We start from the raw sequence: 57671 nt of genomic DNA, 5'->3' as shown, positions 1-57671 counted from the left end.
GAGCGGGTGTCGGTGGCGGAGACGTAGACCAGGTGCAACCGCCGTTGCTCGGCCAGCGCCCGGCGCACGGTCGGCAGGACGCCCGCCGTTGCGGGCGGCCCTCCGGCAGTCTCCGGCGACGACGGGGCGTCTGCGGCGCTGGAGGCACCCAGGGACTGGCGCAGCGCGCCGCGTGTTTGCTCGAGGACGGCCGCGGCCTCGGGATCGTCCGCCAGTACCTGTGCCAGCACACCCAAGGACAACAGCAGCGCCACCGCCTCGCGGTGGGACAGGCGCACGGGCCGATCCAGGCCCAGCGGCTCGGTCAGGCTGAGTCGGCCCGCCTCGAGGGCCTCGGCGGAGAAGTCCACCAGTTCGTCGGGCAGGCCCCGGGGCAGGCCGGAGACCCACAGGGTGTCCACGTCCTGGCGGATGGTCTGGGCGGTGACACCGAAGTGCGCGGCCGCCTGCGCCAGGGTGGCGCCGTCGTGCTCGGACACCCAGGCGGGCAGGGCGAGCAGCCGCACCAGCCGGTCGGTGGAACTGGGGCGCGCCATGTCAGTCCTCCTCCTGTCCCGGTGGAGGCCCGGCGAGGGCGGCCACCGCCCGCAGATGCGCGGCGACATCGTCGCGCAGCGAGGGCGGAGACAGCACCACGACCGCGTCCGCCAGGGCGGCCAGCGTTCCGGCGAAGGAGAAACGATCCATGTAGGTAACGTGGACCTCGTCCCATCCGGCAGGCTGGCGCGCCGGGGCCGTGGAGTGCGCCCGAGCGCGCAGCTGCAGAGCGCGGCCGGGCGCAACGGCGAGCACCGCCTGCGCCCCGGCGGGGGCGGGCGCGGCAGGAGGCGGGAAGCTCCGGCCGCCGAGACCACCGAAACGGGCCCGACAATGCGGGCCAGCCGGAACGTGCGCTGCTCGCCGGAGGCATGGTCCCGGCCATCCAGGTACCAGGCGCCCTCGCTCATGCGCAGCCGGTGCGGCTCCACGATGCGTGCACCCACCTTCCCGGAGCTGGCGGAGGCGTAGTCAAAGCTCACGCGCCGCCGCTCCTGGACAGCGCCGGCCAGCTCGGCGGGCACCTGCCCACCGGAGACGTCACTGCCGAGGTCGATGCTCAGATCCGGAAGCGGCGTGGGAGCGGTGTCCGCGGCGACCGCCCGCATCTTCGTCAGTGCGTGCCGCGCCGCCGGGGTGAGTGCCCCGCTGCGCCAGGCGGAGGCGGCCAGTTCGACGGCGGCGGCCTGCGCGGCAGTCAGCGTCAGATTGGGCAGGGCGTAGTCGGCATCGGTGATGCGGTAGCGGGCATCCTCGCCCTGGCCGGTGGTCGTGATCTGGATGCCCAGGTCCCGCAGCACACCCTTGTCGCGCTCGAACATGCGCTCGGCGGAGGCGCCGCCGTCGATGTCATAGCCGGCGACCGTGCGGGTGATTTGTGTGCGCGTCAGACCGATGGCGGTGTTGCGCAGTGCCAACAGCAGGTTGACCTGCCGCTCCTCGGCGGGGATGGCGGCCGGGTCGGGACGGGACGCGGACTGGGGCACGGCGCCAGCGTAGGCGCTGCGGCCGCGCCGGCGCTGGCGAGACACCCGGGTGGCTTAGGGTGAAGACATGATGTGGCGTGACGCGAACGTGCTCGGTGTGCGGCGGATCTGGGGACGTCCCGGCAGACGCTGCGCGGAGGTCGAGGTGCGGATCGTGTCGGCCCCATCGGGCGCCGTCGTGCTCGGTGACGGCGAGCCGTGCCGGGCCGTCGCCTACGAATCCGTCACCGGCCTGCCCGAGCCCGGCGAGTGGGTGCGGCTGGAGGTGTCCGCGCTGGCCCGCGGTCTGGGCACCGGCGGGCACGCCATGGTGACCGCACGGCCCGGCCTGCTGCCGGTGGATCCGGCTCCGGGCGGACACCTGGTCAAGGCCCGCTACATGCCCGACCAGGTCATGGTTGCCGGCGTTGATGAGCAGGACACACCCGCCCATGCGTTGCTGTCCGCACCGATCGAGGACCTCACCCTCGCGGGGGCCCCGTGGTGATCGCCGACCTGCACTCCGCTCTGCCCGCAGTCCTGGCGGGGCTGCGCGCCCCGCTGCCGGCCGACGGCGACTCGGTGAACGCGCCGACGCAGCCGCGCGAGCTGCGCGTCGTCTACGTGATGACCGACGGCGGCGCCCTGCCCCTGCCCTACTCGCGCACCGTCGCCGCCCTGCAGGAGGCGGGGCTGCTGGCCGGCACCGTCAGCGTCGGGCAGGCCTGGGGCGGGGATCTGGAGGCCGTCAGCATTCACAACGGGCTGCTGGCGGCCCGGTACGTGCTGGACGCGGATGTGATTGTGGTCGCCCAGGGGCCCGGCAACCTGGGCACCGACACGCCCTGGGGCTTCTCCGGGGTGGCCTGCGGCGACGCCGTCAACGCCGTCGCCGCCCTGGACGGGCGCCCGGTTGCCTGTCTGCGCGTGTCCGAGGCGGACGGCAGGGCCCGCCACCGGGGCATCTCCCACCACTCCCTGACCGCCTACGGGCGCGTGGCCCTGGCGGCCGCGGACGTCGTCGTCCCTTGCCTGGAAGGCGCCTTCGGGCGGCAGGTGGCCGAGCAGGCCGCAGCCCTGTTCGCCCCGCGGCGGCAGGGGGCCACGCACCGGCGGGTGGACGTGTCCGTGGCGGGACTGCATGAGGCACTGGTCACCGTGGAACGAGACACCGGTGCTCGTCTGAACACCATGGGACGCGGGCTCGAACAGGATCCCGCAGCGTTCCTGGCCGCGGCGGCGGCCGGTCGCTATGCCGCCCGTCTGGCACGAGACCTCCCGGACGCCTGAGTGCAGGAGACGACCACCTCGGCGGCTGCACTACGCTGAGCCCATGAAGACCTTCGAGGACCTTTTCGCCGAGCTTCAGGACAAGGCCGCCGCCCGCCCCGCCGGGTCCGGCACGGTTGAGGAGTTGGACCGCGGCGTGCACTTCATCGGCAAGAAGCTGGTGGAGGAGGCCGCCGAGGCGTGGATGGCCTGCGAGCACGAGTCCGACGCGGCCGCCTGCGAGGAGCTCAGCCAGCTGCTGTACCACATCCAGGTGATGATGCTGGCCAAGGGCTACACGCTCGAGGACATCTACCGCTACCTGTGACGGGCCTGCCGGTCCCCACATCGACCCACCACCCACTCACCACACAGTCAAGGACCACCGTGCTGCGCATCGCCGTCCCCAACAAGGGCTCCCTGTCCGAGCCCGCCACCACCATGCTCGCCGAGGCGGGCTACCGCACTCGCCGCTCCGGCCGGGAACTCGTCCTGGTCGACGACGCCAACCAGGTTGAGTTGTTCTTCCTGCGTCCGCGCGACATCGCCGTGTACGTCGGCCAGGGCACCGTCCACGCCGGCGTCACCGGCCGCGACCTGCTGCTGGACTCGGGCGTGGAGGCGATCGAGCACCTGCCGCTCGGCTTCGCCCGCTCCACCTTCCGTTTCGCCGCGCCCGCCGGCACCATGAGCACGCTGGCCGACATCGAGGGCAAGCGCGTGGCCACCTCCTACGACGTGCTGGTGCGCAACTTCCTGGCAGAACAGGGCATCAACGCCCAGACCGTGCACCTGGACGGTGCCGTGGAGTCCTCCGTGCAGCTGGGGGTGGCGGACCTGATCGCCGACGTCGTCGAGACCGGGTCCACGCTGCGGGCCGCCGGGCTGGAGACGTTCGGGGAGCCGATACTTGCCAGCGAGGCGGTGCTGATCACCACCGAGCAGTACCGCGACGAGCCCGGCCTGGCCACGCTGGTGCGCCGCCTGGAAGGGGTGCTGCGGGCCCGCTCCTACGTGCTGGTGGACTACGACATCCCCATGAACCGGCTGCACCTGGCCAGTGAGGTCACTCCCGGCATCGAGTCCCCCACTGTCTCCCCGCTGCAGAACCCCGACTGGGTGGCGGTGCGGGCGATGGTCCCCCGCAAGGACGCCAACCGCGTCATGGATGAGCTCTACGCCATCGGGGCGCGCGCCATCCTGGTCTCCTCCTTGGTGGCCTGCCGGCTGTAATCACCCCGTGCGTTGGCGGCCACGAGCCACGAGTTAGTGCCTGACGTGCGAGTTTCTGCCTCAGAGGCGAATGCGTACGTGAGAACTGGCAGGGAGGCACCAGGACGAGGCAGTGCGCGTCAGACGGTGATCAACGGATCGCAGACGGCGTCGGAGGTCACGGTGGTTTCACCGAGCAGGCCGCGGCCAGCCAGGAAGTCGATGGTCTCCCCCACCTGCTCCGGGACCAGCGCGCCCACCACCGTGTTCTCGCTGGGACGCACCAGTTCACCGGTGGCGACGGCCACCTCACGGGCGTTCTCGGCCTGCGTGGAGTCCACCAGGTCCGGCACGTACTCCTTGGTGGCCTCCACGGCCGCATCGGGGTCGTCCACGAACTTGGTCATCCCCACGGCGGAGGCAGCCACCGCCGCCTCCAGCTCGGCGCGGCGGTCGGCCAGCACCTGCGGGGTGGTGATCAGGGAGGCACCCAGCAGCGGCACCTGCTCGCCGATCTCAATAATGCGCACGGGCATGCCGCTCCGTGCGAGCTGGACGGCATCGTTGTTGGAGAAGCCGGCGATCGCCTCCACCTTGCCGCTAGACAGGGCGGCCTGCTGGGTGTAGCCGATCTCCTGCACGTCGACGTCGTCCTCGGCAAGCCCGGCCGAGGACAGGGCCACCAGCACCGAGTACCAGGTCTCCCCCGTCTTGCCGGGCGTGCCGATCGTCTTGCCGGCCAGGTCGGCCAACTCGGTGATGTCGGAGTCCTCCGGGACGATGATGCAGCCGGGGTAGCGCTGGTAGTAGCCGCCGATAATGACCAGCTCATTGCCGTTGGAGGCCGCCACGATCGCCTCGTCACCGCCCGCCACCACCAGGTGCTCGGTCCCGGCCAGCAACGCGTCGAACTGTCCCTCCTGCTCGCCGTGGTGGCGCAGGGAGACGCCCGCCGCGTATTCGCCGTCGGCCAGGGCCAGGTAGAAGGGTGCGAACTGTACATTCGGGGTGTAGGTCATGCCGAGCACCAGCCCGGAGGCGGCGGAAGACGCAGTGGCCGTGGCGGTCTGCGCGCCGGTGCCCGATGCGCAGGCGGCCAGCAGCCCGGCGGCCCCTGCACCCATGGCGGTCAGTAGTGTGCGGCGGCCCAGACGGGTGGCGAGGGCGGGCATGGGGTTCCTTTCGGTGCTGGGTGGCGGTTAAGGCAAGCGGATGGGCGAATGAAGAAGGCTTATCGCTGCGGCGCTTGTGCGCCGGCGTGATTAGTGGTCCGGCTCAGGTGGCGCGCCGGCCCCGCATGGAGGCGACAACACGGCTGCGCCGCTCCAACTCGTGCAGCACCCAGTGGATGGTGGTGGCGATGACGCACAGCACCACGATCGTGGAGAACAGTCCGGTGGTGTCCACGGTCTGCCGCTGGGAGGCAAGCACCATGCCCAGGCCCTGTCCGCCCATGGTCATCTCGCCGATCACGGCACCGGTGACGGACAGGGTGAAGCCCGTACGCAGGCCGGACAGGATGGAGGGCAGCGCCATGGGCAGCTCCATGTAAACCAGCATGGATAGGCCGTGGGCGCCGTCGAGCCGGGCGGCATCAATGACGTCCGTGTCCAGGCCGCGCAGGCCGAGCAGGACGGTAACGGTGATGGGAAAGAAGACCATGAGCACGCACAGCACCACGGTTGGCACGGTCCCGTAGCCGATCCACACCACCAGCAGCGGCGCAATGGCGATGGCCGGGACGGCCTGAGATGCAGCCACGTACGGCAGGACGGCGTGGGAGAAGCGGCGGGAGTGGTACAGGATCCAGGCCAGCGGCAGAGATAGGGCGGCGGCGGCCAGGCAGCCGAGCAGTGCCTCTCGCAGGGTCACCCAGGTGTACCCGGCCAGGCCGCCTTGGGTGAAGGCGAGCACCAGGCGGCGGGCGACGTCCACGGGGCTGGGCAGGAAGACCGGTGGGATCAGTCCGGCGCGGGTGATCGCCCACCAGGCCAGCAGCAGCACTGCCCCGAGGGTGGCCGCGGGCTCAGTCGCGGTCGCGGCAGGCGGGGCGCCGCGGTGCGCGGGGCGTGGTCCGCCTCGCGGTCGGTCACGCCGATGCCGGCGCTGGCGACAGTGGCGCTGGTCATGCGCGGTGTCCTCTCCGGATCCTCCCGGGGCGCCCGCCCCAGGGCGCTCCGGGGTGACGGGCGGCACGCGCTTGGCGCCGCACGGCGCAGGGCCGTTGCCTACGACCGAAATGCGCCCACATGGGGATCGCACCACGGCCCGTCGACGCCGGACGCGCGCCACGTGTCTCCTCCCATCCGGACTTTCACCGTCGGTGCCGGAATTCCACCGGCTCAGCCGATGCGCCTGCCCCGCGGGTGGGCGCAACCGGGTCGCGGACTATCACCGCCGGTTCGGACTTTCACCGACCCCGGAGCACGTTTGATGCAATCCCGACATTAGCGGCTAGTGGCATCACTAGCAACCCCGCTCACCTGACACGGTCACAGGTGCGTCGCGTCTCAGCCGCGGCGCATGCCGGCGGTGACGTGGTCCATGAGGGCAAGCACATCGGGGGCACGCCAGGCGCGCCGGCCGCGGGACACCTGATAGCCGACCACGATTCCTGCCTGCTCCAGGCGGGCCAACGAACGTCTAGCACTCTGCGGTGATACCTGCAGCTCCCGTGCGGCGGTGGCGACGTCGAGGATGGGATGGCGTACAAGCAGGTGCGCCAGGTCCCGGTCGGGCGTACCGGCGCGGGCAGTGATGCGCTCATTCCAGTCGGCCTCGATACGAGTCAGCTCTGCGACCGCATGCAGGCCGATGTCGCAGGAGGTCTTAGCCGCGTCGACGAACAGTGAGACGACAGCAGCCGGGTCGCCGTCTCGGTAGGCGCCGAGGGTGTGGAAGTAGGCACTGGTGTCGGTCAAGAGCACGGCGGACAGGGGTAGGACTGCCCGGGATACCAGTCCGCTACGGCGCAAGAGCAAGTGGATGAGCGCACGGCCGGTGCGCCCATTGCCATCAGCGAAGGGATGGATGGTCTCGAACTGCGCGTGAGCAATCGCGATCATGGCCAGGGGGGTGATGTCTGAGCGCTGAGTGAATGTGAACAGGTCGGCGAGTGCCTCCGGTACTCGAGTGTGCGCCGGCGGGACGAACAGGGCGTCCACTGGCGCATAGTCCCGTCCACCGATCCATACCGGCTCATTGCGCAGCACGCCGGCGATATCGGGTGCGGTGGGGCCTAATAGCTCGTGGTGCATGTCCAGCAGGGTGCGGGTGTTGAGACCGCCGGGCTGGGCTATGGCCGCCTGCATGGCGCGGGTATTGGCCACAACCGCCGTGGCGTTGCCGCCTGCGCCACCGAAGGTCTCTTCCTCGATCACCTTGCGCGCGGATGAGGTGAGCCTTTCGATCCGAGACGAGGCAGAGGACTCCGAGCGCAGAAGCAGATCGGTACACGGCAGCAGGGCATCTGCCGCGGCGGCGTCAAAGCGGCCGATTGCGGCGACAGCACGGGCCTCACGGGCCAGCAGCTCGCCGGGAAGCTCAAGCGGCGCCGTCGCTATGGTGGCGGGAATTGCGGACTAGTAGGTGTTCGGCAGCGCCGCACGTTGCGCGCGCTGAGCAACTGGGGCCGCTGCGGTCGCCAGGATAGGGTCTCCCAGGTGACGACGGGCCAGGAGCCGGCAGCCATATCTGTCACCCTCTCCGAAGTCATTGACACTTACAGGGATAAGTGTAAAAGGATTCCGGGGTTGCGGGCGTTTGGCGGCCGCTCACCAGCCTGTCGGGGCCAGTCGCCACGGGTGGGCGGCCACGGAGTCGCCGGGGTCAGCGGCGTCGAATAGTCCGGGTATCCGCCGCCCGCAGTGGCGGCAGCATCCGCTTTCATCCAGGGCGTAGGTCTCCACTGTGTAGCCGCGGCGGACGATAACCGCCTGGCCGCAGCCGGGGCACAGTGTCGTCGCCCCCTCCTCGTCTCGCACATTGCCCAGGTAGACGAAGCGCAGCCCCGCATCCAGCGCCGCGCGGCGGGCGCGACGGAGCGTTGCCACCGGTGTCGGCGGCCGGTCCAGCAGGCGGTGGGCGGGGTGGAAGGCCGTCAGGTGCAGCGGCGTGTCCGCACCCAACTCATGGGCCACCCAGGCGGCGAGCGACCGACCTCTTCGGGCGAGTCGTTCAGGCCCGGGATCAGCAGTGTGGTCAGCTCCAGCCACGTCGCGGTGTGCTCGCGCACGCGCACCAGCGTGTCCTGCACCTCCCGCAGCCGCGCCCCGGTGATCTTCCGGTAGAAGTCCTCGGTGAAGCCCTTGAGGTCGATGTTGGCGGCATCGACGGCGCCGAACAGCTCCAGTGCCGGTTCGGCACAGATCCAGCCGGCGCTGACGGCGTAGGCCAGCAGCCCGCGTTCATGGCAGGCGCGGGCGGTGTCGATGGCGTACTCGGCGAAGACGACCGGGTCGTTGTAGGTGAAGGCGACGGCGCGGGCACCCAACGCTACGGCCTGGTCGGCGATGTTGTCTGGCGGGGCGTCCACGCTCAGCACCTCGGTGGAGCGGGCGGTGGAGATCTCCCAGTTCTGGCAGAACTTGCACGACAGGTTGCAGCCGGCGGTGCCGAAGGACAGCACCGAGCTGCCGGGGTGGACATGGTTCAACGGCTTCTTCTCCACCGGGTCCAGGCACACGCCGGTGGACCGGCCGTAGGCGCTCAGGACGATCCGGTCCCCGCTGCGCCGACGCACGAAGCAGAAGCCGCGCTGCCCCTCCCGTAGGCGACAGTGCCGCGGACACAGGTCGCACTGCAGCCGCCCGTCCGGAAGCGCGTGCCACCAGCGCGCCGTGTAGCCGGCACCCTCGTCCGCAGCGGACGGGGATGGCATCGGCGGGGTGGTGAGGGTGCTCATGACTCCTCCCAGGCGCGCACCCGGTAGGTCTCCACGACCAGATCCGCATCCCAGAACCCGGCGGGCCAGCCGGCCTTGCGCTTGAGCTGGCGCAGGAAGTCCGCCGGGTCAGGCAGCTCCTCCCACACCTGTGGCAGGAAGGTGGCGCGTCGGGCCCCCAGCGACAGCACCACGCCGTCGACGCCCGGGCGCAGGCGGCGGCGTACCTCCTGCTCGTCGCGCGCCTCCATGACCTCGGGGGCGGTGAGCACCGACACCTCCAGGTGCAGGGCCGGCAGCTCCATGGCCGTGACGGGTGGGAAGCGCGGGTCGCGCAGGGCGGCGGCGATGGCGTTGGCGACGACGTCGTCGCCGAGCGGCCGGTGCGCCTCCAGCGAGCCGATGCAGCCGCGCAGGGAACCATCCGCGGCGCGCAGGGTAACGAAGGCGGCACCGGGGCGGTCCAGCCAGGTGGGCCGTTCCCCCGCCAGCAGTTCGGCGGGCGCGCCGGTCTCGGGCGCCCACGGCGCGGGCGATCGCCCGGCGGGCCAGCGGCAGCAGCGTGTCCCCGGCGTCGGCGGGCGGCTCGGTCGCCTGCGCGTCCTCGAGTGCCTCGGCCGTGGCCGATGCGGCTTCGGCGGCGGGCGCCTCATGTAGTGCGACGGCGCAGTAGCCGACCACCCGATCCGGGTCGCCGGCGGTGTCAGCCGACGTGCACCGGCCCAGCAGCTCGGCCCGCATACCGTGCTCCTGGGCGGCAAGCAGCATGCCATCCAGCGGAGTGGCACCGCAGGCGCGATCGTGCGGGATGGTGGAGTCCAGGGCGAGGATGCGCGAGACCGTCTCCTCATCAACCGGCACGGCCAGGTCCTGCGGCAGGTAGTGGGACAGGTCGGAGGAGATCACGATGACGGTCTCCGGCCCGCCCCACAGCGCATTGATCACGTCGGCGACGGTGCGCGCCGATGCGTCGCCGGCCGCCAGTGGCACCACCGTGGCGTCATCACCCAGGACGGTCTGGATGAAGGGCAGCTGTACCTCCAGGGAGTGTTCCCAGGCGTGCACCTCCGGTGCGGTGCTCACCCCGGCCAGGGCGGCCGCCTGCGCACAGCCGGCGGCGTCGACATCCAGCACCCCCAGGGGCGTGGCCAACTGGTCGGCGCCGGGCAGCGCCAGTCCGCGCACCGGCACGCGGTGGGTGGGGCCCAGCAGGACCACGCGACGGATCCTCCCCCGACCACGTTCAAGCCGGGCATAGGCGCGGGCCGCCATGGGGCCGGAGTATATGTAGCCGGCGTGCGGGACGACGACGGCCTTGGGTATGGCGGCGGTCTCCGGCAACTGGGTGCGTGCCTCGGTGAGCAGGTCATCGAGCATGTGCCTCAGGGCGCGCGCATCCCCGGGGTAGAAGCTTCCGGCGACGGCGGGACGGCGGACGGTCTTCATGGTGGTCTCTCCCTTGAGCACCACCAGGATACTCCGGCCCGGCCCGCGTGGGACCGGCGCGGTCTAGCCGGTCTCAGCGGGCCGCGGCGACGGCGGCGTCGAACTCGTCGGCGACGGCCTGGGCCGGCTTGCCGGCGTGGGACACGGTCCAGGCGACGAGCAGGTTGGCGGCGAAGCCGGGGGCGAGCTCGTACAGGTCGAAGATGCCGCCGGGACCGCCGGAGACATTGCCCCAGAGCATGACTACGACGGCGCCGGCGATGATTCCGGCGAAGGCGCCCGTGGCGGTCAGTCGCCGCCAATACAGGCACAGCAGGACGGTGGGACCGAAGGAGGCGCCGAAGCCCGCCCAGGCGAAGGCGACCAGCGCCAGGATCGTGTCATTGGGCGTCCAGGCCATGGCCGCGGCGATCACGGCCACGCTCAGCACCGCGAAGCGCGAGTACATGACCAGTCGCCGCTGCGAGACCTGCCGGTGGAAGACGTGGCGGTACAAGTCCTCGATCAGGGCGGATGAGATGACCAGCAGCTGACTGGAGATGGTGGACATGATCGCGGCGAGGATGGCCGCGAGCATGAAGCCGGCCACGAAGGGGTGGAACAACAGTTGCCCCAGGCTGATGAACACGGTTTCCGGGTTGGCCAGGGCGGCGTTGTCACGCTGGTAAATCGCCACCCCGACGATGGCGGTGGCGGCCGCCCCGGCGACGGCGAATAGCATCCAGCCGATGCCGATGCGCCGGCCGGTCACGGCCTCCCGGGGGCTGCGCAGCGCCATGAAGCGCACGATGATGTGCGGCTGCCCGAAGTAGCCCAGGCCCCAGGCCAGGGAGGAGACGATGCCGATCACGGAGGTGGTGGGACCGAGCACCGCCCAGTAGTGCGGGTCCACCTCGCTGACCGCATGCAGGGTCTGTCCCACTCCGCCTAGGCGGATCACGCCCACGATGGGTACGGCGATGAGCGCGGTCACCATCATGATTCCCTGCACCAGGTCCGTGTAAGACACGGCCAGGAAGCCGCCTACCAGCGTGTACATCACCGTAATGGCGGCCACCAGGGTCAGGCCCAGCCGGTAGTCCAGGCCGAAGGAGGACTCGAAGAAGGTGCCGCCGGAGACCATCCCGGAGGAGACGTAGAACGTGAAGAAGACCACGATCACGGCCCCACTGGCCCAGCGCAGCAGGTGCCGGTCGTCGTGCAGGCGATTGTCCAGGAAGCTGGGGATCGTGATGGAGTCCTGAGCCACCTCCGTGTAGGAGCGCAGCCTGGGGGCCACATAGCGCCAGTTCAGCCAGGCGCCCACCGTCAGGCCGACGGCGATCCATGCCTCCACCAGTCCGCTGGCGTACAGCGCCCCGGGCAGGCCCATCAGCAGCCAGCCGGACATGTCGGCGGCGCCCGCAGACAGCGCGGTGACCGCAGGCCCGAGCCCGCGGTCGGCCAGCATGTAGTCGTCCAGAGAGTCGTTATGACCGTAGGCCCACCAGCCGATCGCCACCATTCCAACGAAATAGATGATCATGGAGATGGCTTGGAAGGTCGTCTCGGTCATGGTTCTCCTACGGGGGCGGGGGGCCTGCAACCTGCCGCAGTTTAAGTGACGCGGCGGCATCGGCGTCCGCCTGTACCGCATCCAGGTCCTTGCCGGTGCCCGCCGCCGCGTAGGCGGCGACCAGCCCCTCCACCAGCGCGCCGCCGGATAGGCGCACGCGCTCGGCCAGGTCCGGGTCCAGGAGTTCCAGAGCCATCTGCGCGCTGAGTACGCCGCTGCCCAGGTCCGCCAGGACCAGCACCCCGACGCCGTCGTCGGCGCGCTCGATCGCCGCCATGATCTCGGTGGCGTCCGTACCGAGGGTGCCATCGGGCAGACCCGCCGCCACCTCCACGGGTGCATCCAGTCCCGGGATCAGCCCCTTGGCGAGGGCAAGGGCGGCGTCGGCGAGCGGACGTGAATGGGAGACGATGACGATGCCCGTCATGCGGCGTCCGCCGTCTGGCCGGAGACGACGTCGGCGAGCGCCCGCACAATCAGAGCGGTGGAGGCGGCACCCGGTCGATATGCCGATGGACCGCTCCCCCAGGTAGGAGGCGCGCCCCTTCTTCGCCAGCATCGGCTCGGTGGCATCCCGGCCGGCAGCGGCGGCGTCCGCGGCGGAACTGACCGCATCCGCGAAAGTTGCGCCGTCCGTGCCGGCGCGTAGTGCCTCCAGCGCCGGGTACCAGGCGTCCAGCATGGTCTTGTCCCCCGCCTCGGCGTTGCCTCGCTGGACGATGCCGCCGATGCCGGCCTCCACGGCGTCGACCAGAATGGCGGCGTCGATGGTCTCATGCTTGGCGCAGGCGGTGGACATGCGCAGGAAGAACGTGCCGTACAGAGGACCGGCCGCACCCCCGACCTTGGAGATGAGGGCCATCGCGGTCTGCTTGAGGACGGACGCCGGGGCGTCCGGCTGCTCGGGCAGCGCCTCGACGGCGGCGTTCAAGCCGCGCTTCATGTTGGCGCCGTGGTCGGCGTCGCCAATGGCGGCGTCCAGCGCGGTGAGCTCGTCGGCGTGGGCGGAGATGAGCTGATCAGCGCGCCGGATCCAGGCGGCCGCATCGGCCGCGGCCAGCGCCGTCAGGGGGGCGGACGGGGTCTGTGCGGTTGACGTCGTCATGCGCTCATACCCCCCAACGCAGGCCGGGCGTGTTCACCGGGGCATCCCACAGGCGCAGCATCTCCTCGTCGGCACGCACCAGCGTCAGGGAGCAGCCCGCCATGTCCAGGCTGGTGATGTAGTTACCCACCAGGGAGCGCTCGACCTTGATGCCGGCCCGGTCCAGGATCTTGGCGACCTCGCCGTACATCAGGTACAGCTCCAGCAGCGGGCTGGCGCCCATGCCGTTGAGGAAGGCGATCACGCCGTGCCCGTCGCCGGCGGGCAGCTCCGCCAGGATGGGCTCGGCCAGACGCGCGGCGATCTCGGAGGCCGGCGCAATCTTCTCGCGGTGTCGGCCGGGCTCGCCGTGAATACCGATGCCGATCTCGATCTCGTCCTCGGGCAGGTCGAAGGAGGGCTTGCCGTTGGCGGGGACGGTGCAGGAGGTCAGGGCCACGCCCATGGAGCGGCCGGCCTCGGAGGTGCGCTTGGCGACGGCGGCGACCTCGGCGAGCGAACGCCCCTCCTCGGCGGCGGCGCCGGCGATCTTCTCCACGATCACGGTTACGCCCACGCCGCGGCGGCCCGCGGTGTACAGGGAGTCCTCCACGGCGACGTCGTCGGCGGTGACGACGGTGGCGACCTCGATGCCGGACTCGGCGGCGACCATCTCCGCGGCCATGTCGAAGTTCATGACGTCGCCGGTGTAGTTCTTGACGATGTGCAGCACGCCTGCGCCCCGGTCCACGGCGGCGGTCGCGGCAGAGACCTGGTCCGGAACGGGCGAGGTGAAGATCTCGCCGGCGCAGGCGGCGTCGAGCATGCCGGTGCCGACGAAGCCGCCGTGGAGCGGCTCGTGGCCGCTGCCGCCGCCGGAGACGATGGCGACCTTGCCTCATCCTTGGGGGTGGCGCGATAGACGATGTGCTGTGCCACATCGACCCTGAGGCTGTCGGGGTGCGCCGCGGCCATACCGGCCAGTGCGTCGGTCACCACCCCGTCGACGGAGTTGATTAGCTTTTTCATAGCAGAACTGTACCGCGAATGAGGCGCCGATCACTGATCGGGCGGTAATCGGCGGCCGGTTTGATACGGACGGCCGGTTGCCGAGACCCGTAAGGTGTGCTCAGGAACTTGGTCAGGAGCCGATGTACAGCACGACGGCGGCCGCCCAGTCGCCGTCGTGGGTCACGGAGACGGGCCAGCGCCTCGAGGCGGCGGCACCCTCACCCAGGCTGGCGGTGACGGCGTCGGCAACGGTGCCGGTCAGGCGCAGCGACGGGCGTCCCCAACGGTCACCGATCAGCTCGATCTCACGCCAGTCGACCGCCTCTGGCGAGAGCCGCGGGGCGACGGCATGCCCGGCGCGGGTGTTGGCAGCCGCCGACCAGGCCTTGATGAAGGCCTCCTTCGCGGCCCAGCGCCCGGCCAGGTGGTCGGCCTCGAGAGAGCCGGTGGCGTCGGCGCGGCGGGCGGCGTCACGCCGTTCACGGGCGGTGAAGGCCCGTTCGGCGAAGACGGTGCCCGGCTGGTCCAACTGTTCGGACAGGCCGGGTATGTGCACGAGGTCGATGCCGACGCCGAGCACGCCCTTGACTTCCGGGACTTCGGGCAGACTGGGTTGGCTCATGGCTTCAGTGTCTCGCACCATCCGGCGGGTCGGCGCATGGTGACTACGGGGAGCACGCCCCGCCACAGCGCGTCCGAGCCGAGAACTGCTTGGAATCCGAGTCGAGCGTAGAAGCGCTGCGCCCCACGGTTGAAGCGGGCAACTTCCAGGTCGACCGGCCGGGCAGGGTCCAAGCCCGTCAAGGCCGTCCGGGCCAACGCGCTGCCGACCCCGTGGGACCGGAACGCGGCATCTACGTAAAGGGCCTTGAGGGACTGACGCTCGGCCTGCGCACCCTGTGCCACCGCCACTCCGATGACGTCGCCATTACGGCACTCGGCAACCATGTACGTGCCCTGGTCCCCGGAAACCACGTCCTGTGCCAGGCGGGCGATGCCTTCGTCGCTGAGCGAGGCGCCCAGATCTCATCGACCCACTGGCGGGTGGCCCCTTCGGGGTGGACGTAGGTGTCGCACCAGGCGCGATACCACACTCCTGTGGCTGCACCGGCGTCTGAGGCTCGCATGGGACGCACCGTGAACAAGCAGTCTTCGCATCGGTACGCGGCCCGGCTGGCCTTGCTCATCGCTCAATCCTAAGTCGGCTTTTCACGGCTATTCGTGCCGGCGGGTGTGACGGGCCGACGGATGGCCTGCGTGTCCGGAATGTCAAACGCGCGCCGGGGGCTTGGACGCGGTGCCCCGTGCTGTTGGGATCCGTCGTCAAGAGGGGTGCGGCCCCCGACCTGGTCGGGTGGTGGGTCTCGTAGTGTGGCGGCAATTCCCGTGAGAGCTCCCTCTAGTGACGGTGTAGGCGCTGTGGGCGGGGCGTGGTGGCTGCTGGTATGTTTCCGGGGCAGAGAAGTGGCGGGCAAGTACTGGCCGGGCGTGCCAGGCAGAGGCTCTACCACGCGTCCTCGATCTTTTTTTGCCCAGTCGGTAGACGATTCAGGCAATGATAGGTGCCCCGGCATCCTAGAAGCCATGACCTCAAAGCTCCCAAAGCTGTGGAAACAACGCAGTGCCTTCGTGTGAGGGTTCGTGCATTCTGACCGTTGATTCGGCACATCTTGTGACGGTTCGTACCTTCTGGTCGGCGATTCGTACTGTCTGACGACGGTACGTACATCTAGGTGCCGAACCATCGCATAAAAGTACGAATCGTCGGTGCAAAGGTGCGAACCGTCGACCAAAGGTACGAACTGTCAATACACAGACCACCACGAGCACGCCCCCGTGGGAAACACACCGCACGGTGAGGCTCCAGTCCCGGTCCCAAGGAAGGCTCCGGGAGTCCGCAAAGACCGGACGCCCAGAAGAATCCCCGCCCCCTGTAAAGAATGGGCTGGCCGAACCAGCTTACGGGTCGCGATATGTCCGAGCCGCGCACACATTCGCGCCGACGACCCCGAGATGAGCCCGACGGGGCGGTGGCCCCGGGAACCGTAGTTCCCGGGGCCACCGCCTCTGCCGGTTTCAGCACGTCATTAGTGCCGGCCTCGGTGTGTTACGTGTGCCGGTCTCGACGGTTAGGCGAGCTCGCCGGTGTGGTAGATCCCGTCGGCACCCAGGCGGGCCTGCGGGTCCAGCAGCATGGCGGCCTCGACCTCGTGCGGGTCGCGGCCCTTGCGCTCCTCACCCAGGCGCCGGCCGTCGATCTGTTCGAACAGCGGCGCGCGGCCGATCATGCCGGCCCGGCGCTGCCGGGTGCCAGCTGCCAGGCGGCGGTTGGCGGAGGTCACCCAGGCGTCCACGGCCTCCTGGCCGCCCTGCGCCCGCAGGGCCGCCTCGAAGGCGCCGGGGTGCACCAGGCGATCAGGCCGGACACATGCCCGAAGCCGAGGCTGGTCAGCAGACCGGCACGCACCGGGCCCGCGCCCGGGACCCGGCCGTTCGCCCCGCCGCGACCCGCCAGGCGGATCGGGGTGCGCGGCCACACCCAGAAGGCGTCCTTCTCCAGCGGGGCGTCCACCACGTCCAGGCTGGTGTTACCCGGGGCCACGCCGGTCGCCAGGATCTCGGCCAGCCCGGCCACCTGGAACAGTGCGGCACCGCCCTTGGCGTGTCCGGTGATGGTCTTCTGGGAGACCGCCACCAGCGGGTTGCCCTCGCTGCGCCCGAGGGCGCGGGCCAGGCGGGTGTGCAGCTCGGACTCGTTGGGGTCGTTGGCACCGGTGGAGGTGTCGTGCTTGGAGACCACGGCGATGTCGTCGGCCTCCACACCCAACTTCGCCAGGGCCTTAGCCAGGCGGGAGTCCTTGCCGCCACGGCCCGCGCCGAGCGCTCCCAGCCCGGGGGCGGGGATGGAGGTGTGGGCGCCGTCGGCGTAGGAGGAGACGAACCCGATCACGCCGGCCACCGGCAGGCCCAGCCGGGCCGCCACGGAGCCGCGCGCCAGGATCACCGTGCCGCCGCCCTCGGCCTCCACGAAGCCGCCACGGCGGCGGTCGTTGGCGCGGGAGAAGTGGCGGGCGGAGATGCCCTTGGCGTACATGGCCTCCGCCTCGGCGGTGGCGTTCATGTTGCCGAAGCCGACCACCGACTCGATCGAGATGTCGTCGATGGCGCCGGCCACGACCACGTCGGCCTTGCCGAGCGCGATCTTGTCCCAGCCCTCCTCGATGGACACGGCGGCAGTGGCGCAGGCCGACACCGGCTGCACCATGGAGCCGTAGCCGCCGACGTAGGACTGCATCACGTGCGCGGCCACCACGTTGGGCAGGGCCTCCTGCAGAATGTCGCTGGGGCGCTCCTCATCCAGGAACCGGCCCACGAACATCTTGCGCATGGACTCCATGCCACCGAAGCCGGTGCCCTGCGTGGAGGCGACGTCGGAGGGGTGCACCGCCGCCAGCAGCTCGGCCGGAGAGAATCCGGCGGACAGGAAGGCGTCCACCGCGGTGACCAGGTTCCAGGAGGCGATGGTGTCCATGCCCTGCGCCATGGAGGCGGGGATGCCCCACCGCTCCGGGTCGAAGTCGACCGGGAACTGGCCGCCGACCGTGCGCGAGAGGGTGGCGCGGCGCGGCACGCGGGCCAGCGAGCCGGCCAGGCGGGTGACGGTCCACTCCCCCGTGGGCGTGCCGTCAACCAACTCCGGGGCCACCAGCGTGTGCTCGGGGTCGGTCACCGCGATGGTGCGGGCGGTCGCCTCGTCGGCCACGGTCAGGGTGATGTCGTGGTCGAGGTAGACCGCGACCTCCTCCGGGCCCTCGGTGGCGATCACGCCGTCGTCGACGAACTCGCGGATACCGCAGCGGGCCACGACCTCGTCGCGGTAGCGGGCGTAGATGTCGGACTCGTCGACGAACTCCCCGTCGGTGTCGTACCAGCCAGCCTTGGGGCTGTCCTGCCAGGTGAGCAGGCCCATGCCCCAGGCGAGCTCGAGCACGCCGGCGGCGGTCAGTTCGACGTCGTCGCCGCGGGTCATGCCCAGCTCCGCCTCGCGGCGGGTGCGGCCCGAGCCCCACGTGGAGACCTCACCGGTGGAGACCACCACGACCAGGTCATCCAGGTCGGCGTCAACCTCGCCCCAGTCGGGGGCGGTGGGCTGGGTCGGCACCTGCGGGGTGGGCAGCGCCTTAATGGTCGCCTGCGGCTCGGGCTCCGGCTGCGGCGCGGGGGCCGCGGCCCGGGCGCTCTCGCGCAGCGCCACCAGGTCGACGTCGTCACCGAGCCCGCCGGTCAGGTCGGCCTCGACGGGCGCCTGGGCGGCGCGGCCGCGCACCTCGGTGGTGCACAGGTCGACGAGTTCGGCGGCGATCTCCCGGGTGGACCAGGTGCGCACGCCGGCGGCCTCCACGGCCGCCACCAGCGGGTCGTTGCCGCCCATCAGGCCGGTGCCACGCACCCAGCCGATGCGCGGGTGGGCCAGGGTTACGCGCGCGGACCAGTTCTTCTCCGCGCGCCACCGGTTCACCACCGCGTCCAGGGCGGACTTGACCTCGCCGTAGGCGCCGTCGCCGCCGAAGGTGCCGCGGTTGGGTGAGCCCGGCAGTACCACGTGCAGCCGGTGGTCCACATGCGTGTCGGTGCCGATGGCGGACAGGGCGGAGATACTGCGCTCCACGCTCCACAGCAGCAGGCGGGTCTGGGACTCGGCGGTGGGTCCGGCGTCGGCGAGGGTGCCGACCACTCGCGGCGCGGCGAAGGGGAACAGCAGCGTCGGGACCAGCGCCTCCTTGACCAGCTTGGTGGAGCCGCCGGAGGTGACCGTCTGGTCGTTGCCGATCCAGTCGGCCAGGGCATCCACGTCCCGGTAGGAGGCCAGGTTGGCGGGCACGATCCACAGGCGGGCGCCGGCGGAGGCGTGCTCGCGGTACAGGCGGGTGGCGAAGTCCAGTCGCTCGTGGGTCAGCCGGGAGCTGGTGGCGACGACGGTGGCTCCGCCGGCCAGCAGCTCGCCGACGACGGCCGCGGCTATCGAGCCAGGAGCCACGCCGGTGACCACGGCCACGTCGTCCGCCCAGCGGACGGAGTCCGCGCCGGCGACCGGCTTCTGGGCGGCCGTGGCGGCGATGGCCTCGGCGATCTCGGCACGGCGGGCCAGGTCCGCGGTGTCGGTGCCGGCCGCGGCGGCGGCGCGCAGCTGCCGGCCCCACCAGGCGGCCTGGTCGGCCACGGCGGAACCCAGGCCGGTGAACCGCTGCGGATCCAGCAGGGCGGTGGCCTGCTCGAGGCCCATCTCCCCGTTGCCCAGGCGGGCCAGGTCGTCACGGGCCGACGCCCAGCGGTCGTCGATGAGGACGGCCCGGTCGGCGGAGAAGGCGGGAGTCACGGACTTGACCCAGCCGGAGCCGAGCTCGGCGTCGATGGCCGCGAGTGCGGCGCGGGTGGCAGCGGCCTCGTCGGCGGCGTCGGCGGGCACGTTCACCTTGTCGGCCAGGCCCAGGGCGTCCAGCAGGGTGCGGGCGGTCGTGGCCAGCACCCCGTCGGTGCCGGTGACCTGAGCGGCGAAGGCGTCCAGGGCGGCCGAATCGACCACCGCTCCCCCGGCTCCCCCGGCGCTCGGCATGGCCACGCTCGCGCCGTGGGCGGAGGCGACCGCCTGCACGGCGGCGTCGATGAGGGCGTCGACGGCGCCGGCGGAGGTCAGCGGCGCAGAGGAACCCAGGGTGGCCAGGTCCTCACCGCGCATGGAGGCGCCCTCGCGGGTACCCAGGAACAGTTCGGCGGTCACGTGGGCGACCCAGCCGTCGCCCAGGCCCCAGGTGCCCTTCACACGTTCACCGATGTGGCCGGCGCGCACGCCGGAGGGGCCGAGGATGCGGCCCAGGCCGGTGCGGGTGGCGTCGGCCAGCACGGGACCGAAGGGCTTGTAGCCGGGGGCGCCCTTGGCGACGATGCCGGCCAGGGTGTTCATGTCGGCGTCGGCGGCCCCGTCAATGCTGGCCAGCTGCAGCTCGGTGCCCAGGTCCATGAGCAGCTGGTTGCGGCGCGAGGACACGCCGTTGGTCAGCGTCTCGGTGGTGTCGGTGGCGCCGATCTGCTCGGGGCGGATGCGGGCGGCGTGCGCTAGCAGCACCGTCAGCGCGTCGGTGGCACCGAAGGACAGGTCCGCGACCGGACCGGAGGCGGCCGGGGTGGGAGCGGCCGGGGCCGCGGGGGCCGCCTCGGCGGGAGTCGGCGCGGAGACCGGGGTGGCCGCGTCCGCGTCCGCGCCGACGCGCGGTGCTCTCGGCGCCGGCCTCGACGGCCGGTTCGGCGAGGGACTCCTCCTCGATGCCGGCGGCCGGGTCGGTGTCGGTTGCCAGCACGCGCGCCTCATCGCGGCGGGCGTTGTGCACCACCACGTGACGGCCGGCGTGCTGCGGCAGCGCCAGCGTGCGGGAGGCGAGGTTGGCCAGCGTCGGGGAGGCAGCTAGACCGACCTCGACGAGGTGCTCCACGCCCAGGCCGCCCTGCTCCGGGGCGCCCAGCAGTACGTCCTGCGTCTCGATCCAGCGGACCGGGGAGGCGAACTGCCAGGCCAGCAGCTCCACCAGCAACTGGCGGCCGAGCTCGACCGGTCGGGCGGCCCACTGCTCCCAGTCGTCCAGAATCTGGCGGACCGGCTCGGAGGGCACCACGTCAAGAATCGCGCGGGCGAAGTCGCGGGTCAGCGCGAAGGGACGCGCCACCAGGTTGGGCACGTACCGGCCCACCAGGCGGTCCACATCCAGGTCCGTGGGGATCAGCGTCAGCAGCCGCTCCCGGAACTCGGGCACGCCCGGGCGCAGCACCTCGGAGTGGAAGGCACGTCGATGCCGGGCACGTACATGAACGGGTTCTTACCGCCCCGGGCGGCCGCCTTGGCACGGGCGTCGGCGGCCAGCGCCTCCAGGCCCTTGATGGTGCCGGCGACGGCGTACTGCACGCCCGCCAAGTTGTAGTTGACGATCTGCAGGAACTCCCCGGACTCCTCGGACACCGAGCGCACATAGTCCTCCACGGCGTCGGCGCCAATACCGGCCTGGTTGGGGCGCAGGGCCCCCATCCGGTAGTTGGAGGCGCCGGAGGAGTCGCGCGGCACCAGCGAGTGCATGGTGGAGCCGCGCTGGAAGACGATGGAGATGGTGGTCTCCACCGACATGACCCGCCCGTAGGCACTCAGGGCCGTGTACTCGCCCAGGGAGTGGCCGGCGAAGGCGGCGGACTCCACCAGGGCGCCGGCCTCCGCCATGCGGGCGGTGGTGGCCATGGCGACGGTGGCCAGGGCCACCTGCGTGAACTGGGTGAGGTTGAGCAGCCCGTCGGGGTGCCGGTAGGTCACGCCCCGGGCGGTCATCTCGGTGGGGTTGTCCCGCACCAGGGAGATCACGGAGAAGCCCAGCTCGGCGCGGGTGTGGGCGTCGGCGCGCTCCCACACCTCGCGGGCCGCCTTGGACGAGCGCATCTCGTCCAGGCCCATGCCGCGGGCCTGAATGCCCTGACCGGGGTAGACGTAGGCGGTCGGCTCCGGCTCGGTGACGGCGGTGCCCCGGGAGACCACCTCGTCGCCGACGCGGCAGGTGACCTCCAGGACCAGGCCGCCGCCGACCACCAGGCCGGTGCGCTCCACACTGATCTGCACCCGGTCGCCGAGCTCGACGGGGCCGAGCATGGTGTAGGTCCAGCCGGCGAGCACGTGGTGGGTGCCGTCGGTGGCGGTGGCGGCGGCCGCCTGCTGGGCGGTGGCGGACAGCCACATGCCGTGCACCAGCGGCGCGTCCATGCCGGCGACCTTTGCGGCGTGGTAGCTGGTGTGAATGGGGTTGAAGTCGCCGGTGACCCGGGCGAAGGCCGTCATGTCGCTGGGCGCCGTCACGGTGATGCGGCGCAGTAGGCGGCGCGCCGCCGGCGCGGTCTGACGCTCGGTGCCGCCGGCCTGCTCGGGCGCGGAAGGCACGGAGGTGCCGGAGGCACGCCCGCGGATGGCGAAGCGCTCGCGCATGAGCGCGACCAGGCTGCCATCGGCGGTGTCGGTCAGCTGCAGGCGCACGTCCACCACGCGGCCGGCGCTGGATTCCTCCAGTCCGGCCACCCATCCGTCGGCCTGAATGACCCGGTCGGGGCCGGCCTGGCGGGCCAGCTCTGCCAGCGGGCGACGCAGGTCAATGGTGTGGTCCAGGTGCACCGCGCCGAGCAGCCCCTCGATCAATGGCATGCCGTCCTCGACGACGCTGCCCAGGGCGGCATAGACCACCGGCCAGCAGGGGCCGAGCAGGGCGTCGGGTACCAGCGGCGCGGCCGCCAGCGAGGTGGGCAGCGCGTCGGCGGTGACGGCGGCGTGGTCCGCGCCCAGGCCCGCCCCCAGGGTGAAGCGGGCGTGCACGGTGCCGAAGGGCTGGTGGGCCGGGCGGCCCAGGGCATCCTTGGCGTCCGGTACGGCGGGCACCACCTCGGGCAGGTGGTCGACCTCATCACCGGTGATGGACACGGCGCCGACACCTGCAGTGTCGCGCAGCAGCGCGTTCATGGTCTCACTGATCCGGCCCGGGTCGACGAAAGGAGCGGCCCCGTCCCAGGCACGCGCCAGCCGCAGCGGCACCACCAGGCGCCGCACGGCGTGAATCGCCTCGCCGCCGGGGGTGTGGTCCCAGTGGGTGTCCAGGGCGATGTCCAGGTCGTAGGCGTCCTCGGCGACGTCGGGGCGGGCCACCACCTGGTAGGCGTCGTCGTCCAGCACGCGGGCCGGATTGACGGTCAGGTGACCGTTCCACAGCACATGCGGGGTGGCGCGCACCAGCTCGGTGGCATCGGCCACCGGATGGCTCTCGGCACCGCGGCCGGCGCCGAGGCGGCCGGCAGCCGGGGTGGGCTGCTCGCCGGCGGACTGCAGCGCCTCGATCACCGCCGTCTCGAAGCGGCCCAGCAGATGACCGACCGGCTCATTGATGGTGGTGATGCCGGCCACGGACACCGGGCCGGGGATGATGCGCACCTGGTCGGCACTGTAGCGGGGGTCCTGCGACTGCCACAGGGAGTCGGTGCCCCACCAGCGCAGGATGTCGGCGTCGAGCACGGGCACGAAGGGCACCGGCTTGGGGTGCTTGCGGCACAGGTCCACGAACCAGGCGGCGTCGGCGGGCTCCACCCGGGTGGTGGCGGCCGCCGGGTAGCGCTCGGCCAGGGCGGCCAGGGCGGCGTCGGCGTCCAGGACGTCGTCCTCGCCGGCGAACAACGTGGGGATCTCGCCGTGGTCGGTGGCGCTCAGGCGCGCTCGATGCGGTGCAGCAGGTCCAGGAAGCGGTCGTACCAGCCTCATCGGCCCAGTCCTCGCGGCCGGCGGCGCGGCCTCATGCGGGGCGACGCACAACTGGGCGTAGCGGGTGGCCCACTCCAGGTAGCTCATCGACTCGACGTCGCCGAAGTAGGGCTTGGCGGTCTTGGCGAGGGCCGCGATCACCTCATCGCGACGCGCCGTCATGGCGGCCTCGTTGCCCGCAATCTCCTGAATGAGCCGGGAGGCGCGGGCGGAGGAGTTGTCAATCTCGTACAGGTCGGCGCGCAGGTGCGACAGTCCCGAGGTCATGCCTCCGGCGGAGGCGCCGGAGGCCACCCAGCCGCCCTCGTGGGCGGGGTCGATTCCGGGAGTGTCCACCAGCAGCTGCTTGACGTCCTCGTTGGTCTTGGCCTCCAGGGCGGTCATGGCGGCGGTGCCCACGCAGACGCCGTCCACCGGGGCGGCGGCGGTGCCGTAGGCCAGCGCCCACCGGCCGGTGAGGTAATCGGCGGCCCGCTCCGGGGCGCCAATGCCGCCGCCCACGCACAGCACGAGGTTGTCCACCGCGCGGATGGCGTCGTAGGTGGCCAGGAGCATGGTGTCCAGGTCCTCCCACGAGTGGTGGCCGCCGGCGTGACCGTCCTCGATCTGCATAATGATCGGCACGTCCGGGACCGCCTTGGCGATGGCGATGACCTGGCGGATCTGGTCCACCGTGCCCGGTTTGAAGGCCACGTAGGGGAAGCCCTCCGCGCGCAGGCGGTGAATCAGGGATACGGCCTCCTCCAGTTCGGGGATGCCGGCGGAGATGACCACGCCATCCACGGGGGTGCCGGCGGCACGCGCCTTGGACAACAGTCGCTGGGTGCCCAGCTGCAGGTTCCACAGATAGCGGTCCATGAACATGGCGTTGAAGGCGGCGGTGCGGCCCGGCTCCAGGGCCGCCTCCAGGCCGGCCAGGTTGTCGGCCAGTACCTTCGCGGTGGTCTGTCCGCCGCCGGCCAGTTCCGCCCAGTAGCCGGCGTTGGCGGCGGCCGCCACGATCTCCGGGTCCACGGTGGTGGGGGTCATGCCCGCCAGCAGGATGGCGGAGCGTCCGGTCAGGCGCGTGAAGGCGGTGTCCACGGTGATGCGGCCGTCGGGCAACCGGGTCAGACGCGGCGCGAAACGGGCCCGGTCCACGGTGGGAGCCGGGGCGGCGCCGGACCGGTCCAGGTCGTCGATGTGCCGGGCGGTGCCCGCGGGCACCACGGTGGCGCCGGTACCGGCGACCACCGGCTCGGTCAGGCGGGACAGGACGGTGCCCGGACCGACGTCGAGGATCAGCTTGCGCTCCCCCGCACCCAGGGCGGCCGTGACGATGGCGGGCCAGTCCACCGGGTCGATCAGCACGGCCACGGCCAGATCCCGGGCCAGGTCGCGTCCAGCCCGGTGCGGCCCGCCCAGGCCACCACATCATCGACGGCGGCGGCCAGCAGGGGGGTGTGGAACGGCACGGAGGTGGCCAGGAACTCGGTGATCGGGTTCAGGACCGCGCCGCCGCGACGCCGCTCCTTGCGGTCGCGCTCACTGCGGCGGGCGGCGGCTTGCAAGGCGGTGATGACCTGCTCCAGGTCGCCGGGGCGGCCGGAGAGGATATGAGCCTGACGGCCGTTGACCACGCCGACGGCGATTCGCTCCGCACCGGGAACCTGTGCCAGCACCCCGTCGAGCACGTTGCGGGTAACGCCGCGCACCGACAGCATGGGGGTGGTCTCCCCCACGGTGCCCAGGTTCAGCCGACCCGTGGTGCGGGCGGCGGCCGCCCCGATCAGGCGGGCGATCGCGTGCACCTGCACCACCGACTCGCCGTGTCCATCGGCGCCCTCCTGGCGGGAGGTGCGCAGCGCCTCCAGCAGGGCCACGCCCAGCACTCCCTGAGAGTGGCCGATCACCGCGCCGGGGACGTGCTCACCCACGGGGTCGATGCCGGAGCCGGGCAGGCAGGCCAGGGCCGCGTGCTGGGCGAACAGGATGCCGGGCACGGATACGTCGGCGGTGTCGGCGGCACCGCCCTGCGGGGCGGGGGCCACCGGCGCGCCGGCGTCGGTGAAGAAGCGCCCGCCGCGCGGGGTGACGGTCAGCAGGTCGGTGGCGACCGGGGCGAGCCGGTCGGCGACGGCGGCGTCGATGGCGACCAGCTCGTTGGCCAGGTCGTGGTCCAGGCCGGCCAACTCCTCCAGGGTGGCGCGCCAGGGGGTGGCCTGCCCGCCGAAGGCGAGTACATAGGGCTCGCCGGCGTGCAGTCGCTCGGCAATGGTGACGGCGGTGGTGGGCTGGGTGCTCATGCGATCCTCGGTTATCGGTTCGGTTGCGGTGGTCTGCGGGTTGGGGTTGGTCGGGTCGATGGTCATAGGGGGCCGTTGTCGTGCTTGCGGTAGGGGGTACGCCGTTCATCGCGCTTGTCCGCCAGGGCGGCTAGGGAGTCCACGATCACGGTGCGGGTGTCCTCGGGGGCGATGACGGCGTCGATCTCCCCGATGGCGACCGCCTTGTCGGGGTTGATGACGGTTTCGGTGTACTCATCGATCAGGCGCTGCTGCTCGGCGGCGGCGGCCGCCTCCCCGGAGGCCTGGCGCACCTGCTGCAAGTCGCGGCGATGAATAATGCCCACGGCGCCCTGGGCGCCGAGCACGGCGATCTCCGCGCCGGGCCAGCAGAAGTTCAGGTCCGCGCCGATGGCCTTGGAGCCCATGACGATGTAGCGCCGCCGTAGGCCTTGCGCAGCACCACCGTCACCAGCGGGACGGTGGCGGAGGCGTAGGCGTTGATCACCTTGGCGCCGCGGCGGATGATGCCGGCATGTTCCTGTTCGGCGCCGGGCCGATAGCCGGGTACGTCTACGAAGGTGACCACCGGCAGGCCGAAGGCATCGCAGAAGCGTACGAAGCGGGCGAGTTTCTCAGAGGCATCCACATCCAGGGTGCCGGCGTCCACCAGCGGCTGGTTGGCGACCACGCCGACGGGGCGTCCCTCGAAGCAGGCGAAGCGACCACCACGTTGGCGGCGAAGTCTCCTGCACCTGCACCAGTTCTCCATGGTCGACGACGGCACACACCACGGCGGTGACGTCGTAGGGCTGGCGGGGAGAGGCGGGCACCAGAGTGCCGACCTGGGCGGCGGCGTCCCGGTCCGCGGCCCGATCGGCGTCCTCGTATGCGTAGTGGGGAGCCTCCTGGTCGGAGGAGGACGGCAGGTAGGCCAGCAGGGTGCGCACCTGATCGAGGGCGTCTTCCTCGTCCTCGGCCACGTAGTGGACCACACCGGTGACCGAGCCGTGGATGTCGGCGCCGCCGAGCTCCTCCGCGCTGATGCGCTCGCCGGTGACGGCACGTACCACGTCGGGACCGGTGACGAACATGTGAGAGGCCTCGCGGGTGGCGATCACGAAGTCCGTCAGGGCGGGGCTGTAGACGGCGCCGCCGGCGCACGGCCCATGATCACGCTGATCTGGGGTACCAGCCCGGACGCGGTGCAGGTGCGGTTGAAGATGCGCCCGTACTGGCGCAGGGCTGCCACTCCCTCCTGAATCTTGCTCCGCCGGAGTCGATCAGACCGATCACCGGGATGGACAGGCGCATGGCGTCGTCGAGCAGGCGCACAATCTTGTCGCCCTCCACCGTGCCCAGGGCCCCGCCGGATACGGAGAAGTCCTGGGAGTAGACGGCCACCTGCCGGCCACCGATCTGCCCGAAGCCGGTCACCACGCCGGAGGGGCGGGCCCCCTCCCCCGCGCCGGAGCCGGAGTAGCGGCCGATCTCCAGGAAGCTGTCGGTGTCCACCAGCATCTCAATGCGTTCGCGGGCGGTGTGTTTGCCCTTGGGGTGCTGGCGGGCGGCGGCGCGCTCCTCGGCCAGCGCGTCTACGCGGGCGATGCGCTCGCGGAAGGCACTGGTTGCTGCCGAGGTGGCCATGGTGGCGTCGGGCATGGTGAGGTCGTTCATGGGTTCAGGCCTCCTGTTGGGCGTTGACGGCGTCGTCGGCGCGCATGCGCACCAGAACCTCGCCGGCGGCCACGGTGCGGCCGGCGCTGACCGGAATGTCGGCGACGGTGGCGTCCGCGGGGGCGTGCACGTAGTTCTCCATCTTCATGGACTCCAGCACCACCAGCAGGTCGCCCTCGCGCACCCGCTGGCCCGGGGAGACGCAGATGCGGGTGACGATGGCCTGCATGGGGGCGGCGATGGCATTCGGGTCGCTGCTGCGCGGGCCCGGCTCGTTGGTGGCGCGGCCGCGCCCGCCCCCACGCCCGCGCAGTGGCTGCTGGGCGCGGTCGGAGCCGCCGTGGTAGCCGCCGCTCAGGCGCCGGGCGTGGGCGCCGAGAATCCCGTCGGGGACGGTGACCTGTAGGCGGTGGCCGTTGATTTCGATGACATAGGTGGAGCGGGTGCGGTGGTCGTCGAGAGCCGGCTCGGGGCTGGCTGCACTCGGCGCGGCCGCCCCGTCGTCGGCAGTGTTGGGTGCCAGGGCGGGCAGGACGGCGTCCTCGAGCCAACGGGTGGTCACGCCCAGGCCGCCGGCGGCATCTGGGCGCGTGAACTCCTCGCGGTCCAGCACATGGGCGTGCAGGGAGGTGCATACGGTGACCCCCTCCACGACGGTCTCCTGCAGGGCGCGCCGGGCCCGGCGGATCGCCTGATCCCGGTCGGCGCCGGTGACCACGATCTTGGCGAGCATGGGATCGAAGGTGGGGGTGACGGTGTCGCCGGTGACCACGCCGGACTCGATGCGGATGCCGGGGCCGGCGGGCCAGCGCAACCGGGTGATGGTGCCGGTGGACGGGGCCAGCCCCTGGGCGGGGTCTTCGCAGGTGATGCGCAGCTCCAGGGAGTGCCCGCGCGGGGCGGGCACGTCGCCCAGCGGGCCGCCGGCGGCGATGCGCAGCTGCATCTCCACCAGATCGGTGCCGGTGACCTCCTCCGACACGCAGTGCTCCACCTGCAGGCGCGGGTTGACCTCCAGGAACCACAACTCGCCGGTGGGGGTGAGTAGGAACTCACAGGTGGCTACGCCACGTAGTCGACGGCGTCCAGCAGCCGCTGGGAACCCTCCACCAGCCGCTCGACCACGTCGTCGGGAAGGAACGGGGCGGGGGCCTCCTCCAGCAGCTTCTGGTTGCGCCGCTGCAGCGTGCAGTCACGGGTGGATACGACCGCGAAGTCGCCGTGGGCGTCGCGGACGCACTGAGTCTCCACATGGCGGGCGGCGGTGACGTACTTCTCCAGGATGAGGGTGCCGACGCCGGCGGCGGAGTCGAAGGCGGGGGTGGCGCAGACCTCGGCGTCGGAGGCGAGCACGGTGATGCCCCGGCCGCCGCCGCCGTCGGTGCGTTTGAGAGCGACCGGGTAGCCGTGGGTGGCGGCGAAGGCGATGACGGTGTCGGGGCCGGTGATCGTGTCGGTGATGCCGGGTACGGGGGCGACGCCCGCCTGCTCGGCGGCCCGGCGAGCACTGAGCTTGTCCCCCAGGGTGCGCATGGCCGCCGGTGAGGGACCCACCCAGGTGATGCCCGCATCGATGACCGCCTGGGCGAAGTCGGCGTCCTCGGACAGGAACCCGTAGCGGGGTGGATGGCGTCGGCACCGGTGCGGCGGGCCAACTCGATGATGGCGGCGGCGTCCGTGTAGCCGGAGCCTCCGGCAGCGCGTAGGCCTCGTCGACCAGCTCGGCGGCCGGGCTCATCAGGTCCTCGGGCGTGTACGGCAGGATCGAGGTGGCGCCGAGATCGCGCACGGTGCGGGCCACGCGCAGGGCGATCTCGCCACGGTTGGCGATGAGAATGCGGCTGAGGGTGCGGTGGTGGCTCGCGTCAACGCTCACTGAGCGGCTCCTGGGGTGGGTGGTCGGTTCGGGCGGGTCTGTCCGATTTTGTTAACGAACAGGCAGGGACTCGCGGATGTCTACAAGCCTTTTCGGCCGCCCGTCCGGGGGTGACGTGCGATTCCCGCCGCAATGCAACGATACGGCCGCCGACCTTGGCGGGCCTATTGTGGAATCACCACAAATCCGGCCCGTTACCTTGAATTCACCTCGAGGGCGCCGGAGGCGAGTCAGTGGCGGTGCGCGGCCGCCTGCTCACGCAGGGTCTTGATAGCCGCAGCGGCGTCGTCGGCCCCGTATACGGCGGAGCCGGCGACGAACACGTCTGCCCCGGCCTCCGCGGCGCGCACGATGGTCTGCTCGGTCACGCCCCCGTCGATCTGGATGCGCAGCTGCTGGCCGCTGCGCCCCACCAGGCGCCGGGCGGCCGCGATCTTGTCCAGCATGGGCTCCAGGAAGGACTGCCCTCCGAAACCGGGTTCCACGGTCATCAGCAACAGCAGATCGATCTCGCCCAGCAGCGACTCCACTGCGGCAAGGGGCGTGGCCGGCCGCAGCGCCAGGCCGACGCCGGCGCCGAGACGGCGCAGCTGCCTCGCCAGGCGGAAGGGTGCGGTCGTCGCCTCCAGGTGACTGGTGACGATCGCGCAGCCGGCCTCGGCATACACCGGCGCCCAGCGGTCGGCGTTTTCGAGCATCAGGTGGGCGTCCACCGGCAGGTCGCTGTGCGCCAGGACCGCCTCCACCAGGCTGGGGCCGCCGAACTGGTTGGGCACGAAGTGGTTGTCCATGATGTCCACATGCAGGCCGTCTGCCGTGCGCACCCGGTCCAGCTCGGCGGCGAGGTGGGCCTGATCGGCATTGAGAATGGACGGGTGAATGGCGGGCATGATGGGCTCCTTCGCGGGGTGTGGATGCTGGCTTACACGCGCCGCAGCAGGGCGCAGAACATGGCGTCGGAATCGTCCAGATGCGGCCAGGTCTGCAGCTGCTCCCGATCGGCGCCGGCCGGCGGGGTCGGGGCCAGTTCGGCGGCGATGCGCCCGGCGTGCAGCGGCTCCAGCTTGATGCCGTCGCGCGCCGCCTGCCGGGTCACGTCGCGCACCACCAGGCTGGTTTCGAGCACATGCGGCGTGCAAGTGACGTAGGCGACCACGCCGCCGGGGCGGACCGCCGCCGCGGCGGAGGCCAACAGCTCCCGCTGTAGCTCGGCCAGCGCGGCCACGTCCTGCGGAGTGCGGCGCCAGCGGGCCTCGGGGCGACGCCGCAGCGAGCCCAACCCGGAGCAGGGGGCGTCCACCAGGACGCGGTCGTAGCGCCCGGCTCCTGCCGGCCCGCGTTGCGGCCATCGTCGGTGCGCACGGTGACCACGCCCGCGGGCAGGGCCCGCACCGCGCCCGCAACCAGGCGGGAACGGTGGGCGGTGACCTCGTTGCCACCAGGGTGGCGTCGCGGGCGGCGGCGAGCGCCCCCAGCAGCGCGGCCTTGCCGCCGGGTCCGGCGCACAGGTCGAGCCAACGCTGATCGCGGCCCTCCAGCGGCGCGGCGGCAACCATGAGGGCCACCAGCTGACTGGCCTCGTCCTCCACCCCCGCGCAGGAGTCCCGTATCGCCTCGATGCGGCCCGGGTCGCCGCCGGTCATGACCAGGGCGTGGGGGCTCAAACGGCCGGGGCGGGGCTCCTCGCCGGTGGCGTCGCGCACCTGCTCCGCCAACTCATCGACCGAGATCAACCCGGGGCGGGCGCACAGGGTCACGCGTGGGTCGGTGTTGTCGGCCTCCAGCAACGCCGCCAGCTCCGCCTCGACGTCGGGGCGGGCGTTGACCTTGAGGGCCTGCCGCATCGCCTTGACCACCCAGGCGGGGTGGGACAGCGTTTGCGCCAGGGCGGTGGTGGCGTCGGGGGCGTCTGCGCGCAGGCGGTCCAGCCAGGCGGACAGTTCGCGCTCGCTGATGCGGCGCATCACCGCGTTGACGAAGCCGGAGGCGCCGCGACCGGCGCTGTAGGCGGCCAGGTCCACGGTGGTGGACACGGCGGCGTGCGTGGGTACGCGCATGCCCAACAACTGGTGCGCACCCAGGCGCAGTACGTCCAGCACCACCGCATCGACCTGCTCCAAGGGACGGTCGATGCAGGCGGCGATGATTGCGTCATAGCGGCCCTGAAGGCGCAGGGTCCCATAGGTCAGAGCCGTGGCGAAGCCGGCGTCGCGGCGGTCCAGGCGGGCCTGGTCCAGCAGCTCGGGCAGAACCAGGTTGGCGTAGGCATCGTCCTCGCGCACCTTGGTCAGGGCGTGCAGGGCCGCCAGACGGGCGGGGTCGGGATCGGTGTCTGGCCTCATGCGGTGGCGTCCTCCTGCGGTTGGGGGCTTCCGAGCACGGTGTCTGCGGCGGGACGGGCGCCGCGCGCCCAGGCGTCGGCATCCATCCAGTTCTTGCCGGCGGGGGCCACCCGGCCCAGCCGCACGGATCCGGCCCCGGTGCCGACGCGCACCTCGTGCTTGGTTACGTGCAGTACCCCGGGAGCCAGCCCGGTGTCCTCCGGGATGGGGGTGACCGGTCCCAGGCGCAGCCGGGCGCCGGCGTAGGTGGTGTGAGCGCCGGGGGCCGGAGTGACGCCCCGGATACGCCGGTCGATGGCGGTGGCGTCCGCCTCCCAGTCGACGCGCCCGTCGGCAGGTCTCAGCACGGGGGCGTGAGTGGCGGCGGCGTCGTCCTGCGGGGTGGGCGTGAGCGTTCCGGCCTCAAGCCCCGCCAGCACCTCCAGCAGTAAGGGGGCCCCGGCGTCGGCCAGGCGGGCGAGCAGGTCGCCGGCGGTGTCCTCGGACCGGATGGACTCGGTGATACGGGCGTAGACGGGGCCGGTGTCCAGGCCCTCCTCCAGCCGGAATACGCTGGCGCCGGTGACCGAGTCCCCGGCGATGATGGCCCGCTGTACCGGTGCGGCACCGCGCCAGGCGGGCAGCAGGGAGAAGTGCAGATTGATCCAGCCGTGCGCGGGCACGTCCAGCAGGGCGGCGGGAACCAGACGCCCATAGGCGACGACGACGGCCACGTCCGCGCGCAGAGAGCGCACCCAGGCCTGGATTTCGGGCTCGCGCAGGGTGGCGGGGGTGCGCACGTCGAGCCCGGCCGCGCGGGCGACGGCGGCCACCGGCGAGGGATGCAGGGTGCGGCCCCGGCCCCGGCGGGCATCGGCACGGGTGAGCACCCCCACCACCTGGTGCGCCGGGGAGTCGATCAACGCCTGCAGCGCGGGTAGGGCCGTGTCGGGAGTTCCGGCGAAGAGCACACGCATGGCGTCAGTCTACGGGTGTCGGCAGCAGTCCCGCCTCGATCAGCACGGCGCGCAGTCGCGCCGCCCCCGTGAAGTGATGGGCCTGCATCCCTACCGCCCGGGCCGCCTCCACGTTCACGGGCGAGTCGTCGACGAACAGGGTGCGGGCGGCGTCCAGCCGGTAGCGGTCCAGCAGCACCCGGTAGATGGCGGGGTCGGGCTTGACCAGGTGCTCCTGGCCGGAGACCACCACGCCGCGGAAGCGCTCCAACAACGGTGACAGGTGGCGGGTAGCGGCGAACAGGACGTCATTGAAGTTGGTCAGGGCGTACAGGGGCACGTCGGCATCCGCAAGCGCCTGAATGACCGCGGCCGTGCCCGGGATGGGCCCGGTCTTGGTGTCGATGAAGTGATCCCAGTAGGTGCGCAGGATGTGCGTCCAGTCGGGGCGGTCCGGGTGAGCGGCGGCCAGGGCGGCGAGGATCTGTTCCAGGGGCACGCCGGCATCCAGCATGGCGTTCCAGCGGTGGAACTCCCCCGCCTCCACGAACTCCTGCCAGGCCTCCAGCCGCACCCTCCCGGCGACGGCACCGACCGCCTCCCAGGCGTAGATCACGTTGCCGTAGTCGAAGACGACGGCGTCTATGCCCTCGGCCTGCGGATCATGACGGGGCCGGCCAGCGGGGGCGGGGGTGGGGACTGCGCTGCTCATGGTCTTCTGCCTACCACAGGACGGTGGGGTCGAGTTCGACGCGCACCGGCTCCTCGCGATGCACGGAGGCCTCCCGCACCTGTAGCTGCAGGAAGGCGGCCAGCTCGCGGCCGCGCGTCAAGGGGGCGCGGATCAGTCCCCGCATACTCGGCGGCTGGGCGCCGGGCACGGCCGCCCCGGGGACCGCGGAACCACCGTGCTGAGGGGTGGCGACCGGGCCGAGGACCTCGAAGCCGGCCGCACGGGCCTGTTCGAACAGGTCCTCCAGGCGCAGGCGCGGCCCGTCCAGGCGGGCCGCCCGCCAGGCGGGCGGCAGGTGCAGCTGGGCGCGCTCGGCCAGCTCGCGGCGGGCGAATCCCGCGTGGTCCCAGCGCACCAGGGCCTGCGCGGCCACCGGGTGCGGGCGCCCCAGCAGCACAATGGGCGCGTCGGGGTGAGCCAGCACCGCCGCGTTGGTCCACTGGCGCATGGCCTCGCTGGCGGCGCCGAGATCGGGCCGGGAAGACAGGGCGGCCCCGTCCAGCAGCAGCACCGCCCAGTAACCGCCGTCGGCCACCGGCTCGGCGCCGGGGGTGGCGATCACCAGGCGTGGGCGGGCATCGACGCCGGCGATCACGCCGTGGTCCTCCCGCGCCCCGGAAGCAACCACCGGCACGCCCGGAAAGGCGCGTCCCAGCTCCTCGGCGGTCCGGGTGGTGCCCACCTGCACCATGCGCAGGCGCGTGTGGCCGCACTCCGGGCAGCTCCAATTGGCGGTGTTTCGCCCGCACCAGCGGCAGGTGACGGCTCCGTCGCGGCCCAGGGCCAGGGGGCCGGAGCACACCGGGCAGCGGGCCACGGCGCGGCAGCGGGCGCACGCCACCAGGGGGGCGTATCCGCCACGCGGCACCTGCACCAGGGCGGGGCCGTGTTGCAGCGCCTCGCGCAGCGCGCGGTGTGCGAGCGAGGGGATGCGGGCCGCGCCGGAGGGGCCCTCCGCCTCCAATTCGGGAGTGCCGGGCACCTGCACGCGGGCGACGGCGGCGCGCATGGTCTCCCGGGGCGCGTGCAGGTCGGTGGCCCAGCCCTGCTCGATGTAGGCCTGGGCCTCCACCGATCGGGTGTAGCCGGCGATCAGCAGGCCGGCGCCGGACAGGCCCGAGCGCAGGGCCAGTACCGTGCGGGCGTGAATGTAGGGGCGCGCGGCTCATCGAGCCGATCGTCGCCGTCGTCCCAGATGACGGCCAGGCCGGGGTTGTGCACCGGGGCGAAGGCGGCGCCGCGGGTGCCACCACCACCCGGGCCCGGCCGGTCAGGGCGCGCAGGAAGGCGCGGTAGCGGCGGGCGGGTCCGTGCTCGGCGGACAGGGTCACCACCGCCTCCCCGTCGAGGGCATCGGTGAGCGCGGCGGCCACCGCCTCCGCCCGCTCGGTGGTCGCGACGATCACCAGCACGCTGCGGTCCCCGGCGAGGGTGGCGCGGGCGGCGTCGGCCACCAGTCGGGTCCAGCTGGCCACCAAGCCGGGACGCCCCGGTAGGGCGGTCCACACGACGCGGGGGGCCTGCCCGGCGGCCAAGCGCTGCAAGAACGCGGGCCCGCCGGCGTATGCCGCCCAGGCGTCCGCCGGGGGCGGCGACCAACGGGGGGGCGGCCGGTGCGGGACGGTCACGCTCGTCCCGTTCGGTGGTGGCGTGCCGGGCGGGCACCGCCAGCCGGATCACGTCCGAACGCACCCCGGCGGTGCGGGCGGCCACCGCCTCGACCAGGCGCATGGTTTCTGGGTTGAGCACCGGCAGGTCGGAGACCACGCGGCGGATTGGGGCCAGCCTGCCGGGGTGGGTGGTGGTGTCGGCGCGCTCCCAGACCCAACCGTGCAGGTCCTGGCCTCCGAAACGGACCACGACGCGAGTTCCAACGGCGGCGGCCACATCCAGCTCGGGGGGAACCAGGTAGTCGAATAGCCGGTCCAAGTGGGGAACCGCGGTCTCCAGCAAGACGCGTGCGACCGGCGCAGACACACCGGCACCGGCCACCCGGCGGGTGGCGGTGGTGGGGGCGTCCAGGAGCACGCCCTGTGCGGGCGCGCCCGCGGTGACGGCGTCGCCCATGGCCTCCTCCCCCGATCCGCGCCGTCAGCAGGCCGCGCGCAGCGCGTCGGCCCGGTCGGTGTTCTCCCAGGTGAAGCCGGGCCGCCCGAAGTGGCCGTAGGCGCTGGTGGCGCGGTAGATCGGACGCAGCAGGTCGAGGTCGCGCACGATCGCGGCCGGGCGCAGGTCGAACACCTGCTTGATGGCGGCGGTGATCCGGTCCACGGGCACGGTCTCCGTGCCGAAGGTCTCCACGTACAGTCCCACCGGGCGGGCCGATCCGATGGCGTAGGCGATCTGCACCTCGCAGCGTTCGGCCAGGCCGGCCGCGACCACGTTCTTGGCCACCCAGCGCATGGCGTAGGTGCCGGAGCGGTCCACCTTGGAAGGGTCCTTACCGGAGAAGGCGCCGCCCCCGTGGCGGGCCATGCCGCCGTAGGTGTCCACGATGATTTTGCGCCCCGTCAGGCCGGCGTCTCCGGCGGGGCCGCCAATGACGAACTGGCCGGAGGGGTTGACCAGGATGTCGACGTCGGCGGTGGCCAGCTTCAGGCCCTTGGCCTCCTCCGCCTCCAATACCGGGCGGATCACCTCACGGGTGATGGCGTCGGTAAGTGCGGGGCGGGTGCGGTCGGGATCGTGCTGGGTGGAGACCACCACGCCGGTCAACGCCACGGGGGTGTCGCCGTCGTAGCCGATGGTGACCTGCGTCTTGCCGTCGGGGCGCAGGCCATCCACGATGCCTTGCTTGCGCACGTAGCCAGGCGCTCGGCCAAGCGGTGGGCCAAATGGATGGGCAGCGGCATCAGTGCGGCGGTGTCCGTGCAGGCGTAGCCGAACATGAGCCCTGGTCGCCCGCTCCCTGGAAGTCCAGCGGGTCGAGGTCACCACCGTCGTCGCGCACCTGCAGGGCCTTGTCCACGCCCGCGGCAATGTCCGGAGACTGCTGGCCGATCGACACCGACACCCCGCAGGAGGCGCCGTCGAAGCACACCTGGGAGGAGGTGTAGCCGATCGAGACGATTTCACTGCGCACAATGTCCGGAATCTCCACGTAGGCACTGGTGGTCACCTCACCGGCCACGTGCACCAGGCCGGTGGTCACCATGGTCTCCACCGCAACGTGCGCGGCCGGGTCCTGGGTGAGGATCGCGTCCAGGATCGCGTCGGAGACGCGGTCGCAGATCTTGTCCGGGTGTCCCTCGGTGACGGACTCGGAGGTGAACTGCCGCAGGGAGTTCGTTGCCTTACGTGCCATGTGTGTTGTAGTCCTTGCTGGTCGGTGGGTGCGGGGGCGTGGATGAGGCGAGTGCTGAGCGCGTCTCAGGCGTCCCACCAGGGACGCAGAGGATACCAGTGGCCGTCGGCGTCCTCACCGGGGCGGATGGCCAGGAACTGGTGGATCTGAATGCTGTTGCGCTCGAAGTTCCAGCGGGCGCCGGCCATGTACAGTCCCCACAGGAGGGCGGTCTGGGAGCCGCCGGATGCGACGGCCTCGTCCCAGTGGGCCTGCAGGTTGCGGCACCAGTGCTCCAGAGTCAGGGCGTAGTGCTGGCGCAGGTTCTCCGCGTGCACGATCTCCAGGCCGGCGTCGTGCAGGTGGGTCATGACCACCCCGGGGGCGGCGAGCTCCCCGTCGGGGAAGATGTAGCGGCCCACGAAGCGCCGGCACCGTTGCGTTGGCTGGAGTCGCGCCGCGTGATCTGGTGGTTCAGCAGCCGTCCGCCGGGGCGCAGCAGGACGAACATGGTGTGGAAGTACTCGTCGTAGTGGTGTACGCCCACGTGCTCCATCATGCCCAGCGAGCAGATACCGTCGAAGTCGCGCTCCGGCACTTCCCGGTAGTCCATGACCCGTGCCTGTGCCAGGTCGGCCAGTCCCTCGCGGGCGAGCCAGGCGTTGGCCCAGCGGGCCTGCGGCTCGGACAGAGTCACGCCGATGGCGCGGATGCCGCGGCGGGCGGCGGCGACGAGCACCGATCCCCAGCCGCACCCAATGTCCAGCAGTCGCTGCCCGGGAGCCAGGTCCAGCTTGTCCAGCACCAGGTTGATCTTGCGGCGCTGCGCGTCCTCCAGAGGCGTGCCCGGGGAGTCGAACAGGGCGCAGGTGTAGGTCATGGACGGCCCCAGCACCAGCGAGTAGAACCGGTTGGAGCGGTCGTAGTGGGAAGTGACCGTCTCCTTATCCGCCGTCTCGGTGTGTGGGCGCACGCCCGCCAGGGCGCGGCGCCAGGCCGGCGGAGTCTCGATCTGAGGCACCTCGGGGCGGTGCAGTCCCGCGCGGCGCAGTAGACGAGAAATGGCGCGCATGCCCGCCGGGGTGGGGCGGCGCAGGTGGTGCTTGCAGGCCTGCAGGCTGTCGAAGGCGGCGTAGGGGTTGCCCGGCTCGATGCCGGGCGCGAGCAGCTCACCGGTGATGTAGGCGCGGGCCAGACCGAGCTCCCCCGGGGCGGTGGCGATGTAGATCAGGGCGCGCGGCGACTTGACGTGCAACTCCACGGTGGCGTCGCGTGGGCCGACGGTGGAACCGTCGTAGGCGGTGATTCGCAGGGGCAGCGGGGGCGTGGTCACCGCCTTCACCAGGTCGGCCACAGTCGGGGTGCTCGTCCCGTTCCTCGTCATGCAGGTCACTTCCGTGCGCGTTACCGCTAGGGCGGGGCCTCGCGCCGGGCCCCGCCCGCTCATCGTATGACCACGCGACCGGGGCCTAAAACGGACTGGCGGGCCTGGATGCGGAAACGGCCGTGAGAAAGAAGACGCCGGCGGCGGGCCCCGGGCGGCGGGGTGACCGGGCCGACCGGGTCAGTCGGAGGCGGTCAGGCGGGCCGCGATCAACTCCACCAGTGCCTCGCCGACCTCCTGCTTGGTTCCGTGTGCGCGGGCGACCTCCGCGCCGTCCGCGTCCAGGACGACGACGGCGTTGGGCACGTCGCCAAAGCCCCGGTCGGTGCCGACGGCGTTAACGGCCAGCAGGTCGGCGCGCTTGCGGCGGGCCTTGGCGGCGCCGTGCGCCAGCACATCGCCGTCGGCGTCCCCGGTCTCGGCGGCGAAGCCACCACCAGGGTGCGCCCGCCGTCCTGGCGCGGGGGGTCGGTGACCAGGCCGGCCAGAATGTCGGGGTTCTCCACCAACTGGATGACGGGCCCCGCCTGGCGCGGTGGCTCGCCCTCGCCCCCGGAGGGGCTCAGCGCGTGCTTCTTAAGCTTGGTGTGGGCCACCTGGGCGGGCCGGTAGTCGGCGACGGCGGCAGCCATGACCACGGCATCGGCATCCGCGGCGGCGGCGCGCACCGCGTCGCGCAGCTCCATGGCGGTGGTGACCGGCACGATCTCAACCTGTGCGGGCAGCTCGGCCAGTACCGCCGGCTCGGCATGCGCCGACACCAACGTGACGCGGGCGCCGCGGGCGGCCGCGGCGGTCGCGATCGCACAGCCCTGTCGGCCGGAGGAGCGGTTGCCAGGTAGCGTACCGGTCCAAGGGCTCACGGGTGCCGCCGGCGGATACGACCAGGTGCCGTCCGGCCAGAGCATCCGGAGCGGGGGCCGCGGGGGTGTGGGCGGCTTCGAGCACGTCCAGGGCGCGGGCGACGATTTGCTCGGGCTCGGGCAGCCGTCCGGCCCCGTGGCCGGTGCCGGTCAGTGGGCCCGCGTCGGGGTCGATGATGGTCACGCCCCGCCGACGCAGGGTGTCCACGTTGTGGCGGGTGGCCGGGTGGTTCCACATTTGGGTGTGCATGGCCGGTGCCATCACCACCGGGGCGGTGGTGGTCAGCAGGGTGGCGGTGAGCAGGTCATCGGCCCGCCCGGTCGCGGCCCGGGCCAGCAGGTCTGCGGAGGCGGGGGCCACCAGCACCAATTCCGCCCACTCCCCCATCTGCACGTGTGCGACGGCGGCGGCGTCATCGAATACCCCGGACTGCACCGGCGCGCCGGTGACCGCGGCCAGCGCCGGGGCACCGATGAAGCGCAGCGCGGCCGCCGTCGGCACCGTGCGCACCTCGTGTCCGGCCGCGCGCAGCAGCCTGATGATGGACGGGGCCTTGTAGGCGGCGATTGAGCCGGACACGCCCACGACGACGCGCCGCGCCCGGGGCGCATATGCGTCCCGGGCGCGAGTGGTCTGCGGGTTCACGATGATCGGTGACGGGCGGCGTCAGAACTGGATGTCGTCCAGGCCGGTGCCGGGCTCGTCCGATCCGCCCAGGTCGATCGGTGCATCCAGCGAGATGTCGGAGAACATGTCCTCCTCGGCGGCACGGCGAGCCGCCTCGGCCTCGGCGCGCCGGGCGCGGGCCTCATCCCCGGAGATGACCTGGAGCTTGTCCTCGGCGACCTCGCGCAGGGCGATGCTCAGGGCCTTCTCCTCGTTGTCGGCCTCTACCAGCGGGCCGAAGTAGTCGAACTGGTTGTCCTCGAGCTGCTGGTTGTAGCTGTTGATCTGCCGCGCGCGCTTGGCGGCCTCCACCACCAGCCCGTACTTGGAGTCGACCTTCTCCAGGAGGTCGTCAATGGGAGGGTTGGTGATTCCCTCGGGGTCGGCAGAGGTTCCGAGCATGTGCTTGTCTCCCAATGTGTTCTGGTACCGGTTCGGGTGCGTATCCGGCCGGGTGCTCACGCCCCCGACGCATCGCCGCACCGCAAGCACCCTAGTCTAACGGCTCAGTCCGAGCACATCCTCCAGCTCGTCCGTGGCACGTGCCACGGTGTCGTTGACGATGATGCGGTCGAACTCGTCGGCGGCGGCCAGTTCCACCCGCGCGGTTTCCAGGCGGCGAGCGCGTTCGGCCGGATCCTCGGTGCCGCGCCCGGCCAGGCGGGACACCAACTCCTCCCAGCTGGGCGGAGCGATGAAGATCAGCTGCGCCTGCGGCATGGAGCGCGCACCTGCCGGGCGCCGGCCAGGTCGATCTCCAACAGGGCGGGGCGGCCCGCGTCGAGCTGCTCCTGCACCGGCCGGCGGGGGGTGCCGTAGCGGTGGGTGCCGTGCACCAGCGCCCATTCCAGCATTTCGCCGGCCGCCACCAGGCGGTCGAACTCGGCGTCGGAGACGAAGTGATAGTGCACGCCGTCGCGCTCGCCCGGGCGGGGGGCGCGCGTGGTGGCGGACACCGACACGAACAGGTCGGGGTGGCGGCGTCGCAACTCGGCGACGAGCGTGCCCTTCCCCACGGCGGTCGGCCCGGCGATCACGGTGAGCCGGGCGGGCGGCACCTGGGCTGCGGTCATGGGCAAATCATGCCTCCTTCCGCGCCGCTCACGCGCGCAGCGCGGTCGCGGCCGCGGCGGCGGACCGGGTGGCGGCCCGTCGCAGCTGCGCGGGATCGGGTCCGGCACCCAGCACGCCGCGGGAAGACGACGCCAGCACGTGGCGCGGGCGGGCCCGAAGACCGCCTGCAACTCGGCTGCGCCGGCGCCCTGCGCTCCCACGCCGGGGGCCAGCAGCGGCCCGTTGGCGGCCAGCAGGTCCAGGTCCAGCTCGCGTACGGCGTCGCCGACGGTGGCGCCGACCACCAGGCCCACGCTGCCGAGCTCACCGGCGGCGCGGGCGGCGGCGTTGGAGCGGCCGCCCCGGCGACCACCTCGGCGGCTACCGCCGCCCGGAGGCGGTGCGGGCATGCTGCACGGCCGCACCCTCCGGGTTGGAGGTCAGCGCCAGCACGAACACGCCCCGCCCGGTCGCCGCGGCCGCCTGGAGGGCGGGCGTCAGCGAGCCGTACCCCAGGTATGGGGAGACGGTGATGGCGTCGGCGGCCAGTGGGGCGTCGGCGGCCAGGTAGGCCTGGGCGTACCCGGCCATGGTGGAGCCGATGTCGCCGCGCTTGACGTCCAGGATGGTGAGCGTGCCGGACTGCCGCAGAGCGGTGAGCACCTCCTCCAGGACGGCGATGCCCGCCGCGCCGTGCCGCTCGAAGAAGGCCGACTGCGGCTTGACGGCCGCGACCCGACCGCCCAGGGCCTCCACCACGCGCAGGGAGAAGTCCCGCAGTCCGGCGGGCGTGTCCGGCAGGCCCCAGGCCTCCAGCAGGACGGCATGCGGATCGATGCCCACGCACAGCGGGCCGTGGGTCGCCATGGCGGCGGCCAGCCGCACGCCGAAGGACCGCGTTCCTGCGGCGGCGTCGACGGCGGAAGCCTGCGAGCTCATGCGGTCACCTGCGCGGCGGCGCGGCGCTGCATCCGGTCGGCGTCGTGCTGCTGCAGGCTGCGCACCCCCATCGGGCCGGCCAGCTGCGCCTCCAGCGCCTGCACCGCCGCCTGCAACTCCTGCACGGTGGTGATGATGGGCTTGTCGGCGCTGGTGGTGGCGGCGCGGATGGAGTAGCCGTCGGCACGGGCGCCCTGCCCCTTGGGAGTGTTGATGACCATGTCGATGGCGCCGGACTCGATCAGCCCACGATGGTCTGCTCGCCGTGGGCGCCTGCCCCTCGCTGACCTTGCGGACGGGGGTGGCCGGGATACCGTTGCGACGCAGCACCTGCGCGGTGCCGGCCGTGGCGTAGATGGTGAACCCCAGTTCGGCCAGCCGGGCGACGGGCAGCACGATGGCACGCTTGTCCCGGTCGGCGACGGACACGAACAGGGCGCCCTCGTTGGGCAGGCCGCCGTAGGCGCCGTCCTGCGACTTGGCGAAGGCGCGCGGGAAGTCGACGTCGAATCCCATGACCTCGCCGGTGGAGCGCATTTCCGGGCCCAGCACGGTGTCAACCACCCGGCCCGACGGGGTGCGGAACCGCTTGAAGGGCAGCACCGCCTCCTTCACGGCGATGGGGTCCAGCGGATCGGTGACCGCGGCGTCGTGGGCGGGCAGGCGGCCGGAGGACCTCAGGCCGGCAATGGTATCGCCGGCCATCAGCAGGGCGGCGGCCTTGGCCAGCTGCACGCCGGTCGCCTTGGATACGAAGGGCACGGTGCGCGAGGCACGCGGGTTGGCCTCGATCACGTACAGGGTGTCGGAGACCAGCGCATACTGAATGTTGATCAGCCCGCGCACACCCACCCCGGCGGCGATGGCCTCGGTGGAGCGGCGGATGCGGGCGATCTCCGTGTCCGACAGGGACATGGGGGGCAGCACGCAGGCGGAGTCGCCGGAGTGGATGCCGGCTTCCTCGATGTGCTCCATGACACCGCCGAGGAATAGTTCGGTACCGTCGTAGAGGGCGTCGACGTCGATCTCGATGGCGTCGTCGAGGAAGCGGTCGATCAGCAGGGGGCCGTTGGCGTAGGCGCCGCCGGCCTCCGCGGAGGCGCGGGAGAGGTAGTCGACCAGACCGTCACGGTCGTAGACGATCTCCATGCCGCGCCCACCCAGCACGTAGCTGGGGCGCACCAGCACCGGGAAGCCGATCTCGGTGGCCACCGCGAGGGTCTGCTCATCGCTCAGTGCGGTGCCGTGGGCGGGAGCCGGCAGCCCGGCGCGCTCCAGCACGACGCCGAACACCTCCCGGTCCTCGGCGGCGTCGATCGCCTCCGGGGTGGTGCCCAGGATGGGCACGCCCGCCGCCTTGAGCCGGGCCGCCAGGGACAGGGGCGTCTGCCCACCGAGCTGCACGATCATGCCGGCCACCGGGCCGGCCGCCAGCTCCGCCTCGTATACCTCCATGACGTCCTCGAAGGTCAGGGGCTCGAAGTACAGGCGGTCGGAGATGTCGTAGTCGGTGGAGACGGTCTCCGGGTTGCAGTTGACCATGACGGTGTCGTAGCGCTCGGACAGGGCCATGGTGGCGTGCACGCAGGAGTAGTCGAACTCGATGCCCTGGCCGATCCGGTTGGGGCCCGCGCCCAGGATGATGACGGCCTCCCGCTCGCGCGGGGCGACCTCCGTGGTCTGGTCGTAGCTGGAGTACAGGTAGGGGGTATTGGCGGCGAACTCGGCCGCACAGGTGTCCACCGTCTTGTACACCGGCCGCAGCCCGAAGGCGTGGCGGACCTCGCGCACCGTGTCCTCGCCGATGCCGCGCAGGGAGGCGATCTGGCGTCGGAGAAGCCGTGTCGCTTGGCGCGCTGCAGCAGCTCGGCGGTCAGCGCCGGAGCCGCCTGGACCTGTTCGGCGAGCTCCTGCAGCAGGAACATCTGGTCCAGGAACCACGGGTCGATCGCGGTGGCCTCGAACAGCTGCTCCAGGGTGGCGCCGCCGCGAATGGCCTGCTGCAGGTCCACCAGGCGGTGCTCGGTGGGGGTGCGCAGCGATTCGATGAGAGCGGGCAGTTGCTCGGGGGTGGGGGCGGTGCCGTCCCAGTGGAACACCGTGCCGGACTTGTCGATGGAGCGCATGGCCTTTTGCAGGGCCTCGGTGTAGCAGCGGCCCAGGGCCATGGCCTCGCCCACCGACTTCATGGTGGTGGTCAGGGTCGGGTCGGCGCCGCGGAACTTCTCGAAGGCGAAGCGCGGCACCTTGACCACCACGTAATCGACGGCCGGCTCGAAGGAGGCGGGGGTGGAGCCGGTGATGTCGTTGGGGATCTCGTCCAGCGTGTAGCCGATGGCCAGGCGGGCGGCGATCTTGGCGATGGGGAAGCCGGTGGCCTTGGAGGCCAAGGCGGAGGAGCGGGACACCCGCGGGTTCATCTCGATGACGATGACGCGGCCGGTGTTGGGGTGAACCGCGAACTGGATGTTGCAGCCGCCGGTGTCCACGCCCACCTCCCGGATGACGGCGAAGGCGATGTCCCGCAGCTGCTGCAGCTCCCGGTCGGTCAGGGTCAGGGCCGGCGCGATGGTGATGGAGTCGCCGGTGTGCACGCCCACAGGGTCGACGTTCTCGATGGAGCAGACCATCACGCAGTTGTCGACCTGGTCGCGCATGACCTCCAGCTCGATCTCCTTCCAGCCGAGGATGGATTCCTCCAACAGCACCTCGGTGGTGCGGGAGTCGGCCAGGCCCTGCCCGGCGATGCGCTCGAGGTCCTCGGCGTTGTAGGCGAAGCCCGAGCCCAGCCCGCCCATGGTGAAGGAGGGGCGCACCACCACGGGGTAGCCGCCGAGGGCCTCCACCCCGGCATGGCACTCCTCCATGCTGTGGGCGATGACGCTGCGGGCCACCTCGGCGCCGCAGCGCTCGACCACGCGCTTGAACTCCTCGCGGTCCTCACCGGCGTTGATGGCCTCGGCCCGCGCGCCGATCAGCTCCACGCCGTACTTGTCCAGCACCCCGGACTCCACCAGGCTCATGGCGGTGTTCAAGGCGGTCTGGCCGCCCAGGGTGGGCAGGAGGGCATCGGGGCGCTCCTTGGCGATAATCGCCTCAACGACCTCGGGGGTGATGGGTTCGACGTAGGTGGCGTCGGCCATGTCCGGGTCCGTCATGATCGTGGCCGGGTTGGAGTTGACCAGGATGACGCGGATGCCCTCGGCGCGCAGTACGCGGCAGGCCTGGGTGCCGGAGTAGTCGAACTCGCAGGCCTGGCCGATGACGATCGGACCGGAGCCGATGACCAGGACGGAGGAGATGTCGGTACGGCGAGGCATCAGGCGTTCTCCTCGGTGTCGGTGTTGGTGACGGGGGCGGTGGTTCCGGCTGTGGCGACCCGGTGCTCATGCATCATGCGGATGAAGCGGTCGAACAGGTGCTCGCCGTCATGGGGGCCGGCGGCGGCCTCGGGATGGAACTGGACGGAGAAGGCGGGCAGGTCCAGGGCGCGCAGGCCCTCGACCACGCCGTCGTTGAGGTCGATGTAGCTGACCTCCACGCGCCCGTAGCGACCGGAGTCGAAGGGTGCGGTGGAGGGACCGTCGGTGGGGGCGTCGACGGCGAAGCCGTGGTTGTGGGAGGTGATCTCCACCCGGCCGGTGGCCCGGTCCAGGACCGGCTGGTTGACGCCGCGATGCCCGTAGCCGAGCTTGTAGGTGCCGTAACCGAGCGCCCGGCCGAAGATCTGGTTGCCCAGCAGATGCCGAAGAAGGGGATGCGCTCATCCAGGACGCCGCGCAGTAGGGCCACCTCGGCGTCGGCGGTGCCCGGGTCGCCCGGGCCGTTGGAGAAGAAGACGCCGTCGGGGTGCAGGGCGCGGATCTGTTCCAGGGTGGTGGACTGCGGCAGCACATGCACGCGCACACCCCGCTCGGCCAGCTGCCAGGGGGTGCGGGCCTTGATGCCCAGGTCGATGGCGGCGACGACGGCGACCGGCTCCTGACCGGTGAACTGGCCGCTGGGCTCCACCACGTAGGCCTCGGTGGTGGTCACCTCGGCGGCGAGCGCCTGGCCGGCCATGGCCGGGGCGGCGCGCACGGCGTCGAGACAGGTCTCCAGCGCCGCCTCGGAGGGGGCGGAGCGGGGGTGCTCGGCGACGTCGGCGGGCAGGGCTTCCCCGGAGAAGATGCCGGCGCGCATGGCGCCCCGCTCGCGCAGGTGGCGGGTCAGGGCCCGGGTGTCGATGTCGCAGATGCCGACCACCCCGTGGGTGACCAGTTCGGACTCCAGCTCACGTTTGGCCCGCCAGGAGGAGGCGCGGCGGGCGGGATCGCGCACCACGAAGCCGGCCACCCAGATGCGGTCGGACTCGCCGTCCTCGTCGTTGACGCCCGTGTTGCCGATGTGTGGGGAGGTCATCACCACGATCTGCCGGTGGTAGGAGGGGTCGGTGAGGGTCTCCTGGTAGCCGGTCATGCCGGTGTTGAAGACGATCTCGGCGACGGTGGAGCCGGTGGCGCCGTAGGAACGGCCCACCAGGGTGAAACCGTCCTCCAGGACCAGCAGTGCCGGGGTGCGCTCGACCGGGGCGCCGGCGGGTAGTGCGGGGCTGGCGAAGCCGCCGTACGCTGCCGGGGTCGCGGGGGTGGGGGCGCTCATGCGTGCTCCTTCTGTTCGGTCTGCTCGATGGGCCGGCCGGCCAGAACGGTCGGGCGGCCGTGAAGGAAGGTGGCCCTGACCTGACCGGGCAGCTCCATGCCGGCGTAGGGGGTGTTGGTGGAGCGGGTCCACTGGGAATCCGGGTCGACCACCCGGCGCACGTCGGGGTCGACCACCGTGAGGTTGGCACTCTCACCGACGGCCAGCGGCCGACCCTGGTCGCTCAGCCGACCGATGCGGGCAGGCGTTTCGGACAGCACGCGGGCCACGTCCCGCCAGGTCATGCGTCCGGGCTCGACCATGGTGGCGATGATGATAGGCAGGGCGGTCTCCAGACCGGTCATGCCGAAGGCGCCGGCCTGCCACTCGCAGTCCTTGGACTCGCGCGGGTGGGGGGCGTGATCGGTGCCGACGACGTCGATGGTGCCGTCGGCCAGCGCCTGGCGTACCGCCTCCACGTCGGCGGCGGTGCGCAGCGGCGGGTTGACCTTGTACAGGGGCGAGTAGGTGCGGGCCTTCTCATCGGTCAGCAGCAGGTGGTGGGGGGTGGCCTCGGCGGTGACGTCGATGCCGCGGGCCTTGGCCCAGCGGATGATCTCCACGCTGCCGGCGGTGGACAGGTGACACACGTGCAGGCGGGACCCTACGTGCCCCGCCAGCAGGACGTCGCGGGCGATGATGGACTCCTCGGCGACGGCGGGCCAGCCGGCCAGGCCGAGCTCGGCGGAGACACGTCCCTCGTGCATCTGGGAGCCTCTGTCAGGCGGGGGTCTTGGGAGTGCTGGGCGACGACGCCGTCGAAGGCCTTGACGTACTCCAGGGCGCGGCGCATGAGCACGGGGTCGGACACGCAGTGCCCGTCGTCGGAGAAGACGCGCACCCGGGCGGCGCTGTGCGCCATGGCACCCATCTGGGACAGGTGCTCGCCCTTAAGGCCCTCGGAGACCGCGCCGACGGGATGCACATCCACCCAGCCGGCCTCATTGCCAGGCGCAGCACCTGCTCGACCACGCCGGCGTTGTCCTGCACGGGGGTGGTGTTGGCCATGGCGAACACGGCCGTGTAGCCGCCGACGGCGGCGGCGCGGGTGCCGGTGTATACGGTCTCGGCGCTCTCGCCGCCGGGCTGGCGCAGGTGGGTGTGGATGTCCACGAGGCCGGGCAGCAGTACCAGGCCGGTCAGGTCGTCGTGGCGGGTGACGTCGGCGGGGGCCTGGGCGGCGGCGTCGGGGCCGATGGCGGCAACGGTTCGGTCGATGACCAGGACGTCGGCAGGGTCCTCGCCGTAGGGGCGGACCCCGGGCAGGAGGTGGGCGGTCACAGCTGGTTCCCTTCGTCGGCGAGGAGCAGGTAGAGGGCGGCCATGCGCACGGAGACGCCGTTGCCGACCTGCTCGACCACGCGGGAGCGCGGGTCGTCGGCGGCGTCGGCGGTGATCTCCAGGCCGCGGTTCATGGGGCCGGGGTGCATGACGATGGCATGGGCGGGCATGGCGGTGCGGCGCACGGCCCCGAGACCGTAGCCGCGGGAGTACTCCCCGGGGCTGGGGAAGTAGCCGCCGCCGGCGGCGCTCATGCGTTCGCGCTGCACCCGCAGCATCATCACGGCATCGGGCTCGACGGCGGCGATGGCGGCGTCGAAGTCGTAGCAGACCTCGCAGGGCCAGTCGTCCATGCCCACCGGCAGCAGGGTGGGCGGGGCGACCAGGGTGACGTGCGCGCCCAGGGTGGTGAGCAGGTCGACGTTGGAGCGGGCGACCCGGGAGTGGAGCACGTCACCGACGATAATCACGCGGGCGCCGTCCAGGTCGCGGCCCTGGGGGGCGGGGCTGCCGTCGCCGGCGCGTGCGGAGCCGGAGGCGGGGCCGCCGGGGACGTACCAGCGGCGCAGGGTCATGGCGTCCAGCAGCGCCTGCGTGGGGTGCTGGTGGGTGCCGTCGCCAGCGTTGAGGACCGGCACGTTGATCCAGCCGGCGTGCGCGAGCAGGTGGGCGGCACCGCAGGCGGAGTGGCGCACGACCACGGCGTCGGCGCCCATGGCCATGATCGTTTGGGCGGTGTCCTTCAGGGACTCCCCCTTGGAGACGGAGGAGCCCTTGGCGGAGAAGTTGATGACGTCCGCGCTCAGCCGCTTGGCGGCGGCCTCGAAGGACAGGCGGGTGCGGGTGGAGTCTTCGAAGAAGAGGTTCACCACGGTCTTGCCGCGCAGGGTGGGGAGTTTCTTGACGGCGTGGCGCTGGGTGGCGGCCATGGCCTCGGCGGTGTCCAGCACCATCACCGCCTCGTTGTGGGTCAGGTCCTTGGCGGACAGCAGGTGCTTCATCGGGCGGCCTCCTCCGCGTCGACGATGGTGACGGCGTCGGCGGCGGCGCCGAGCTCGGTCAGGGCCACGACGATCTTCTCCGAGCGGGAGGTGGGCAGGTTCTTGCCCACGTAGTCGGCCCGGATGGGCAGCTCGCGGTGGCCACGGTCAATCAGGACGGCCAGCTGCACGGCGTCGGCGCGGCCGATGGCACCCAGGGCGTCCAGGGCGGCGCGGATGGTGCGACCGGAGAAGAGCACGTCGTCGACGAGGATGACGGTGCGGCCCTCGAGGCTCTCCCCCGGGATGCGGGTGGGCCTCGGTACGCGAATGGGGTGGCGGCCGAGGTCATCGCGGTACATGGTGATGTCCAGCGTGCCGACCGGCGGGGCGCCCGCGGGGTCGTCGTCCTCCTTGGCAGCGACTTCCAGGGCCGCGGCCAGCCGGTGTGCCAGTGGGACTCCTCCGGAGGGGATGCCGAGGAGCACCAGGTTGTGGCTGCCGCGATTGCGCTCGAGGATTTCGTGGGCGATACGGACGAGGGAGCGTTGGATCTCGGCGGCGCCGAGGATCTGCTTCCCGGTGGACTGTGGTGCGGCCACGGTGCGTGGACCTCCTTCTCCGCCTCACTGGACGGGCTTCAAGGATGTCGTTCGGGGCGATGTTAGCGCAGCACCCAGGGCGGGCGCGGCCGCCGTCCGCCCGGTGGATGGGCGCTGCCCGCCGAAACCGGCACGCCGGGGCCGACGTTGCGTACACGAGTTCTGCCTGATACACGAGTTTTGGAGCTTTGCGGGCGCTGGGCACGTGCAAAGCTCACTGTGGTCCTGGCGAAAACACATGTGTTTGTGGCGGCGAACGCGTGGGTGAACACAGCGCATTGGCGGATAATGGAGCAGGTGCTGAGCCACTCGGACTCGGGCCGCCCGGCAGAGGAGCCGACCATGACAAACGGAAACACGGGAACTCTCCCCATGCAGACGGGCCTCCAATCGGTGCTGACGCGGATCGCTCTCATCGCGCTGACCATCGCGGTTCTCGCATCCGCCGGGTTAGGCGCCTGGGTTGCCTTCGTGTACGACGGCGGGACGCCCACGCTGATCCCCTTCGCCGTCGTCGGGCTGCTGGGCGGGTTGTTCGCGCTGTGGGGCCTGTCCGAGCAATCGGCGAGATGGATCGGCCTGGCGGCCGTGCTTCAGGTGCTCGCACCGACGGGTGCGGCCTGGGCGGCGAGCCTGATCCTCGCGGCAGTCGGAGTCGTTGTGCTGGTGATGCAGTCGAGGTCCGGTCGGCGCCTTCCCGGCCACCGGCACGCCCATGCCTAGGATGCGGCGTCGCTCGACGGCGAAGACCGCGTGAGATCGGGTCCGGCTTGGGCTGAGCTGCTCAACGCAGCACCTCGGCCAGCGTGAGCGGCGTGCGCCCGGTGAGCGCGCGGACGTCGTCGGTGACGGCGGAAAGCTCGCCGGAGGCGATGGCCGTGTAGGTGGAGACCCAGGCGTTGACCTGCCAGTCGGGCGCGCCATAAACCTGCCGCGAGGCATAAGCCTCCTTAAGGCTCTGCTCCCGGTAGACGGTTCTGCGCCCGGTGACGGCGGTGATGGTGGCGGCGGCCTCGGTCAGGGTGAAGGCCTCCGGGCCGGTCAGATCGTAAGTGGAACCGGCGTGGCGGTCGTTGCCGGCCGCCGTGTCCGTGAGGATGGCGGCGGCACTGCGGGCGACGTCCTCGCGGGCGACGGCGCCGACGCGCCCGGAGCCTGCGGGGCCGGCGATGACGCCGTCGACGGCCAGGTCGGGAATGAAGTCGGCGTAGAAGGAGTCCCGCAGGAAGGTCCAGGCCATCCCGCTGGCGCGCAGGTGCTCCTCGGTGGCCCAGTGGGTGCGGGCCAGGGTGAAGGTGGCCTCGGGCACGGCGGCGAGGAAACTGGTGTAGACCACGTGCCGCACCCCAGCGGTGGCAGCGGCGTCGATGAATGTCTGGTGCTGCTCGAGGCGGTCGGCGCTCTCGGCGGCCGAGACCATGAACAGCAGGTCCACGCCCTCCAGGGCGCGTACGGCGGCGTCGGCCTGGCCGTAGGAGGCGACGGCGACGTCGTCTGCCCAGGTGGGAGCCTTCGCCGGATTGCGCACCAGTAGGCGCTGGCGCGCTCCGAGGTCGTGCAGCAGTTCGGCGACGTGGCCGCCGACCTTCCCGGTGGCGCCGGTGACGGCAATCGTGACGGGGCTGGAGGGCGCAGAGGCGTTCATGGCACCTGTCTACCCCACTCCCCCGCGAAACCGGCACCAGTAACACACCGAGACCGGCACTAATGACGTACCGCGGTCGGCTTGGCGCTCGGTGCTTCAGCGCCAGGTCCCACGCCAGTCGTACAGGGGTGCGGTGGTCTGGTACTCGCGAAGCTCGACGATCCGGCCGCTGGCGGATCGGGCGATAGAGGCACCATCGAAAACGGTGCGTCGCCCCTCCCAGGTGCACTCGAAGGACCACTGTGCAGCCTCCCGATCGCCGGTGATGAAGTGGTCGGTGATGTCCCACCGGTGCACAATCCCACCGGCGGCGAACCACTCCTGCGCCCAGCGCCGCACCCAGTCGCGTCCCCGGTACACGGGGCCGTAGCACTCGACGATTACGCAGTCCTGCGTGACCGCGGCGGCAATACGGTCAACGTCGTTTGCAACCCAGGCGTCGATGTAGTCGGTCAGTGCACTCACACCCGCACCATAACCGGTGACCGGGCAAGCCCTTGATTGCAAGTACTACTTGTCTGTGGCGGTCTCCAGCACCGCCCGGGCGGTGACCTCGTCGGTCACCAGCGCAGAGAGGTAGCCGCCGCGCAGGGCCGCCCGGATGGCCGCGACTTTGTCCTCACCGGCGGCTACGCCCACCACGAAAGGGATCTCCTTGAGCCGCTCGGGCTCCATGCACAGCGTGCGCTCACACAGCGCCGTGGGCACGTGCCGCCCCTCGGCGTCCAGGTGGTGGCCGCACACGTGTGCAACCGCGCCTCGGCGGCGGCATTCGCGCACCACCTGCGGCGTCATCCACTTGCGCAGCAGCGGGCTGGTGGACTCCCCCACCGCACCGATGCCCGTCAGGGCGACGTCACTGCGAGCGGCCAGCTCCAGAGTGGTGGCGACCTGGTCCTCTTGGCGCACCGCGCGCGCCAGGGTCAAGGAATCGAAGACCAGCGGCACGGTCAGCGACCGGTACCGGGCGCCCAGCCGCAGGGCCAGATTGCGGCACACGTCCCCGCCATCACCCAGGTCGTAGGACTCCCCCGCCGAGCCGATCATGGCCACCACGGTGGAGGCGGGCCAGGTGCGCTCGGGCATCTGGTGTACGACGGCGGCCACGGCGCGTCCGTTGGACACCGCGATCACCGAGCGCGGGCCGCAGTGCTCAAGCAGAAGCTCCGCCGCGGCCCGGGCGACGTCGGGGGTCACTCCGGGCGCGACCGGGCGGGAGGCCTCGGTGACGCGCGCCTGTTTGAGTCCGAAGGTGGAGGTGAGCTCCTCCTCGAGCGCCATCAGGCGTTCGATCGGGTGCGCGACTGTCACGCGAACAATCCCGGCGTGTCTGGCCTCGGTCAGTTTGCGTGAGATCGTCGAGCGCGAGTAGCCCAGGCGCTCGGCGATCTCATCCTGGCTGAGGTCCTGATCCCAGTACAGGTGGGCGATGTCGAGCAGCAGCCGCGTATGCTCGCGATCCAGGTTTGCGCACATAATTGCATCGTATCTCCAAACTGCTCTGATTTGGGTGCCAGCAAGCCAAGCCATTCCTGTTCTGAAGGCCACCCATCCTGACGCAAGGATGCACAGATGTGCACAACGCCCTCTTGGGGGCAGTACCGTCCCGCCCTAGCGTGAAAGCACCGCGGCGGTCGGGCCCGGCGGTGACAGCAGCCTCTCGCTGGCACCTGCCGGCACGAATACCGCTCGGTGTGTACATCGCCCCATCCGTTCGAAGGAGAACCACCATGGCAATCGTCCGCACCATTCACGGCGACGTCGACCCGTCCACCCTCGGCGTCGTCAACGCCCACGACCACCTCATCCGCGTCGGCGCGGGCGAGGTCTACATCGATCCCGACCACCTGCTGGACGATGAGGACAAGGCGGTCGAGGAGGCCGGCTACTTCGTGGACGCTCCAAGCGCTTCGCCCCCAGCGCCACCATCGTGGACATGTGCCCTGCCTCCTCCGGCCGCGGGGTGCTCAAGCTCAAGCGCGTCGTTGAGCGGGTCCCCGATCTGCAGGTCATCCAGGCCACCGGCTTCCACCAGCAGAAGGTGTACCTCGAGTGGCGCCAGTCCTGGGTCAACCAGTACACGGTCAACGAGATCGCCGATCTGCTCATCGCCGACATCGTCGAGGGCGTGGACGCGGGCGACTACATGGGCCCGCTGGTCAAGCGCACCGACGTGCGCGCCGGCGTCATCAAGTGGGCCACCGCCTACGGCAAGATCACCGACTGGGAGGTCAAGACCGGCAAGGCCGTGGCGATCGCCGCCAAGGAGACCGGCGCGCCGGTCAACACCCACGTCACCGCCGGCACCTGCGGTCCCGAGCAGGCCCGCTTCCTGATCGAGCAGGGCGTCGCCCCGGAGAAGATCGCTATCGGCCACATCCAGCGCAACTGGGACCCGTGGATCCAGGAGCAGATCACCAAGCTGGGCGCCTACGTGGAGCTCGACGGCACCAACCGCATTAAGTACGTGCCGGACAACGCGCGGGTGAACCTCATCAAGGTGCTCGGTGAGAAGGGCTACGGCAAGCAGATCCTGCTCGGCACCGACTCGGGTAAGGCCTCCTACCAGAAGGCCTACGGTTCGGTTTCCGGCGTTGACTACGACCCGGCCGTGTTCTGCCCGCGCCTGATCGACGACGAGGGCTTCGACCCCGACTACGTCCAGGACCTGCTGGTGAACAACGCCGCCACGTTCTTCGCCTTCGAGCCCCTGGCCGACTGAACGGGGCGAGCCGAATGAGCAAGTCCCCCACAACGCCCAGGCTCCAGATCGCCCTGGATACCCTGGACCAGCCCAGCGCCCTCGGTCCCCTGCAGCAGGCGGCGCCGTACGTCGACATCATCGAGTGCGGCACCATCCTGATCCTGTGCGAGGGCTACCACGCGGTGCGCAATATCCGCGCCCTGTTCCCCGACAAGCAGATCCTCGCCGACGTGCGCATCGCCGAGGCCGGCGCCAAGATCGCCCGTCTGGCCTTCGAGGCCGGCGCGGACCTGGTCTCCTGCGTGGCGGGCGCCTCCATGACCACCATCGAGCAGGTCTGCAAGGTCGCCGCCGAGTTCGACGGCGAGGTGCAGGTGGAGCTGGCCGACGAGTGGTACGACCCCGAGCGGGCCCGTGCCTGGCGTGCCGCCGGCGTGCAGCACGTCATCGTCAAGCGCTCCCGCGATCGTGAGGCCGCCGGCGACTTGTCCTGGAAACCCGAGGACATGGACCGCGTCGACGAACTGGCGGAGATGGGCTTCACCGTCACCGTCACCGGCGGCATCAACGTCCAGGACCTGCCCGCCTTCGCCGGCAGGCGGGTGGGGATTGTGATCGCCGGACGCTCAATCGTAGCCGTCGACGATCCGGCCGCCGCCGCCTCCGCTCTGCGCAGCGCCATCGACGAGGTGTGGTCATGAGCGTGGCCTCCCTAGACGATGGCATCCGCCTGGGCATCTACGAGAAGGCCCTGGTGGGTAATCCGCTGCTCACCGCCGACGACTGGGCGTCCTTCCTCGCCCAGGTGCCACAGGCCGGCTACTCCTTCCTGGACCTGTCCGTGGACGAGTCCCCGCAGCGGGAGGCCCGCCTGGAGTGGGGTCCGCGCCAGTGCCGCATGGTGCGCGAGGCCGCCGAGTCGGTCGGTACCAGCATCGGCGGGGTATGCCTGTCGGTCCACCGCCGCATCGGCCCGGGATCAGCCGACCCTGAGGTCCGGCGGCGGGCCCGCGAGGTCATGGCCCGCGGCCTGGAGCTGTGCCATGAGCTGGGTGCGCCCGTGATCCAAGTGGCGGGCTACTACGCCTACTACGAGGACCCGCACCCCGATGCCGAGCGCTGGTACGGCGAGCTGCTGGCCGATGCCGTCCCCCTGGCCTCCCGCCTGGGGGTGGTGATGGGGATTGAGAACGTCGACGGCACCGACGTCACCTCGATCCGCAAGGCCATGGAGTTCGTCGATGCCGTCGGCTCCCCCTACCTGCAGGTCTACCCGGACCTGGGCAACATCGCCGAGCAGGGGCTCGACCCCGCCGTCGAGCTGGAGGCCGGCCGCGGGCACATGGTGGCCATGCACGCCAAGGATGTGCGGCGCGGTGAGCCCCGCAGGGTGGACATGGGCACCGGCATTGTCGACTGGGACCTGTCCTTCCGGCTGCTCGCCGAGCAGCACTGGACCGGCAGACTCATGATCGAGATGTGGAACGACGACGCGCCGGACTCCGTGTCCCGCTGCGTCGTTGCCCGTGAGTTCATTGAGGATAAGGCCACCGGCGCCGGCATCACTGTTCAGCGGCCCTGAGCGCCGTCAAGCGACTCTCACGAGCCGCACGCGGCGCACCCGCCGTCACCCCCCTGACCGCCTTCGAGAACACCAGCGGCTGCAGTCAGACAGGCAGTCGCAGGCCGCTACGCGCGGCCACCCACAGCCAACCAGAAGGACCGAACAATGACGTACGACCTGACCACCATCGGTGAGGGGCAGATCCGCCTCACCTGCGAACGCGGCGACCGGCTGGCAACCGCCCGCACGCTACGTATGACCGCCGCCGGCTCCGAAGCCAACGTCGCCGGCCTGCTGAGCGAACTCGGCCGCTCCACCGCCTGGGCGTCGAAGCTGCCCAAGGGGGAACTCGCCGACCGCATCGCCCTGGAGTACTCCGCCGTCGGCGTGGACATCCGCCACACCGTGATGACGGAGGAGGGCCGCGTGGCCCTGTACTTCCTGGAGCCGGGCGAGTTCCCGCTGCCGGGCAAGGTCACCTACGACCGGCTGCACACGCCCTTCCGCACCATCACGCCGGAGGAGTTCAACTGGGACGCTCTGCTGGACACCCGCGTCGTCTTCCTCACGGGCATTACCGCCGCGCTCACCCCGGAGACCGCCCGGGTGGTGCGCTACTTCGCCGACGCCGCCGTAGAGCGGGGCGTCGACGTCGCCCTGGACGTCAACTTCCGCTCGCTGCTGTGGACCGGCGAGCAGGCGCGGGCGACCCTGGAGCCGATTGCGCGCCAGTCCTCAATCCTGTTCTGCTCGCGCACCGACGCACGCATCGTCTTCGGCATCGACAAGCCGGGGGTGGCCGCCTGCCGCGCCCTGCGCGAGGAAATGGGTGTGCCCACGGTGGTCTCCACCGACGGCCGCGCCGGCACCTACCTGTCGACGGCGGAGAAGGACCGGACCTTTGAGATCCACTCCGTCCCGGTGATCGACCGGCCCGGTGCCGGTGACTCCTTCGTCGCCGGCACCCTGCACGGCTGGCTCGACGGCGACGTCGAGCGGGGCATCGAGATGGGCACCAAGGTCGCCCAGATCGCACTGACGCACCACGGGGACCTGACCCATGTGCGTCCGGGCGAGTTGCAGGTTCTCCAGGGTTCGGACATCGTTCGCTGACAAGATCGGATTGAAATGACTACACAGGCAACGGCGCCTGCGGCGCCGCAGGGGAAGACCGCCCCTGAACAAATCGACAACCATCGCCTTACCGGTCACCAGAAGTCACTGATCGGCATGGCGATCGTGGGAAACGTGTCGGAGTTCTTCGACATGTTCCTCATCGGCTTCATCATCAACCTCCTCATCGAGGCACCTGGTTGGAATCTGACCGGCTTCCAGTCAGGAATCATTCTGGCGGGCGCCGGACTGGGCACCGTTCTGGGCTCAATCACCTGGGGCCGGCTGGCCGACATATTCGGCCGCAAGCACGCCTTCGTCTGGTGCATCGTCGTCCTGGTGGTCTTCACGGCCGCCTCCGCCTTCACCCCGGTCAATGGGTGGATCCTGTTGACCATCCTGCGCACCGGCGTGGGCTTCGGCGTGGGTGGGCTGAACATCACCTCGGTGCCCTTCGTCCAGGAATTCGTGCCCGCCAAGCAGCGCGGGCTGCTTTCCGGGCTCACGAGCGTGTTCATTCCCGCCGGCATCTTCCTGGGCGGGCTGGTCACCAAGTACCTCGGCGGCCCTCTGGGGTGGCGCGGTCTGATCGCCGTCGGCTGCATTCCCATCATCCTGCTCGCCTGGGCCCGGGTCATCCCCGAGTCTCCCCGGTTCCTGCAATCCCGCGGGCGTGAGCGCGAGGCTAAGGAGGCCTACGCCTGGGCCATGGAGATCCCCGTGGAACAGGTGGCGGACCTGCCCGAGATCAAGGAGACCTCGTCCGCCTCCTACTCGGTTATCTTCACCAAGTACCCCAAGCAGCTGCTGGTTGTCTCGCTCGGGTCCTTCTGCTTCATCCTGGGCTCCTTCACGGTGCAGTCGTGGGGGCAGACGCTGCTGGGGCAGTCCTTCAAGTTCGACGCCGGCACCGTGGCGACCCTGTTCATGTTCGTGTCCCTCGGTGACTTGCTCGGCCGCCTGGGATCGGCCTGGATCTCGGACAAGATCGGGCGGCGCTGGACGATGTTCGGCTGCGGCATGATCGGTGCGATCGGCGCGCTCATCGCCGCCTTCTCCACGCGGATGGTTTCCGGTGGGGAGATCGGCAGCGCCGGGTACGTGTTCTTCGCCGGCATCTTCATCATCATGATGTTCGGCGACGGCGCCTTCGGCATCCTCAACGCCTTCGGCGGCGAGCAGTTCCCCACCGAAGCCCGCTCCACCGGGCTCGGGCTCGGCTACGGTATCGGCGCGATCGCCAAGGTAGTGGGACCGTACTTCGTCGGTGCGCTAGTAGGGTCCGAAGAGTTGAGCTACGAGGTGGTATTCCTACCCTTCGTCATCTTCGCCGTGCTGCTCTTCCTGGGCGGGGTCATATACCTGTTCGCCCGTGAGACCAAGGGCGCTTCCCTGGAGGACATCTAGGCATCACGCAGCGAAAGCACGTCGTCGCCCCCGGATCGGATTGATCCGGGGGCGACGTCTGTGCGCTGGGCTCAGTGTTGGCCGTAGACGTTCTGGTAGCGGTCGTTCAGCCGATCGATCAGCTCCGGCTCGATCGGCACCGGCCGGCCGCCCTGCATAGCGATATGCACCGTACGCGCCACCTCCTCACACATCGCCGCCGCCTTCACCGCAGCCCGCGCATCCCGACCAATCGTGAACGGACCATGATTCGCCATCAACACCGCCGGCGACCGCGACCCCGACAACGTCTCCACAATCCCCCGCCCAATCGAATCATCCCCAATCAGAGCAAACGGACCCACCGGAATCTCACCCCCAAACTCATCCGCCATCATCGTCAACACACACGGC

35 protein-coding genes, 18 pseudogenes and 1 riboswitch (1 of these 54 running past the window's edge) are annotated in these 57671 nt (G+C 71.3%); of the genes and pseudogenes, 10 read left to right on the top strand and 43 right to left on the bottom strand.

The features are described from left to right. The 3 genes and pseudogenes from BW737_RS12415 to BW737_RS18755 form a co-directional block, all read right to left on the bottom strand. Nucleotides 1–455 (bottom strand): annotated as a pseudogene (locus BW737_RS12415) (helix-turn-helix transcriptional regulator) (its annotated part extends 286 nt beyond the left edge of the window); the annotation flags it as partial. Between the two features lie 82 nt (nt 456–537). Next, nucleotides 538–792: a WYL domain-containing protein gene (locus BW737_RS18760; protein WP_257210823.1), complete on the bottom strand. Its 255-nt coding sequence runs from the start codon at nt 790–792 to the stop codon at nt 538–540. A 134-nt stretch (nt 793–926) separates the two neighbouring features. Then, nucleotides 927–1145: pseudogene (locus tag BW737_RS18755) on the bottom strand (WYL domain-containing protein); the annotation flags it as partial. Between the two features lie 445 nt (nt 1146–1590). On the opposite strand from BW737_RS18755, the pseudogene BW737_RS12405 reads away from it, so the two are divergent. The 3 genes and pseudogenes from BW737_RS12405 (at nt 1591) to hisG (ending at nt 4004) form a co-directional block, all read left to right on the top strand. Then, a pseudogene (locus BW737_RS12405) lies at nt 1591–2792 on the top strand (DUF3866 family protein). A gap of 43 nt (nt 2793–2835) precedes the next feature. Further along, on the top strand, nt 2836–3099 hold the full coding sequence (locus BW737_RS12400; protein ID WP_086614515.1) for a phosphoribosyl-ATP diphosphatase: 264 nt from the start codon (nt 2836–2838) through the stop codon (nt 3097–3099). 59 nt (nt 3100–3158) lie between these two features. Further along, entirely contained in the window at nt 3159–4004 is an 846-nt protein-coding gene (gene hisG / locus BW737_RS12395) for an ATP phosphoribosyltransferase (RefSeq protein ID WP_086614516.1), read from the top strand. A 119-nt stretch (nt 4005–4123) separates the two neighbouring features. On the opposite strand, the gene BW737_RS12390 is transcribed toward hisG, so the two are convergent. The 12 genes and pseudogenes from BW737_RS12390 to BW737_RS20060 form a co-directional block, all read right to left on the bottom strand. After that, nucleotides 4124–5155: an ABC transporter substrate-binding protein gene (locus BW737_RS12390; protein ID WP_420835749.1), complete on the bottom strand. Its 1032-nt coding sequence runs from the start codon at nt 5153–5155 to the stop codon at nt 4124–4126. 103 nt (nt 5156–5258) lie between these two features. Then, the gene (locus BW737_RS12385; protein ID WP_099330381.1) at nt 5259–5987 is read right to left on the bottom strand and encodes an ABC transporter permease; all 729 of its coding nucleotides are present in this window, start codon (nt 5985–5987) and stop codon (nt 5259–5261) included. Nucleotides 5988–6272: 285 nt separating this feature from the next. Continuing rightward, nucleotides 6273–6414, bottom strand: a riboswitch (FMN riboswitch). Between the two features lie 79 nt (nt 6415–6493). Beyond that, nucleotides 6494–7363: a Fic family protein gene (locus BW737_RS12380; RefSeq protein ID WP_257210811.1), complete on the bottom strand. Its 870-nt coding sequence runs from the start codon at nt 7361–7363 to the stop codon at nt 6494–6496. Between the two features lie 393 nt (nt 7364–7756). Then, nucleotides 7757–8122 (bottom strand): hypothetical protein, encoded by a 366-nt coding sequence (locus BW737_RS17045; protein WP_218961913.1) that lies wholly within the window; start codon nt 8120–8122, stop codon nt 7757–7759. Then, nucleotides 8083–8886 (bottom strand): AmmeMemoRadiSam system radical SAM enzyme, encoded by an 804-nt coding sequence (gene amrS, locus BW737_RS12375; protein WP_218961912.1) that lies wholly within the window; start codon nt 8884–8886, stop codon nt 8083–8085. The genes BW737_RS17045 and amrS overlap by 40 nt, the downstream gene beginning before the upstream one ends. Then, nucleotides 8883–9518 (bottom strand): AmmeMemoRadiSam system protein A, encoded by a 636-nt coding sequence (gene amrA / locus BW737_RS17040; RefSeq protein WP_218961921.1) that lies wholly within the window; start codon nt 9516–9518, stop codon nt 8883–8885. The genes amrS and amrA overlap by 4 nt, the downstream gene beginning before the upstream one ends. 16 nt (nt 9519–9534) lie before the next feature. Next, nucleotides 9535–10311: pseudogene (amrB, locus tag BW737_RS17035) on the bottom strand (AmmeMemoRadiSam system protein B); the annotation flags it as partial. A 73-nt stretch (nt 10312–10384) separates the two neighbouring features. After that, on the bottom strand, nt 10385–11866 hold the full coding sequence (gene putP / locus BW737_RS12365; protein ID WP_086614518.1) for a sodium/proline symporter PutP: 1482 nt from the start codon (nt 11864–11866) through the stop codon (nt 10385–10387). 7 nt (nt 11867–11873) lie between these two features. After that, a complete protein-coding gene (gene dhaL / locus BW737_RS19575; protein ID WP_338063931.1) occupies nt 11874–12971 on the bottom strand; it encodes a dihydroxyacetone kinase subunit DhaL in 1098 nt (365 codons plus the stop codon). A 4-nt stretch (nt 12972–12975) separates the two neighbouring features. Next, nucleotides 12976–13979 (bottom strand): annotated as a pseudogene (gene dhaK, locus BW737_RS12350) (dihydroxyacetone kinase subunit DhaK). 112 nt (nt 13980–14091) lie between these two features. Further along, entirely contained in the window at nt 14092–14583 is a 492-nt protein-coding gene (acpS, locus tag BW737_RS12345; RefSeq protein ID WP_086614520.1) for a holo-ACP synthase AcpS, read from the bottom strand. Continuing rightward, nucleotides 14580–14909, bottom strand: coding sequence for a GNAT family N-acetyltransferase (locus BW737_RS20060; protein ID WP_420835750.1), 330 nt, complete (start codon nt 14907–14909; stop codon nt 14580–14582). Before BW737_RS20060 ends, acpS begins: the two co-directional genes overlap by 4 nt. Between BW737_RS20060 and BW737_RS18750 the strand changes: the two genes are divergently transcribed. After that, entirely contained in the window at nt 14796–15029 is a 234-nt protein-coding gene (locus BW737_RS18750; protein WP_257210810.1) for a hypothetical protein, read from the top strand. The genes BW737_RS20060 and BW737_RS18750 overlap by 114 nt on opposite strands. Nucleotides 15030–16090: 1061 nt before the next feature. Here BW737_RS18750 and BW737_RS18745 read toward each other — a convergent pair. The 24 genes and pseudogenes from BW737_RS18745 to pyrR all read right to left on the bottom strand — a co-directional run bounded on the left by BW737_RS18745 (nt 16091) and on the right by pyrR (nt 48845). After that, nucleotides 16091–16315: a hypothetical protein gene (locus BW737_RS18745; RefSeq protein WP_257210809.1), complete on the bottom strand. Its 225-nt coding sequence runs from the start codon at nt 16313–16315 to the stop codon at nt 16091–16093. Then, nucleotides 16300–17931, bottom strand: a complete 1632-nt coding sequence (locus BW737_RS18740) for a beta-ketoacyl synthase N-terminal-like domain-containing protein (RefSeq protein ID WP_257210822.1) — start codon at nt 17929–17931, stop codon at nt 16300–16302. Before BW737_RS18740 ends, BW737_RS18745 begins: the two co-directional genes overlap by 16 nt. A gap of 2011 nt (nt 17932–19942) precedes the next feature. Beyond that, complete coding sequence (locus BW737_RS18735; RefSeq protein WP_257210808.1) at nt 19943–20767, bottom strand: hypothetical protein; 825 nt, start codon at nt 20765–20767, stop codon at nt 19943–19945. Next, complete coding sequence (locus BW737_RS18730; RefSeq protein ID WP_257210807.1) at nt 20740–24642, bottom strand: fatty acid synthase subunit beta domain-containing protein; 3903 nt, start codon at nt 24640–24642, stop codon at nt 20740–20742. The genes BW737_RS18735 and BW737_RS18730 overlap by 28 nt, the downstream gene beginning before the upstream one ends. Then, complete coding sequence (locus BW737_RS18725) at nt 24630–25637, bottom strand: hypothetical protein (protein WP_257210806.1); 1008 nt, start codon at nt 25635–25637, stop codon at nt 24630–24632. The genes BW737_RS18730 and BW737_RS18725 overlap by 13 nt, the downstream gene beginning before the upstream one ends. After that, nucleotides 25634–27197: pseudogene (locus BW737_RS19570) on the bottom strand (acyl-CoA carboxylase subunit beta). Before BW737_RS19570 ends, BW737_RS18725 begins: the two are co-directional and overlap by 4 nt. A 34-nt stretch (nt 27198–27231) precedes the next feature. After that, a pseudogene (locus tag BW737_RS12325) lies at nt 27232–28866 on the bottom strand (ATP-binding protein); the annotation flags it as partial. A gap of 51 nt (nt 28867–28917) precedes the next feature. Then, nucleotides 28918–29103 (bottom strand): annotated as a pseudogene (locus BW737_RS20055) (biotin carboxylase N-terminal domain-containing protein); the annotation flags it as partial. A gap of 230 nt (nt 29104–29333) precedes the next feature. After that, a complete protein-coding gene (gene rpe, locus BW737_RS12320; RefSeq protein ID WP_086614522.1) occupies nt 29334–29993 on the bottom strand; it encodes a ribulose-phosphate 3-epimerase in 660 nt (219 codons plus the stop codon). Between the two features lie 32 nt (nt 29994–30025). Continuing rightward, nucleotides 30026–31445, bottom strand: a pseudogene (locus tag BW737_RS12315) (RsmB/NOP family class I SAM-dependent RNA methyltransferase). Then, entirely contained in the window at nt 31442–32401 is a 960-nt protein-coding gene (gene fmt / locus BW737_RS12310) for a methionyl-tRNA formyltransferase (protein ID WP_086614523.1), read from the bottom strand. Before fmt ends, BW737_RS12315 begins: the two are co-directional and overlap by 4 nt. A gap of 4 nt (nt 32402–32405) precedes the next feature. After that, nucleotides 32406–33092, bottom strand: coding sequence for an HAD family hydrolase (locus BW737_RS12305; RefSeq protein ID WP_086614524.1), 687 nt, complete (start codon nt 33090–33092; stop codon nt 32406–32408). A 10-nt stretch (nt 33093–33102) separates the two neighbouring features. Then, nucleotides 33103–35180, bottom strand: a pseudogene (locus BW737_RS12300) (primosomal protein N' family DNA-binding protein). Between the two features lie 24 nt (nt 35181–35204). Further along, nucleotides 35205–36417: pseudogene (gene metK, locus BW737_RS12295) on the bottom strand (methionine adenosyltransferase). A 65-nt stretch (nt 36418–36482) separates the two neighbouring features. Next, nucleotides 36483–37468: pseudogene (locus BW737_RS12290) on the bottom strand (class I SAM-dependent methyltransferase). A 492-nt stretch (nt 37469–37960) separates the two neighbouring features. Beyond that, nucleotides 37961–39292 (bottom strand): annotated as a pseudogene (coaBC, locus tag BW737_RS12285) (bifunctional phosphopantothenoylcysteine decarboxylase/phosphopantothenate--cysteine ligase CoaBC). An 18-nt stretch (nt 39293–39310) separates the two neighbouring features. Then, complete coding sequence (gene rpoZ / locus BW737_RS12280) at nt 39311–39712, bottom strand: DNA-directed RNA polymerase subunit omega (protein WP_086614525.1); 402 nt, start codon at nt 39710–39712, stop codon at nt 39311–39313. 96 nt (nt 39713–39808) lie between these two features. Further along, a pseudogene (gmk, locus tag BW737_RS12275) lies at nt 39809–40383 on the bottom strand (guanylate kinase). 28 nt (nt 40384–40411) lie between these two features. After that, a pseudogene (gene pyrF, locus BW737_RS12270) lies at nt 40412–41302 on the bottom strand (orotidine-5'-phosphate decarboxylase). Then, nucleotides 41299–44622 (bottom strand): annotated as a pseudogene (gene carB / locus BW737_RS12265) (carbamoyl-phosphate synthase large subunit). The pseudogenes pyrF and carB overlap by 4 nt, the downstream one beginning before the upstream one ends. Beyond that, nucleotides 44622–45943, bottom strand: a pseudogene (gene carA, locus BW737_RS12260) (glutamine-hydrolyzing carbamoyl-phosphate synthase small subunit). The pseudogenes carB and carA overlap by 1 nt, the downstream one beginning before the upstream one ends. Next, nucleotides 45940–47263: pseudogene (locus BW737_RS12255) on the bottom strand (dihydroorotase). Before BW737_RS12255 ends, carA begins: the two co-directional pseudogenes overlap by 4 nt. Next, a complete protein-coding gene (locus BW737_RS12250) occupies nt 47260–48264 on the bottom strand; it encodes an aspartate carbamoyltransferase catalytic subunit (protein ID WP_086614526.1) in 1005 nt (334 codons plus the stop codon). Before BW737_RS12250 ends, BW737_RS12255 begins: the two are co-directional and overlap by 4 nt. Further along, complete coding sequence (gene pyrR, locus BW737_RS12245) at nt 48261–48845, bottom strand: bifunctional pyr operon transcriptional regulator/uracil phosphoribosyltransferase PyrR (protein WP_086614527.1); 585 nt, start codon at nt 48843–48845, stop codon at nt 48261–48263. The genes BW737_RS12250 and pyrR overlap by 4 nt, the downstream gene beginning before the upstream one ends. A 342-nt stretch (nt 48846–49187) precedes the next feature. Here pyrR and BW737_RS12240 point away from each other — a divergent pair, with 342 nt between their 5' ends. Beyond that, nucleotides 49188–49568: a hypothetical protein gene (locus BW737_RS12240; RefSeq protein ID WP_143233385.1), complete on the top strand. Its 381-nt coding sequence runs from the start codon at nt 49188–49190 to the stop codon at nt 49566–49568. Between the two features lie 61 nt (nt 49569–49629). Here BW737_RS12240 and BW737_RS12235 read toward each other — a convergent pair whose 3' ends face one another. The 3 genes from BW737_RS12235 to BW737_RS12225 all read right to left on the bottom strand — a co-directional run bounded on the left by BW737_RS12235 (nt 49630) and on the right by BW737_RS12225 (nt 51966). Further along, nucleotides 49630–50490 carry an SDR family oxidoreductase gene (locus tag BW737_RS12235; RefSeq protein WP_086614529.1) on the bottom strand — a complete coding sequence of 287 codons (861 nt, stop codon included), beginning with the start codon at nt 50488–50490 and terminating at the stop codon, nt 49630–49632. Nucleotides 50491–50586: 96 nt separating this feature from the next. Next, the gene (locus tag BW737_RS12230) at nt 50587–50955 is read right to left on the bottom strand and encodes a nuclear transport factor 2 family protein (RefSeq protein ID WP_180272213.1); all 369 of its coding nucleotides are present in this window, start codon (nt 50953–50955) and stop codon (nt 50587–50589) included. A gap of 45 nt (nt 50956–51000) precedes the next feature. Next, nucleotides 51001–51966, bottom strand: a complete 966-nt coding sequence (locus tag BW737_RS12225; protein ID WP_086614531.1) for a sugar-binding transcriptional regulator — start codon at nt 51964–51966, stop codon at nt 51001–51003. Between the two features lie 460 nt (nt 51967–52426). Here BW737_RS12225 and BW737_RS12220 point away from each other — a divergent pair, with 460 nt between their 5' ends. From BW737_RS12220 to BW737_RS12200, 5 genes are all read left to right on the top strand, one after another. Then, nucleotides 52427–53212, top strand: a complete 786-nt coding sequence (locus tag BW737_RS12220; protein WP_257210805.1) for a phosphotriesterase family protein — start codon at nt 52427–52429, stop codon at nt 53210–53212. 14 nt (nt 53213–53226) lie between these two features. Beyond that, nucleotides 53227–53895: a 3-dehydro-L-gulonate-6-phosphate decarboxylase gene (locus BW737_RS12215; RefSeq protein ID WP_086614532.1), complete on the top strand. Its 669-nt coding sequence runs from the start codon at nt 53227–53229 to the stop codon at nt 53893–53895. Continuing rightward, the gene (locus BW737_RS12210; RefSeq protein WP_086614533.1) at nt 53892–54776 is read left to right on the top strand and encodes an L-ribulose-5-phosphate 3-epimerase; all 885 of its coding nucleotides are present in this window, start codon (nt 53892–53894) and stop codon (nt 54774–54776) included. Before BW737_RS12215 ends, BW737_RS12210 begins: the two co-directional genes overlap by 4 nt. 147 nt (nt 54777–54923) lie before the next feature. Then, on the top strand, nt 54924–55871 hold the full coding sequence (locus tag BW737_RS12205; RefSeq protein WP_086614534.1) for a sugar kinase: 948 nt from the start codon (nt 54924–54926) through the stop codon (nt 55869–55871). 15 nt (nt 55872–55886) lie between these two features. Beyond that, nucleotides 55887–57278, top strand: coding sequence for an MFS transporter (locus BW737_RS12200; protein ID WP_086614535.1), 1392 nt, complete (start codon nt 55887–55889; stop codon nt 57276–57278). A gap of 71 nt (nt 57279–57349) precedes the next feature. On the opposite strand, the gene BW737_RS12195 is transcribed toward BW737_RS12200, so the two are convergent. Then, on the bottom strand, nt 57350–57671 hold a 322-nt coding region (locus tag BW737_RS12195; protein WP_180272121.1), incomplete at its 5' end, for a class II aldolase/adducin family protein.

The sequence above is a fragment of the Actinomyces ruminis genome (assembly GCF_002154335.2).
Classification (GTDB): Bacteria; Actinomycetota; Actinomycetes; order Actinomycetales; family Actinomycetaceae; genus Actinomyces; species Actinomyces ruminis.
This window is presented reverse-complemented; position numbering and strand designations above follow the sequence as displayed.

What these genes read in the sequence shown, in the direction of transcription:
- BW737_RS12215 (WP_086614532.1), top strand. Translation starts at nt 53,227, where the DNA reads ATGAGCAAGTCCCCCACAACGCCCAGGCTCCAGATCGCCCTGGATACC.
- BW737_RS12235 (WP_086614529.1), bottom strand. Translation starts at nt 50,490, where the DNA reads ATGAACGCCTCTGCGCCCTCCAGCCCCGTCACGATTGCCGTCACCGGC.
- BW737_RS12250 (WP_086614526.1), bottom strand. Translation starts at nt 48,264, where the DNA reads ATGAAGCACCTGCTGTCCGCCAAGGACCTGACCCACAACGAGGCGGTG.
- BW737_RS12390 (WP_420835749.1), bottom strand. Translation starts at nt 5,155, where the DNA reads ATGCCCGCCCTCGCCACCCGTCTGGGCCGCCGCACACTACTGACCGCC.
- BW737_RS12400 (WP_086614515.1), top strand. Translation starts at nt 2,836, where the DNA reads ATGAAGACCTTCGAGGACCTTTTCGCCGAGCTTCAGGACAAGGCCGCC.
- amrA (WP_218961921.1), bottom strand. Translation starts at nt 9,518, where the DNA reads ATGAGGCGCCCGCCGCCGAAGCCGCATCGGCCACGGCCGAGGCACTCG.
- BW737_RS12200 (WP_086614535.1), top strand. Translation starts at nt 55,887, where the DNA reads ATGACTACACAGGCAACGGCGCCTGCGGCGCCGCAGGGGAAGACCGCC.
- fmt (WP_086614523.1), bottom strand. Translation starts at nt 32,401, where the DNA reads ATGCGTGTGCTCTTCGCCGGAACTCCCGACACGGCCCTACCCGCGCTG.
- rpe (WP_086614522.1), bottom strand. Translation starts at nt 29,993, where the DNA reads ATGCCCGCCATTCACCCGTCCATTCTCAATGCCGATCAGGCCCACCTC.
- acpS (WP_086614520.1), bottom strand. Translation starts at nt 14,583, where the DNA reads ATGAGCCAACCCAGTCTGCCCGAAGTCCCGGAAGTCAAGGGCGTGCTC.
- putP (WP_086614518.1), bottom strand. Translation starts at nt 11,866, where the DNA reads ATGACCGAGACGACCTTCCAAGCCATCTCCATGATCATCTATTTCGTT.
- amrS (WP_218961912.1), bottom strand. Translation starts at nt 8,886, where the DNA reads ATGAGCACCCTCACCACCCCGCCGATGCCATCCCCGTCCGCTGCGGAC.
- BW737_RS12240 (WP_143233385.1), top strand. Translation starts at nt 49,188, where the DNA reads ATGACAAACGGAAACACGGGAACTCTCCCCATGCAGACGGGCCTCCAA.
- BW737_RS18740 (WP_257210822.1), bottom strand. Translation starts at nt 17,931, where the DNA reads ATGGGCCTGCTCACCTGGCAGGACAGCCCCAAGGCTGGCTGGTACGAC.
- BW737_RS20060 (WP_420835750.1), bottom strand. Translation starts at nt 14,909, where the DNA reads ATGGTTGCCGAGTGCCGTAATGGCGACGTCATCGGAGTGGCGGTGGCA.
- BW737_RS12205 (WP_086614534.1), top strand. Translation starts at nt 54,924, where the DNA reads ATGACGTACGACCTGACCACCATCGGTGAGGGGCAGATCCGCCTCACC.
- BW737_RS12225 (WP_086614531.1), bottom strand. Translation starts at nt 51,966, where the DNA reads ATGTGCGCAAACCTGGATCGCGAGCATACGCGGCTGCTGCTCGACATC.
- dhaL (WP_338063931.1), bottom strand. Translation starts at nt 12,971, where the DNA reads ATGACGACGTCAACCGCACAGACCCCGTCCGCCCCCCTGACGGCGCTG.
- BW737_RS12220 (WP_257210805.1), top strand. Translation starts at nt 52,427, where the DNA reads ATGTGCCCTGCCTCCTCCGGCCGCGGGGTGCTCAAGCTCAAGCGCGTC.
- BW737_RS18725 (WP_257210806.1), bottom strand. Translation starts at nt 25,637, where the DNA reads ATGACCATCGACCCGACCAACCCCAACCCGCAGACCACCGCAACCGAA.
- rpoZ (WP_086614525.1), bottom strand. Translation starts at nt 39,712, where the DNA reads ATGCTCGGAACCTCTGCCGACCCCGAGGGAATCACCAACCCTCCCATT.
- BW737_RS12210 (WP_086614533.1), top strand. Translation starts at nt 53,892, where the DNA reads ATGAGCGTGGCCTCCCTAGACGATGGCATCCGCCTGGGCATCTACGAG.
- BW737_RS12305 (WP_086614524.1), bottom strand. Translation starts at nt 33,092, where the DNA reads ATGAGCAGCGCAGTCCCCACCCCCGCCCCCGCTGGCCGGCCCCGTCAT.